Here is a 44,906-nt window from a genome sequence, read left to right on the forward strand (position 1 = left end):
GGCGCGAAGGTTTTCCGCAAGTGTTCGGCTTGCCACAAGCTGGAAGAAGGCGCCAATGGCACCGGTCCTTACCTGTATGGCGTCGTGGACCGCCCGGTCGCAGCGGCTGCGGGCTTCGGCTACTCGGCGGCGATGCAGTCGCATGGCGGCAACTGGACCCCGGAAGAGCTGGATGCGTTCATTGCAAACCCCAAAGGCTATATCCAAGGCACTTCGATGAGCTTTGCCGGTCTTAAAAAGGCTCAGGAACGCGCAGACCTGATCGCGTACCTGCAGACGATTGGCGGCTGATCTGCCCATCCAGACACCGAAATGCGAAAGCCGCTGCCTTGTGCAGCGGCTTTTTTTGTCTGAGCGAAACTTCACAAAGCGCTCACGCATTCTAAACTTGCAAGTGTCAGTGCTGGGCTTTTAGCTTGCGCACAAGGACATGGACAGAAGACAACATCGAAGGATGACCCGTATGATTTCCCATCTGCCTGGCGCGCGCGAACAAGGTTTTCGTCATTGGGTCGCGGCATTGGGCATTTCGGCGGCGTTGGTTCTGGGGCAGGCGGGGCCAGCCCGGGCCGACGAGGACCAGATCATTCGCAGCCATGGCTACTCGTACTTCGGCAATCTCGACTACCCCGCCGACTACACGCACCTGAACTATGCCAATCCGGATGCACCCAAGGGCGGCGAGCTGTCATTGGCCGCATCGGGCACGTTTGATTCCCTGAACCCATATTCGCGCAAAGGTCGCCCCGGAGCGTTGACGACACTGCAATACGATCGACTGATGGACAGCACCGATGACAGTGTCGGTCAGTACTACGGCGTTTTGGCCGAGAGCCTGGAGTATGACGCCGACCGCAACTGGGTCATTTTCCACCTGCGCCCAGAAGCGACGTTCTGGGATGGCACGCCTGTCACCGCCGAGGATGTGGTCTACAGCCACCGTCTGTTCATCGAACAGGGCCTGCCGTCGTACGCACAGGCCGTCGGGCGGATGGTGACCGGCGCCGAGGCACTGGATACGCATACAGTCAAGTTCACGTTCAATCCCGAATTGACGGCCCGCAGCCGGATCGAAACCGTCGGCGCGACGCCCGTATTCTCGAAAGCGTGGTTCGAGGCCGACCCGTCCCGCCGTCTTGATGAGCCGCGCCTGGAAGTGGCCGTTGGATCTGGGCCTTACAAATTGGACAGCTACGATATCAACCGGCGCATCGTCTACAAACGCCGGGACGACTACTGGGGCAAGGACTTGCCGTTCAACAAGGGCCGGCACAACTATGATACCATCCGAGTCGAGTATTTCGCGGACCAGACAGCCGCCTTTGAAGGCTTCAAGGCAGGCGAATACACGCTGCGGATCGAAAGCGATCCCAAACTGTGGGCGACCGGCTATGACTTCCCCAAGTTGAAAGAGGGCTACGTCGTCAAGGACGCGATTGCGAATGGCAGTCCGCCGACCCCGTCGGGATTTGTGTTCAACCTCGCGCGTCCGCAATTTGCGGACAAGAATGTTCGAAAGGCACTGGCGCTGGCATTCAACTTTGAATGGGCCAATGAGTCTCTGCTGTTCGGGCTGAACTCGCCCCGCGATTCGTTCATCGAAGGCACGCCGCTTGAAGCGATGGATACACCGCAGGGGGCAGAGCTGGCATTTCTGCAGGCTTTGGGCGACGTGGTTCCACCCGAGCTGTTGTCCGAACCGGTGACGACCGTTCACGAATCCAGCCCGGCGCGCCTGAACGATCGGCGCAACCTGCGCAAAGCCTCAAAATTGTTGGACGAAGCCGGATGGCCCGTAGGCGACGGCAACTTGCGCCGCAATGCTCAGGGTCAGACCCTGCGGGTGAACATCCCCTATCCGTCCAACCTGCCGACATCGACAGCCACGATGATCGAGACCTTTGTCCAAAACCTCCAGGCACTGGGCGTGGATGCGTCGGCCGAAAAGGTCGATCCGGCGCAGTACACCCTGCGCAGCCGCGAGCGTGACTATGACATGGTTTATTCAACACGCTATGGCGCGTTCCTGTCCACTGGCGGTGGCCTCAGTCAGATGTATGGCTCGAAAGAGGCCGAGTTCAGCCTGTTCAACCCGGCAGGCCTTGCCAGCCCGTTGGTGGACGCCATCATCGAGGCATCTTTCGCGACCAACAATCAAACTGATCAGGACGCAGCGCTTATGGCCTTGGATCGCGCCTTGCGCTATGAGTTCTTCATCATACCGGATGGGTATATCGCGGAATACTGGACAGCCTACTACAACATGTACGAATACCCCGATCAGTTGCCGCCCTATGCGCTGGGATACCTTGATCTGTGGTGGATCAATCCCGAAAAGGAAGCGGCCCTGAAAGCAGAAGGCGCGCTGCGTTAACATGGGCGCATATATTCTTCGACGCCTGTTGCTGGTCATTCCGACCCTTCTGGGCATCATGATCGTCAACTTCACGCTGGTGCAGTTCGTGCCCGGCGGTCCGGTCGAGCAGATCATCGCCCAGATCGAAGGGCAGGGAGATGTATTCGCGGGTTTTGCGGGGTCCGGTGACGCGGGTGCCGGGGCCGAACCCGCCGGTGGCGTTTTCGATGACAAATACGTGGGCGCCCGCGGCCTACCGCCGGAATTCATCGCCGAACTGGAGAAAGAGTTCGGCTTCGACAAGCCGCCGGTCGAGCGGTTCCTGAACATGATGGGCAACTATCTGACGCTGGATTTCGGCGAAAGCTACTTCCGCTCGGTCTCGGTGATCGACCTGGTGCTGGAAAAGATGCCGGTCTCGATCTCGCTGGGCCTGTGGTCGACGCTGATCGCCTATCTGGTCTCGATCCCGCTGGGCATCCGCAAGGCGGTCAAGGATGGTTCACGCTTTGACACATGGACCAGCGCGACCATCATCGTGGCCTATGCGATCCCCGGCTTCCTGTTTGCGATCCTGCTGCTGGTGCTGTTTGCGGGCGGCTCCTACTGGCAGATCTTCCCGCTGCGCGGGCTGACCTCGGACAATTGGGAAGACCTCAGCCTGCTGAGCAAAGTGGCCGACTACTTCTGGCACATCGCCCTGCCGACCATCGCACTTACGATTTCCGCGTTTGCCACGCTGACGCTACTGACCAAGAATTCGTTTCTGGACGAGATCAAAAAGCAATACGTCATGACCGCCCGCGCCAAGGGGCTGAGCGAGCAGCGCGTTTTGTACGGCCACGTATTCCGCAACGCGATGCTGATCGTGATCGCCGGTTTTCCGGCGGTGTTCATCGGCGTGTTCTTCGGCGGGTCGATCATCATCGAGACGATCTTCTCGCTTGATGGTCTGGGCCGTCTGGGCTTTGAGGCCGCAGTGGCGCGCGATTATCCGGTAATCTTCGGGACGCTGTTCATTTTCGGTCTGCTCGGTCTGGTCGTCGGCATCATCAGCGACCTGATGTATGTGCTGGTCGATCCGCGCATCGATTTCGAGAAACGCGAGGGGTAAATGGCACTTTCTCCTCTGAACCAACGTCGCTGGCGCAATTTCTGCCGCAACCGCCGGGCCTTCTGGTCGCTGATCATCTTTTCGGTGCTGTTCGGTCTGTCGCTGTTCGCGGAATTCATCGCCAATGACAAACCGATCCTTGTGAAGTATCGGGGCGAGTTCTTTACGCCCATCTTCAACTTCTACGCCGAGACCGAGTTCGGCGGCGACTTCCAGACCGAGGCGATCTACCGCGACCCCGAGGTCCGTTGCCTGATCGACAGCGGCGGGCTGGAAGACTGTTTCGATGACCCCGAAGGCATCATCGAGCAAATCAAGGCGGGAACGTTCCAAGCCGAGGGTTTCGAGCGTGGCTGGGCCATCTGGCCGCCGATCCCCTATTCCTACAACACCAGCGTCGACCGTCCCGGAGCCGCGCCCCTGCCGCCCAACGGGCAGAACCTGCTGGGCACCGATGACACCAAGCGCGACGTGCTGGCGCGTGTCATCTATGGCTTCCGCCTGTCGATCCTGTTCACCCTGATCGTCACCGGCGCGGCCAGCCTGATCGGCATATTCGCCGGCGCGTTGCAGGGCTTTTTTGGCGGCTGGCTGGATCTGATCTTCCAGCGCATCATCGAGATCTGGTCATCCACCCCGTCGCTTTATGTCATCATCATCATGTTCGCGGTGCTGGGGCGCAGCTTCTGGCTGCTGGTGATCCTGATGGTGCTGTTTTCCTGGACAGGCCTGGTGGGCGTAGTGCGGGCCGAGTTCCTGCGCGCCCGCAACCTGGAATATGTGCGCGCGGCCAAGGCGCTGGGCGTAGGCAACCTGACCATCATGTTCCGCCACATGCTGCCCAACGCGATGGTGGCCACGCTGACCTTCATGCCGTTCATCGTGACCGGCACGATCGGCGGGCTGGCCAGCCTCGATTTCCTGGGCTTTGGCCTGCCGTCCTCGGCGCCATCGCTGGGTGAACTGACCCTTCAGGCCAAGCAGAACCTGCAGGCGCCGTGGCTGGCCTTCACCGCCTTTTTCACCTTTGCCATCATGCTGTCGCTGCTGGTCTTCATCTTCGAAGGCGTGCGTGACGCGTTCGACCCGCGAAAGACCTTCTCATGAGCTTGCTGGATGTCAAAAACCTGAAGGTCTCGTTCCGTCAGGACGGGCAGGTGACCACGGCGGTTCGGGGCGTGTCCTTCCATGTCGATCGCGGGGAAACCGTGGCGCTGGTAGGCGAATCCGGGTCGGGCAAATCGGTCACTGCGCTGTCCACCGTGTCGCTGCTGGGCGACAGCGCGATCGTCGAAGGGTCGGTCACCTATGACGGTCAGGAGATGATCGGCGCATCCGAGCAGCGTCTGATGAAGGTGCGCGGCAACGACATCAGCTTCATCTTTCAGGAGCCGATGACCTCGCTGAACCCGCTGCACACGATCCAGAAGCAGATGGCGGAGTCGCTGGCCCTGCACCAGGGGCTGACGGGCGACGCGGCGCGGGCCCGGATCGTCGAATTGTTGAACAAGGTCGGCATCCGCGACCCCGAGGAACGGCTGGACGCCTATCCTCATCAGCTGTCCGGCGGACAGCGGCAGCGAGTGATGATCGCCATGGCGCTGGCCAATCAGCCCGACATCCTGATCGCGGACGAGCCGACCACCGCGCTGGACGTGACCATTCAGGCGCAGATCCTCGAACTGCTGGCCGAGCTGCAGAAATCGGAAAACATGGGGATGCTGTTCATCACCCATGATCTGGGCATCGTGCGACGCATCGCCGACCGGGTCTGCGTGATGAAGGATGGCGAGATCGTCGAGACCGGCCCTGTGGCCGAGATCTTCGACAACCCTCAGCATCCTTATACCCGCAAGCTGCTGGCGGCCGAACCCACGGGCATACCCGACCCGATCGACCCCGCGGCCGAAGAAGTGGCCCGGACCGAGCATCTGAAGGTCTGGTTCCCGATCCAGCGCGGATTCCTGAAACGCACGGTCGGCTATGTGAAGGCGGTTAACGACGCCACACTCAGCGTGCGGGCGGGCGAAACGGTGGGGATCGTAGGCGAAAGCGGCTCGGGCAAGACCACGCTGGCGCTGGCGATCATGCGGCTGATCGCTTCCGAGGGCGGGATCACCTTCCGCGGGCAGGATGTGCGCCGCTGGTCCACGCGTGAACTGCGCCGCCTGCGCAAGGACATGCAGATCGTGTTTCAGGACCCGTTCGGCAGCCTCAGCCCGCGTATGACCTGCCAGCAGATCATTGCCGAGGGTCTGGCGATCCACAAGGTTGATCCGCACCGCGCCCCGCGCGAGCTGGTGGCCGAGGTGATGACCGAGGTGGGCCTGGACCCGGCGGCCATGGACCGCTACCCGCACGAGTTTTCGGGCGGGCAGCGCCAGCGCATCGCGATTGCCCGCGCCATGGTGCTGCGGCCCAAGCTGTTGGTGCTGGACGAGCCCACCAGTGCGTTGGACATGACGGTACAGGTGCAGATCGTCGAACTGCTGCGCGACCTGCAGAAGAAATTCGGGCTGGCCTACCTGTTCATCAGTCACGACCTGAAGGTGGTGCGGGCGATGTCACACAAAGTGATCGTCATGCGCAACGGAGACGTGGTCGAGATGGGCGCTGCCGAAGACCTCTTCGTCAACGCCCAGGATGACTATACCCGCGAACTGATCGCAGCGGCGGGCTAGGCGTTGGCCGCTTCGCGCGCCGCCGATTTCGGCACCGGGCCGCGAAGCTCTTCATAGTGGTCGAACTGCAGCTTGACCCAGCCGGTCCCGCGCGTGGCGCTGGCCAGCGTGCGGTGCAGCTCGTCCTCGGCCACGGCGGGCAGTTTGGCGTTGAAGATTTCCCAGCCCGGCGCGTTCGGGTTGCCCTCGAACCCCAGGACCTGCCCCTGAAGCGAACTGATCGTGGGCACCAGATCGCCCACGAAGGCCGACGGAACATGGATCTCGGCATTCAGGATCGGCTGCAACACGACGGGTTTGGCCTGCGGCAAGGCCTCGCGCACGGCGTTTTTGCCGGCCGTCCGGAAGGCAAAATCGGAACTGTCCACGTTGTGATGCTTGCCGTCATGCAGCGTGACCTTCACATCCACCACGGGAAAACCCTCGGGGCCCTGCGCCAATGCATCGACCGCGCCTTGTTCGACTGAGGGGATATAGTTCTTGGGCACCGCCCCGCCCTTGACCACCTCGTCGAACTGAAAGCCAGATCCGCGCGGTAGCGGCGCGACCGAGATCACCACGTCTGCGAACTGCCCCGCGCCGCCGGATTGCTTGCGGTGGCGGTGCCGGTGTTCGACGGTGGCGCGGATGGTCTCGCGATAGGCAGTCTCGACCGGAGAGGTTTCGATCTCGATCCCGAAATCCTCGGCCAGCTTGGCGATCACCCGACGCATGTGCTGCGGCCCTTGCGAGCCGAGAACGGCATGGCCGCTCAGCTCGTCCTGTTCCAGCGTCAGGCCCGGGTCGATCTCGACCAGCCGGGACAGCGCGTTGGACAGGCGCACGTCGTCGCGTTCATGGGCCGGCGACACCACCTGCCGATGGGCGACCGGATGCGCCGTGGCCCAGTCCGGCAGCGGCGTGGAGTCACTGCTGTCATAGATATTGCCGGGGTTGAGGTGGTCGGATTTCACCGCCAGCCCGATCTCGCCGGCCTTCAGCCCGTCGATCTGGGTTTTGGCGTCCAGCGCGGTCAGGTTGCCAACGGTTTCGCCGCCCAGCGGGTCATGCGCCTTGATCCCGTCGCCCAGCCCCCGCAGGACGATGATCTTGCCGATGTGCTTCTTGACGTCGGCAAACCCGGCGATGGCGCGGGCGGCCTCGGGCGCCGCGTCCCGGTCGGCGGCGATGTCGAACTCGGGCGCCTCGTGCCGCAGGGCCTTCATCAGGCGGGTCAGCCCGTTGCCATGGCTGGCCGCGCCCAGGCAGGCCGGGATCAGCTGGTGGTTCTGCAACACCTGCGCTGCCAAGTCATAGATCTCGGCGCTAGGCGGCTGTTTGTCCTCGATCAGCTGCTCGAGCAGGTTGTCGTCGAAATCCGACAGGGTTTCGAGCAGCTCGGTGCGGGCTTCGGCCTCGCGATCGGCCACCGATTGCGGCAGCTCGATCAGCGCCGAGGGCTGACCTTCCTGATATTTCCACGCGCGCTCCGAAATCAGGTCGACGGCCCCGATGATGGTTTCGCCTTCACGGATCGGAACCTGCCGCAAGGTGATGTGATGGCTGCAATAGGTCTGCAGCGCGGCGATGATGTCGCGGATGCGGCCGTTGGGGTTGTCCATCCGGTTGATGAACAGAAAGCAGGGAATGCCCGCCTCCTCGACCAGCCGCAGATAGGGGGCGCATAAAACCGCCGCGTCCGGGTCCGGCGGGACAACCACCACCGCCGCGTCGGAAATGGCCATGGCGGGCCCGGCATAGGCCAGCGCATCGCCCCCGCCGTCGACATCTATCGCGCACCACGGTTCGTCCAGATATGAAAAACCGTGCAGATGCACGGTTCCGGACAGGTCGAATGTGGTGGGCCGGCCATCAAGGCGACTGATGGCCTCGAGCAGTGTTGTCTTGCCCGATTGGCTGGGGCCGAGGACGGTGAAAACGCGCATGGGTGCTGTCCCTTCGTCAAGTTGCAGAGTGGTTGCACGAAAGGCGCTGTCGGACGCGGATGCGCCGGCGAGTTTTGTCTGAATGATGGCCTGCCTCGGCGTCGGGCGGCCTGCCGCCCGTCTTCCGAGTGTGGGGAAAACCCACCGCGCGCGTCAACCCCCCGCTTTTTTGCATTGTGGCGACTGGCCGGCATGCGGCCTGCCGCCTGTCGTCAGATCGCCGAGCTGTGGCCCGCCTTGCTCAGGTCATAGGCGTCGAAGGTGCGGGCGATCATCCGGGTCAAGGCGCGCGCCTCGGGCGGGATGAACAGCCCGTCATCGGTGACTTGCAACAGCCCGTCGAAGGCGTCATTGGCGCGCTGGTACATCGCCGTCAGCTCGGCCGCTGAGATGTCGTGGTCGCGCAGGATTTCTGCCGTTTCGATGCGGAAGTCGCACATCAGGGCCTCGATCAAACGGGCGCGCAGAATGTCCTGATCCTTGAACAGATGCCCGCGCGAGGTCGAGAACCGGCCATCGCGCACCGCTTTGGTATGGGCCGACGTGGCTGGCGCGTTCTGCGCATAGCCCTGCGGGAAGCGCGAGATCGAGCTGGCGCCGACGCCGATCAGAACCTCGGCCTGGTCGTCGGTGTAGCCCTGGAAGTTCCGCTTGAGCCGCCCGGCTTTCAGTGCATGGGTCAGCCCGTCATCCCTGGTGGCGAAATGGTCGATGCCGATTTCTTCGTAATTGTCCCACAGGAACAGGCGGCGGGCGGTATCGAACAGATCAAGCCGCTGTTCCGGCGTCGGCAGGGCGTCGGACGGGATCAGCTGCTGGCGTTTCGCCATCCACGGCACATGCGCGTAGCCATACAGGGCCACCCGGTCGGGGTTGAGCGACAGCAGCTTTTGCACGCTTTCGGTCATCCGCGCCTTGGTCTGGTGTGGCAGTCCATACAGGATGTCAGCGTTCAGGCTGGGCACGCCGCGCTCACGGATCATGTCGATCGCTTCGCGGGTGGTGTCATAGCTCTGGATGCGCCCGATCGTCTTCTGGATCTCGTCGTCGAAATCCTGAACCCCGATCGAGGCGCGGTTCATCCCGGCCTCGGCCAGCGCATCCAACCGGGCGGCATCCACCTCGTTGGGGTCGATCTCGACCGAGAATTCCGCGTTGTGTCCCAGTGGGACAATTCCCAAAATATGCGCGGCCAGTTCGCGCATCAGGTCGGGGTTCAGCAGCGTGGGCGTGCCCCCGCCCCAATGCAGGCGCGACAGGGTCACTCCGCTGGGCAGGCGCGAGGCCAGCAGGTCCAACTCGGCCTTGAGGACATCGACATAGGCGATGACCGGGTTGTCGGTCTGGGTGCCCTGGGTGCGGCAGGCGCAGAACCAGCACAGCCGGCGGCAGAACGGCACATGGACATAGAGCGAGATCGAACTGCCCGGCCGGATGGCGGAAATCCAGTCGCCAAACATGTCGGGCCCCACGTCGTTGTTGAAGTGGGGGGCGGTCGGATAGCTGGTATAACGCGGTACCTTCGCGTCAAATAGTCCAAGCTTTGCCAATTGAGGTTTTACTATCATGACGACACCGGTATAGGCTCGACGACCAGAAAACCTTGACCGAGATCAAGTGGACGCGCGCATGACTCTGAATACCCTTGTTGACCACTCCAATTGCGAAGACTGCCCAATTCGGCATCGAGCCGTTTGCGCGCGCTGCGATGCGGACGAGTTGGTCGCTTTGGAAGAGATCAAGTATTACCGCAGCTTCGAGGCCGGTCAGACGATCATCTGGTCGGGCGATCAAATGAATTTCGTCGGCTCGGTCGTGTCCGGGATCGCGTCTCTGACCCAAACCATGGAGGACGGGCGCACCCAGATGGTGGGCCTGCTGCTGCCCAGCGACTTCGTAGGGCGGCCGGGGCGCGACTCGGCGCCTTATGACGTGCAAGCCACCACCGACGTGGTCATGTGCTGTTTCCGCAAGAAACCGTTCGAGGACCTCATGGGCCGCACGCCGCATATTGCCCACCGCTTGCTGCAGATGACGTTGGACGAGTTGGACGCGGCGCGTGAATGGATGCTGGTTCTTGGCCGCAAGACCGCGCGCGAGAAGATTGCCAGCCTGCTGTCGATCATCGCGCGTCGGGATGCGTCTGCAAGCCAGAAGGGTTCATCCGGCCCAATCGTCTTCGACCTGCCGCTGACCCGCGAGGCGATGGCCGACTACCTTGGTCTGACGCTGGAGACCGTCAGCCGTCAGATATCTGCGCTGAAAAAGGATGAAGTGATCCTGCTGCAGGGCAAGCGCCACGTGACCGTTCCAGATATCGGCCGCCTGATGGAAGAGGCCGGGGATGATTCGGACGGCGGGTTTCTGGTCTAAGCGGTTTTTCTGAGCCACTCGACAACGCGCCCAACCGGTGTCTGCGATCGGACCGCACGTGGCGACCACAGCTTGAGCCTGTCGGGAAGAGTGACCACCGTTTCGAACGGAGCCACCAGTCGGCCGCTGTCCAGATGCGGCTGGACCAGCGACCTGTGTCCCATCAACACTCCCGCACCGTTCAGCGCTTCTTCGACGGCCAGCGCGTACAAAGAGAAGACCGGCCCGCGGGGTGTGAACGCCCATCCGGGTCGCGCCGCGGCCACCCAGGTTTGCCAATCGTCGAACCAGGTAGAGTCGGACAGGCAGGTCACATTCGCCAGGTCCTCGGGCGTAGTCAGGCGATGCGCCAAGGCCGGCGCGCAAACCGGAAAGATGGCGTCTTCGGCGATGGGGTCCCCCAAGTCTCCGCCAAAAAACAGGTAGATGTCGAAGGGCGCGCGCTTGAGGTTGGGCGGGGTTTCCTCGGCAGTGAGCGAAACTTCGATCTCGGGCTCTGCGGCTCGAAGTTCGGGCAACCTTGGCGACAGCCACAGCTGTGCAATCGAGGGTAGCGTCACGATATGCACCACCTGCGGCTGTGCCTGGGCGCGCATGGACAATGTGGCTTGTCCCAAGGTGTCGAAGGCCTTGGTCAGGTCCGGCAACGCCTTGTGCCCCAGCGCGGTCAGGGCAACGCCTCTTGCGGTGCGCTCGAAAAGGGGCGCACCCAGTTCGTCTTCCAACGTTTTGACATGGGCTGATATCGCCCCTGCGCTGACGCCAAGTTCCGTAGCCGCCGCCGAGAACCCGCCCAGGCGGGCAGCGGCCTCAAACGCCCGCAGCGCGTTCAGAGGTATGGGTTTGGGGCGCGGTGGAGCAACGGGCATGGATTTAGGCTCAATTTTCCTGACCCTAATTTTTCGGAAAACTGATTTGCGCGCAAGTCAGGATCTTTGCATCGTTGGCCGCAAAGACGGAGGATCAGATGCAGCACCTTGCTCACCGTGCCTGGGTTCCGGGCCACTGCGAAAACCTTGTTCAGACCATCGCCCGGAAGGTTGCCGACAGCAGCTCGGAGGCGATTGAGGCCCGGATCGACGCGCTGATCGCGCGAAACTCGGATATTCATGATGCCGAGTGTTTCAATCTGAACCCGGCGACGAATGTCATGAATCCAAGGGCTGAAGCTGCACTCGCCGCGGGTCTGGGCAGTCGTCCATCTTTGGGCTATCCGGGCGACAAATACGAGATGGGGCTTGAGGCCATCGAGGAGATCGAGGTGATCGCGGCCGAGCTTGCGGCCCGCGTGTTCAACGCGCGATACGCCGAAATCCGGGTCGCATCCGGCGCCTTGGCCAATCTGTATGGCTTCATGGCTCTGACACGGCCCGGCGATACGATCATCGCGCCGCCGGCAGCGATCGGCGGGCACGTGACCCACCATGAGGGTGGCTGCGCAGGGCTTTATGGGCTGCAAACGATCAATGCACCAGTGGATGCGGACGGATACAGTCTGGATCTGGCCGCGCTGCGCGACATGGCCAGAACGCACCGACCCCGGCTGATCACTGTTGGTGGCTCGCTGAACCTGTTTCCGCATCCTGTGTCGGCCGTGCGCGAAATTGCCGACGAAATCGGGGCCAAGGTTCTGTTCGATGCGGCCCACCAATGCGGGATCATTGCCAGCGGGGCTTGGGCGAATCCGTTGGATGAAGGCGCGCATCTGATGACGATGAGCACCTACAAAAGCCTAGGCGGCCCTGCGGGTGGGCTGATCGTCACCAACGACGTCGAAATTGCCGAACGGCTGGACGCCATCGCATTTCCCGGAATGACGGCCAATTTCGATGCCGCGAAATCGGCGGCTCTGGCAATTTCGTTGCTGGACTGGGTCGACTGCGGGCCGGCCTATGGGCAAGCGATGATCGATCTTGCGCAGGCAATTGCCAGCGAGATGGAAGATCAGGGATTGCCAGTGTTCAAGGGGGCTGGTGGCGTCACCACCTCGCACCAATTCGCGCTGAAGGCCGCCGACTATGGGGGCGGGCAGGCGGTGTCAAAACACCTGCGGCGGGCTGGATTTTTGGCATGTGGTATCGGTTTGCCGATCGCCTCGGTTGCGGGTGACATGAACGGATTGCGGATCGGAACGCCCGAGTTGGTCCGGCGGGGCGTGACCCCCGAACATGCCGGAGAACTTGTGGCCCTGTTCACCGAGGCGCTGTCGGCGGATGATCCCGCATCGGTTGCGCCCAAGGTGAGGGATCTGCGATCCGGGTTCCAGGGGATGCACTACGTTCGTGCGTGACCCAACGGCCCGGCCGTGTTCTAATGCCTTTGCGTGAAACAATATTCAGGAGCAAGGCATGGAATTCAGTAGCCTATTGGCAATGCTGATCATCGGCGCGATCGCGGGCTGGTTGTCGGGCAGGATCATGAAGGGGCGCGGCTTTGGCGTGATCGGGAACATCATCGTCGGGATCGTTGGCGCTTTTCTCGCCGGAACGATTTTTCCCGCGCTCGGGTTTTCCGTCGGCGGCGGCATGGTGTCGTCGATCTTCTTTGCAACGATCGGAGCCGTCATCCTTCTGTTCCTGATCGGTTTGGTCAAAAAGGTCTGACGAAATAACCGCCCCGTCTGGGGCGGTTATTTCTTTTGCCGTGCCCGCAGTTCAGTGGGCCAGGAAAACCGGAACCGAGGACTGTTCCAACATGTTCCGTGTCGCGCCACCCAGAATGGCCTCGCGGAACCGCGAGTGACCATAGGCGCCCATCACGATCATGTCGGCTTCGACGTCTGCGGCGTGACGGTTCAGAATGTCGGACACACGCGTCATCGTCTTGCTCAGCACGTCGATTTCGCATTTCACGCCATGGCGGGACAGCATTTGCGACAGCATACCGCCCGGGTCCGAGCGATCAGGGCCGTGACGCGGCGGGTCGATCACGACGATCCGGGTCAGTTCGGCCGCCCGCAGGAACGGCAGCGCGCGCCGAATGGCATTCATCGCCTCGACACTCTCATTCCAGCCGATCAGCACCGTCCGAGGGCTGGCGAATGGTTTCGCCTCATCCGGTACCACCAGAACCGGGGCGTGACCCTCGAACATGGCGGCCTCGATGATCGGTTCGGCCTCGGCGCCGCGATCTTTGCCATAGGGCTGCGGCAAAACGACAAGGTCCGAGAAACGGGCCCGGTGCGCGACGTGCCGCCCCAAGTCGGCGATCTGCGCCACGCCGTTTTCAGCGGACCAGCGTACGCCCGACTTGCCCAGGAAATCCTCGGCAAAGGTAAGCACTTCATCGGCCTCGGCATTTGCGCGCTTCAAGGTCTCCTGAAGGATCAGGGCGTTTGCGCCCGCGTAGTAGTAGCCGGTCTGGCTACGGTCGACACCGAGGCACAGCGCTTCGGCATGGCCGTCCTGCGCTTCGGCCAAGGCGACCAACTGGGCCAGAGCCGGCTTGGCAAACTTGGTTTCCGTCATGACGGTGAGAAGAGATTTATAAGCCATTTCGACCTCGTGTTTCGGGTTCTGAAACCTGTGCGACCAGGTAACCCATTCATTTGCTTATGCCTGTCACAGTTTTCAGGCTATTGTCTTGATGCAGATCAAAGCAGCATTGGTTGTGCATGGATCATACAGCAACCAGTCAACGAAAGCTCCATGCGGCACAAGAATCGCCCGGAGCATGGCAAAGGGACGCAATATGTCGAATTACATCAAGCTGATCGCGCTTGGTCTGGTCGTGCTGTTCGCAGCGATCGGATCCAACTATGCGCGGGATTTGGCGTATCAGGTGCACGCGATACTGGTGATGCTCATCGCCGGTGGCCTGTTCATCTGGACGCTGCGAAACACGGATGAGCCGGATATTCTTGTCGATCGTTCGGGTGAGTACATGGATGGCGTGATCCGCTATGGCGTGATCGCAACCGCCTTTTGGGGTGTCGTAGGGTTCCTGGTGGGAACCTTCATCGCGTTCCAGCTGGCCTTTCCGGTGCTGAACTTCGAATGGGCGCAGGGGCTTCTGAACTTTGGCCGGTTGCGCCCGCTGCACACATCAGCGGTCATTTTCGCGTTCGGCGGCAACGCCCTGATCGCCACATCCTTCTACGTCGTGCAGCGCACAAGCGCCGCGCGTCTGTGGGGCGGAAACCTTGCCTGGTTCGTGTTCTGGGGCTATCAGCTGTTCATCGTTCTTGCCGCGACCGGCTATGTGTTGGGCGGGACCCAGTCCAAGGAATATGCCGAGCCTGAATGGTATGTGGACCTGTGGCTGACCATCGTCTGGGTGGCCTATCTGGCCGTGTTTCTTGGGACGATCGTCAAGCGGAAAGAGCCCCACATCTATGTGGCGAACTGGTTCTACCTTGCGTTCATCGTTACCGTCGCGATGTTGCACCTTGTCAACAACATGACCATTCCAGTCAGCATCTGGGGTTCGAAATCGGTCATCGTCTGGTCGGGCGTTCAGGATGCCATGATCCAGTGGTGGTATGGGCACAACGCCGTGGGCTTCTTCCTGACCGCGGGCTTCCTGGGCATGATGTATTACTTCATTCCCAAGCAGGCCGAACGTCCGGTCTTCAGCTACAAGCTGTCGATCATCCACTTCTGGGCACTGATCTTCCTGTATATCTGGGCCGGTCCACACCACCTGCACTATACCGCGCTACCTGACTGGGCCTCGACGCTGGGCATGGTGTTCTCGGTCGTGCTGTGGATGCCTTCGTGGGGTGGCATGATCAACGGTCTGATGACCCTGTCGGGCGCTTGGGACAAGCTGCGCACCGACCCGGTCATCCGGATGATGGTGATCTCGGTCGGTTTCTACGGCATGTCCACCTTCGAAGGCCCGATGATGTCGATCCGCGCGGTGAACTCGCTGTCGCACTACACCGACTGGACCATTGGCCACGTGCACTCGGGCGCGCTGGGTTGGAACGGCATGATCACCTTTGGTGCGCTGTACTTCCTGGTGCCGGTTCTTTGGAAACGTGAGCGTCTGTACTCGCTGCAGATGGTCAGCTGGCACTTCTGGCTCGCCACCATCGGCATCGTGCTCTACGCCGCGTCGATGTGGGTCACCGGTATCATGGAAGGCCTGATGTGGCGCGAAGTGGATGCCAACGGTTTCCTGGTGAACTCGTTCGCCGACACCGTGGCGGCCAAGTTCCCGATGTATGTGGTGCGTGCGCTGGGCGGTGTTCTGTTCGTCGCTGGTGCGCTGATCATGTGCTACAACCTGTGGATGACCGTCCGGCGGGCCCCGGCCAAAGAGGCCAGCCTGACCGTCGCGGTCCCGGCTGAGTAAGGAGGGCCGGAGCAATGGCAATTCTCGACAAACACAAGATCCTCGAGACCAACGCGACCCTCCTGCTGATCTTCAGCTTCCTGGTCGTGACCATCGGTGGCATCGTTCAGATCACCCCGCTGTTCTACCTTGAGAACACAATCGAGAAGGTGGAGGGCATGCGCCCTTACACCCCGCTCGAGATGGCGGGGCGTGAGATCTACATCCGCGAAGGCTGCTATGTTTGCCACAGTCAGATGATCCGCCCGATGCGGGACGAGGTCGAGCGCTATGGCCACTACTCGCTGGCGGCCGAGTCGATGTACGACCACCCGTTCCAGTGGGGGTCCAAACGCACCGGGCCTGATCTGGCTCGTGTGGGTGGCCGCTACTCGGATCAATGGCACGTGGACCATCTGCGTGATCCGCAATCGGTGGTGCCGGAATCCGTGATGCCGAAATACGGCTTCCTGGAAAACCGCAAGATCGACGGCCGGTATATCGGTGACATCATGGCCACCAATGCGGTTTTGGGCACGCCTTATACGGACGAGATGCTGGAAAACGCAGTTGCCGATTTCCGCGCGCAGGCCGATCCGGACAGCGACTATGACGGGCTGCTGGAGCGTTATGGCGAAAACGTCAACGTGCGCAACTTCGATGGTCAGCCGGAACTGACCGAAGCCGATGCGTTGGTTGCATATCTGCAGATGCTGGGAACGCTGGTCGACTTCTCGACCTTCACCCCGGATGCAAGCCGCTAAAGGAGGGTGTGATGGAAGAATACACGATCCTGAGGCAATTCGCGGATAGCTGGATGCTGCTTCTGTTGTTCGCCTTCTTTGTCGGCATCGTCATCTGGGTGTTCCGCCCCGGTGCCAGCAAGGAATACAAGGACACCGCAAACATCCCGTTCCGGCATCAAGACAAACCCGCCACATCCGAGGAGGCGCGGAAATGAGCAAGACACCTGAAAAACAGCCGGGTGATCCCAAGACGACCGGTCACAGCTGGGATGGCATCGAGGAATTCGACAACCCGATGCCGCGTTGGTGGTTGTGGACCTTCTACGCGACCATCTTCTGGGGTGTGATCTACACGATCATGTATCCGGCGTGGCCGCTGGTGCAATCTGCAACCGCCGGTGTGCTTGGCTGGTCCTCGCGCGAGCTGGTGCAGAAGGAGATGGTTTCGTTTGAAGAGGCCAACGCTCCGTGGAATGCCAAGCTGGTCGAGACACCGCTGGATGATATCGCCAAGGATGCCGAGCTGCAGCAATATGCGGTCAACGCCGGTGGCGCCGTGTTCCGTACCTGGTGCGCTCAGTGCCACGGTTCGGGCGCGCAGGGCGCAAAGGGTTTCCCGAACCTTCTGGACGACGCCTGGCTGTGGGGCGGCACCTTGGATGACATCGTCACCACGGTCAGCTACGGCATTCGCAACGAAGAAAGCGACGACGCGCGCTACTCCGAAATGCCGGCGTTCGGCGAGATCCTCGAGTCCGAGGAAATCACCCAGGTCGTGCAATATGTGATGTCGCTGACCAACGCCCAAACCGACGATGCTGCGGCGCAGGCGGGCAAGGTTGTCTACGAGGACAATTGCTCGGCGTGTCACGGCGAAGACGGCAAGGGCGATATCGCGCAGGGCGCACCGAACCTGACGGATGCGATCTGGCTGTATGGCGGCGATGAGAAAACGCTGACCGAAACGGTGACCTACAGCCGGTTTGGCGTCATGCCCCCCTGGGATACGCGTTTGACCGAGGCGCAGATCCGCGCCGTGTCGGCCTATGTCCACCAGTTGGGTGGCGGTCAATAAGATCCAGGAACACCTTCGGGCGGCGTGCCGCCCGAAGGCCTAGGTGCCGGCTGTTCCATCTGTTCGCGCGTTTCCTGAACAGCCGGCACCGCATTTTCCGAAAATAGTGCTGACAATGGCCCCGGTCCAGCGCGGGCACGCAAACTGATCCTAAAGGTTGCGCGGATCCAACTCGCGGCTCTTGCTGACCCACCAGTGTCCGGCGGGCAGCCATCTTTTCCTTTTTGGCGCATTCGGTTTGGGCGCGTCGCGCAGCTTGGGGGCGTTCAACCGCGTGGCGGTCATGAAGGAAGCAGCGTAGATGTTCAGCATGGTCTTTCTCCTGATGCGATGAACTCGGGTTCCAGCATCGGCTCTTGACCGGATATTTGCGACTCAATTACCGTGTTCAGATGTAAGCAGAGGTTACATATGGACTGGCTGAACCTTCCGCCACTATCGGCGCTACGGGCTTTCTCTGCTTTTGCCGAGCACAGAAATATCGTCAAGGCCGGCGATGCGTTGAATGTAAGTCATGCCGCCATAAGCCAGCAGTTGCGCGCGCTTGAGGCGCATCTGGGCGTGACCCTGTTGGACCGGTCGGGCAAGACTCTGGTCCTGACGTCGGATGGCGAACACCTGGCCCGCAGCGTTCAGCTGGGGTTTGGCGCCATCCATGCGGCGGTCTCGGACCTGGTGAACGCGGGCGAGGATCGGCCGGTACACGTTTCGCTGACCTCCTCATTTGCAGCTTCATGGCTGATGCCGCGGTTGCCGATTTTCCGGTCGGATCACCCCGGGATCGATCTGACCTTGGACCCGTCACCGGAACTGGTCGATCTGCGCCCCGGCGGGGTGGATGTCGCGATTCGATACGGGGCAGGCGGTTGGCCGGGCGTCCGGTCCGAGATGTTGTTGAAAACCCCGATGGTCATCGTTGCCGCGCCCAGTCTTCTGGGTTCCAGGTCCGAGTGGCCGGCGGCTGATCTGGCCCGTTTGCCTTGGCTGGAAGAGGTGGGCACGACCGAAGCCAGCACATGGCTGGCACAACATGGGGCGGCCATGGACCCCGGCGCTGGACGGACCAGTCTGCCGGGCAATCTGGTCCTTGAGGGCGTGCGCGCGGGGCAGGGGGTCACGGTGACGGTGCGACATTTCGTCGAACGTGATATCGTGGCCGGAAGACTAGTTGAACTTCATGTCGCACCGGACGCCCGAGGCTACCACATCGTGACGGCGCAAACGCCGCAGAGAAAGGCGGTTAAGACGTTCGTCGGGTGGCTGAAACGCCAAGCGAACCAGGTGTGACAAAAGGTGTCTGCGCGATGCGCTTTTGACCCATGTCAAAGTTGTCCGGTGTATGATCTGGAACAAGTCGCCCGACCAACAGCAAGATCCGGAGCCATGCCGTGAGCGATCACACCCCAGCCCCCAGCCTTTACGCCGCAAGGGAACCGATCTTTCCACGGCGCGTTTCCGGCAAGTTTCGGAACCTCAAATGGATCATAATGGCCGTCACGCTTGGCATCTATTATGTGACGCCGTGGATCCGGTGGGATCGGGGGCCTAGCCTTCCGGATCAGGCGGTGCTGCTGGATCTTGCGAACCGCCGCTTTTACTTCTTCTGGATCGAGATCTGGCCACACGAATTCTACTTTGTGGCCGGTCTGCTGATCATGGCCGGCTTGGGCCTGTTCCTGTTTACGTCGGCCTTGGGGCGGGTGTGGTGCGGCTATGCCTGCCCACAGACGGTTTGGACCGACCTTTTCATTCTGGTCGAGCGCTGGATCGAAGGCGATCGAAACGCCCGCCTGCGCCTGCATCGTCAGAAGAAGCTGGATTTCCGCAAGGCTCGCTTGCGATTGACCAAATGGGTGGTCTGGTTCCTGATCGGTCTGGCGACCGGCGGGGCCTGGGTGTTCTATTTCGCGGATGCGCCGACCCTTGCGCGGGACCTTGTGACCGGCAACGCTCATCCGATCGCCTATACCACCATGCTGGTTCTGACCGGCACGACCTTTTTCTTCGGCGGGTTCGCGCGAGAGCAGATCTGCATCTATGCCTGTCCGTGGCCGCGAATTCAGGCGGCGATGATGGACGAGGACACGCTGGTGGTTGGCTACCGAGAATGGCGGGGCGAGCCGCGCGGCAAGGGCAAACGGACGGCCGACTCTGAACTGGGCGACTGCATCGACTGCATGGCCTGCGTCAATGTCTGCCCGGTCGGGATCGACATCCGTGATGGCCAACAGCTGGAGTGCATAACCTGCGCGCTGTGCATCGATGCCTGCGACGACATGATGGCCAAGATCGGCAAGCCGCGCGGTCTGATCGACTATATGGCGCTCAGCGACGAAACGCGTGAACGCGCGGGCCACCCCCCCAAAAATGTGTGGAGGCACATCCTGCGGCCCCGGACGATCATGTATACCGCGCTTTGGTCTTTGGTGGGTTTTGGCCTTCTGTTTGCGTTGTTCATCCGATCGGATATCGATCTGACGGTGGCGCCGGTGCGCAATCCGACATTCGTGACCATGTCCGACGGTTCGATCCGCAACACCTACGACGTGCGGTTGCGGAACAAACATGGCGAAGACCGCCTGTTCAAACTGTCTCTGGTCGGTGACCCAAGCCTGCAGGTTCAGATTGAAGGAACGGAACTGGATACGGTAAATGTAACTGCGGACACGGCACAGTTGACCCGGGTCTACATCGTCGCCGCGAAAGATACAGCGCCCGCAATGGCTGAAACGACACCGGTCCGGATCTGGGTCGAAGACCTGCAAAGCGGCGAGCGCGCCTACAAAGACACCACGTTCAACGGGCGGGGGAACTGAATAATGGCCGAGCGCAAATTCACCGGAAAGCACGCTCTTGCGGTTTTTGTCGGGGCCTTCGGGGTCATCATCGCAGTCAATCTGGTGCTGGCCTACAAGGCAGTCGCGACATTCCCCGGGCTCGAGGTCAAGAACTCCTACGTTGCCAGTCAGGAGTTCAATGAAAAGCTGCAGGAGCAGCAGTCTCTGGGCTGGGGTGCAGAGGTGGAAACCAAGGGCGGCCTGCTGATCCTTCGCATCACGGATGCGCAAGGCGTGCCTGTGCGGGTGGCCGAACTGCAGGCCGTGGTCGGCCGCGCAACTCATATGCGCGAGGATTTTTCGCCGGACTTCACCTTTGACGGTGTGGCGTATTCCACCCCGGCGACGCTTGGAAAAGGCAACTGGAATGTCCGTATTGTCGCGCGCGATGCGGACGGCGCGGAATTCAGTCGGCGCATTCCGTTGTACATCAAGGGTTAGGCTAATGTCGTCGCAGGTGACATCCGGGACCGCAGCCTGTCCGGGCTGCATCGCGGCTCCGGCGGAACCGGCCAGGCCGGTACCGGTCGACGTTCAGATCGCGCTGTCACTGCCGGGCATTCATTGCTCGGCCTGTATTGCCAATGTCGAACGTGCGTTGAACGCGTACCCCGGCGTACAGGACGCGAGGGTCAACCTGACGCTCAAGCGCGCTCTGATCAAGGCGGGGCCCGAGGTTCGGGCAACGGATCTGATCCCGGTCCTCGATCGGGCCGGGTACGAGGCGCATGAGCTGGATCCGGGTGCTCTGTCAGCCACGCAATCGGACAAGGCCGGACGGGATCTGCTGATGCGCCTCGCGGTCGCCGGCTTTGCATCGATGAACGTGATGCTGCTGTCTGTGTCCGTCTGGTCCGGCGCCACCGACGCGACCCGCGACATGTTTCACTGGATTTCGGCGGCCATCGCCCTTCCGGCCATCGCGTTCTCGGCCCAACCGTTTTTTGCCAACGCGTGGAGCGCGCTGCGTGTTCGCCGCCTGAACATGGACGTGCCGATCGTTCTGGCGATCCTGCTGGCCTTAGTCACTTCGCTTTGGGAAACGGCGCTGAGCGGTGAGCACGCCTATTTCGATGCGGCTTTGACGCTGACCTTCTTTCTGCTGGCGGGGCGCTATCTGGATTACCGCACCCGTGCCGCGGCCCGCTCCGCCGCGGAAGAGCTGACAGCCCTCGAGGTGCCGCGCGCCATCCGTCTTGTTGAAGGGACCGAGCACGAGGTCGCTGTTGCCGAACTGGCCGTCGGTGACCTGATTCTGGTGCGACCCGGAGGGCGGATGCCGGTGGACGGCAAGATCGTGACCGGCGAATCCGAGTTGGACCGGTCGTTGCTGACCGGTGAAACCCTGCCGGTATTTGCCCAGCCGGGCACACAGGTCAGCGCGGGTGAGGTCAACCTGACCGGGCCGCTGACCATTCAGGCAACGGCGGTGGGCGAAGAGACTTCGCTGCACCGCATGGCCGATCTTGTGGCCATCGCGGAATCCGGGCGGTCGCGTTATACGTCCTTGGCGGACAAGGCGGCCAAGCTTTATGCCCCCGGGGTTCATATCCTGTCTGCACTCAGTTTCGTTGGCTGGTACATCTATTCTAGCGATCTGCGCACAGCGCTGAACATCGCCGCCGCCGTGCTGATCATCACCTGCCCCTGTGCTTTGGGGTTGGCCGTCCCCGCGGTCACGACCGCGGCCTCGGGGCGGCTGTTCCGCAAGGGGATGCTGATCAAGGACGCCACGGCGTTGGAGCGGTTGGCCGAGGTCGACACCGTGGTGTTCGACAAGACCGGAACGCTTACCTCGGGCGCGCCGGAACTGGTCAACGGTGGCGAACACACAGGCCGCGAGTTCGAGATCGCTCTGGCCTTGGCACAGGCTTCGGCGCATCCGCTGGCGGTTGCCCTGACCCGGGCCGCCCGGGCCGAGGGGTATACCCCGGCCGAGGTTGAAAACGTCACCGAGATTCCCGGTCACGGGACCGAGGGCCAGTTTCAGGGGCAACTCGTGCGGCTGGGCCGGGCCGAATGGGTGGGCGCGACGGAGGGTGATCACACCGCGGCCTGGTTGGCGATCGCGGGCGATCGACCGGTTGAGTTCCGCTTTGCCGACTCTTTGCGCCCCGGCGCCGCCGACGCGGTCGCGGCTTTGCGCGATGCGGGCAAGGACGTCATCCTCATGTCCGGGGACACGACCAACGCCGTGAAAGCTCTGGCCGAGAAGCTGGGGATCGAGACCTGGATCGCGCGGGCGCTGCCGCAGGACAAGGCGCGACACATTCAGAAGCTTGCAGACCAAGGCCGCCGGGTGTTGATGGTCGGTGACGGGTTGAACGATACAGCCGCGCTGGCGGCGGCCCATGCCTCGATCTCTCCGGCTTCGGCACTGGATGCGGCCCGCGTGGCTTCGGACATCGTTCTGCTGGGCAATGACCTGTCGCCGATCGCCGATGCCTGCCATACTGCTGTCCGGGCGACGAAGCGCATCCGCGAGAATTTTCAGATTGCGACGATCTACAATGTCATCGCGGTGCCTTTGGCCGTTGCCGGCCTTGCGACGCCCTTGATCGCGGCCTTGGCGATGTCCACATCGTCGATTACCGTATCCCTGAACGCTCTGCGCCTGAGGTGATCCGAATGGAAGTTCTGGCCTATCTGATACCGATTTCGCTGCTGTTGGGCGGTGTTGGGCTGGTGGCGTTCATCTATACGGTCCGCAGCAACCAATATGACGACCCCGAAGGCGATGCCCGACGGATTCTGAGCAACGAGTGGGATGATCGCCCCAAGTCCTGACCGGGTGCAATCGTGATGCCGACGGCCCTTGAAATTGCCGCAATGCCCGGCTATGTCCGGCCCATCCGCTAGCAGAGAGACCAAGCCTAATGGCCACCACAAACCCGATCCAGTTCATTCAGCAAGTCCGTGCCGAAGTTGCAAAGGTCGTCTGGCCGACGCGGCGCGAGGTCCTGCTGACCACGGTCATGGTGTTCATCATGGCGGCACTGACAGCCGTGTTCTTTGCTCTGGTGGATCTGGGCATTCGCGGCGGTCTGCAACTGATCCTGGGTATGTTCAGCTAAGGCCGACTGCCGGGTCCCGTCGGATCGCGCCGAGACGCGCCCGCTTCGGGTGCTGGACCGGCACTGCCCCCTTGCACAGCAGGCAATGTCAGAGTAGTTGACGCGGGACCTTTCGGGATGGGCGTGCGGCGATTCGGACTGCGCGCCGCTTTTTATTCCGGAACCCGCGGCCGGGCCGCGACAAAATTTCAATTCAGGTGTGTCCGCCCGACGCGGCGCGCCAAAGGCAAACAAGGACGACAGGTTCATGGCGAAACGGTGGTACTCGGTCAGCGTTCTTTCGAATTTCGAAAAGAAGATCGCAGAGCAGATCCGCACGTCGGTGGCCGAACACGGCCTTGAGGACGAGATCGACGAGGTTCTGGTTCCCACCGAAGAGGTGATCGAGGTGCGCCGGGGCAAAAAGGTCACGACTGAACGCCGTTTCATGCCCGGCTACGTACTGGTGCACATGGAAATGTCGGATCAGGGCTATCACCTGATCAACTCGATCAACCGCGTTACCGGCTTTCTGGGCCCTCAGGGTCGCCCGATGCCGATGCGCGATGCCGAGGTGAACCAGATCCTCAACCGCGTTCAGGAAGGCGAAGAAGCACCCAAGCTGATGATCAGCTTCGAGGTTGGCGAGAAGGTCAAAGTCAACGACGGCCCGTTCGAGGATTTCGACGGTATGGTCGAGGGCGTGGACGACGAGAACCAGAAGCTGAAGGTTACCGTCTCGATCTTCGGGCGCGAAACTCCGGTCGAGCTGGACTTTACGCAGGTCACCAAGCAGAGCTGATCATTCCTGCAGGAACTGATCGTGCAGGAATCGAACGCGCCGCCTTAACAGGCGGCGCAACTGTTTCTGGTGGTTGCCGGTAAGGTTTCGCCACAGCCTTGGCCGCTTGCCCTAACTCCTTGCCTGATGCACACTTATACTTGGTACAGGCATGACCGTTGCGCAGCCGGGCTCATGGGCCAGAGGATTTGCGCGCCGTGATGCTTTGGGAGGACTCTGTCATGACATCCAAGGCTGCAGGCCCCGCGCCACCCGACAGGCCGACCCCGCCTCAGCGGACGATGCCTGTGGTCAACACGGTCACCGCCGCCGACATCACCGACTCGCTGAAGGCCGGGTTTTCCGACTTCCTGGCGCGTCCCATAATGAGCGGATTTTTCGGACTGTTCTATGCCGTTTTCGGGTTTCTGCTGGTCTGGAGCCTGGTCTGGCTTGGCAAGATTTGGATGATCATTCCCGCCGTCGTGGGATTTCCGCTGGTCGCCCCCTTCGCTGCTGCAGGCCTCTATGAGATGTCGCGTCGACTTCAGGCCGGAGAGGATTTTGGCTGGTCGGAAATACTGACGGTCATGGCCAATCAGCGTAAGCGGGAAATGGGCTGGATGGCCTTCGTTACGCTGTTCGTTTTCTGGGTATGGATCTACCAGGTTCGGCTTTGGGTGGCGATCATCCTGCAGAATGCCTCGTTTTCGGATTTCGATGGGTTCCTGAACACCGTGTTCTTTACCCCCCAAGGCTGGGCTTTCCTGGCTGTTGGAACCTGCGTCGGTGCGTTTCTGTCCGCCGTACTGTTTTCGGTGACTGTTGTTGCCATGCCCTTGCTGCTGGATCGCGACACCGATTTCGTAACGGCCATGCTTACATCACTCCGTGTTGTCGCTGAAAGTCCTGTGGTCATGCTTGGCTGGGCGGCCATCATCTCGGTCACTATGCTGTTGTCGCTGGTGCCGGCGTTCCTTGGGCTTGTCTTTACGTTGCCGATCCTTGGGCATACCACTTGGCATCTCTACCAACGCGCCGTGCAGCCGGAGGCGACTGCTGACCCATAGCGAGGGCCCTTGAATGCCGACGAACGCCGTTGGGACCGCGGCTTCTGCAGCCATCCGGTTTTCAGTGGCATGCCCTTGCCAACCCATTCGTTCCCCTGTAAACGCCGCCCCTATCGTCTTCGGGCGAGATTCTCTCGTGGGAGATCGCAGGGATCGCGATTCCGGATCGGACCACGCAACATAAAACCGGATGGGACGCGTCCCATTCACGTTGAAAGGAAAACCAAATGGCCAAGAAGCTTGCTGGTACGATGAAGCTGCAGGTTCCTGCAGGTCAGGCGAACCCGTCGCCGCCAGTTGGTCCGGCGCTGGGTCAGCGCGGCATCAACATCATGGAATTCTGCAAGGCGTTCAACGCCAAGACCGCAGACATGGAGCCCGGCGCTCCGTGCCCGACCGTGATCACCTACTATCAGGACAAGTCCTTCACCATGGACATCAAGACGCCTCCCGCGTCTTACTACCTGAAGAAGGCGGCCGGTCTGAAGCCGGTCGGCAAGCGTAACCGCCCCCGTGGCGCGGAGAACCCCGGCCGTGAGACCGTGGCAACCGTGACCACCAAGCAGGTGCGCGAGATCGCCGAAGCCAAAATGAAGGATCTGAACGCCAACGACGTCGAAGGCGCAATGAAGATCATCCTGGGCTCGGCCCGTTCCATGGGCATCGAGGTGAAGTAAGATGGCAAAACTCGGTAAACGTACCCGCGCAGCGCGCGAAGCCGTCGCCGGCAAGGAAAACCTGTCGGTCGAAGAGGCAGTTGCACTGGTCAAGGCCAACGCAACGTCGAAGTTTGACGAAACCATCGAAATCGCCATGAATCTGGGCGTCGACACCCGTCACGCAGACCAGATGGTGCGCGGCGTCGTCGGTCTGCCGAACGGCACCGGCAAGGACATGCGCGTTGCTGTCTTCGCGCGCGGCCCCAAGGCTGACGAGGCGAAAGAAGCCGGTGCGGACATCGTCGGCGCCGAGGACCTGATGGAAAGCATTCAGGCCGGCAACATCGACTTTGACCGTTGCATCGCAACCCCGGACATGATGCCGATCGTCGGTCGTCTGGGTAAGGTTCTGGGCCCCCGCAACCTGATGCCGAACCCCAAGGTCGGCACCGTGACCATGGACGTGAAAGCGGCCGTGGAAGCAGCCAAGGGTGGTGAAGTTCAGTTCAAGGCGGAAAAAGGTGGTGTCGTGCACGCAGGCGTTGGCAAGGCGTCGTTCGACGAAGCCAAGCTGGCGGAAAACGTCCGTGCCTTCATCTCGGCCGTTGCCAAGGCGAAGCCGTCGGGCGCCAAGGGCACCTATATGAAGAAAATCGCGCTGAGCTCGACCATGGGCCCCGGCGTGACCGTGGACGTGGCGCAAGCTGCGGGCGAATAAGCCGACACGTTCTTTCGAAAAGTCGAACCCCGGGCGGTCATGCTGCCCGGGGTTTTCTTTTGCTCTCAGATAGCAGGTTCGACTGTAACCTGATTGGGTATTTCACGTACGCGTGCCTTGTCGGCCTCCAGCCTGAGGTCGCGCTCGGCAACGGTCAATGCCTGGTTCGCAGCCGCCCGGGCCGCGGTTTTCATTGCTCCGTCTTGAGTCTGCGTCAGTCGGGTCAGCGCGCTGAGAATGGCCTCGTGGACTTCGACTTTGTCACCGGCATCCCGGGAAATGGCCGCATAAGCGTCACGCAGGAACGTGTCGATCGCGATCTTGGGGGCATGGGTTCTCGGGAATTGCGGGTCGGCGGGCTGGGTGGGCCGCGAGCCAATTGGCAGGAGAACCCGCAGCAACCTCTCGACCATCTGAATTGCCGTCATCGGGTCGTTGATACCCGGCGAGAGCGCGCGCTGTGCGATTTCGGACAGGGTTTGAATGCCAAAGCGGGGGTCTTGATTGAAGCTGCGCTCGGTCCCGATCACGAAGGCTTCCCGGATGGTTTCACCATCCATTTTCCGGGTCGCTCTGGCCAGGGGTTGGCCTTCGGTCACGAATTGCCCCGGCAGCGCCATGATCCAGATCTCGCAGTCATTCTCTTCGGCGCAGGAATTCAGCAAGCCGACATCCACGTGGCGCACGTTCCCTGTCGAACTGGCCCGCACGTCGTGCCCGGTTCGCGGAACATCCGCGGCGGCTTGATACGGAACGGCGCCGAGGCAAGGCAGTTCCATGGCTCGGGTCATGGTGTCCCTGGCGTTCTTTTCTATCTTGCGTGCCGTTTCTGAGATGCTGCCATAGCTGGGCAATTGGTCGATCCAGAGCAAGAGCGCCAGTGTAACCAAAAAGATCACCACCAAGGTGAACGCAAGCGCAACGGCGATGGACTGCTGGGTGTAGACCCCGGTTTCGACAAGGATCAGGGATACGAGCGCGAAGATGAATGCGCCGAGAAACGTGGCCAGCACGTTTTGCGAGACACTGTCTTCTTCGATCACCTGCTGGGCGCGCGGGGAGGACTGGTTCGAGGCCCATCGCTGTGCTGCGACCATGATCGAAAGCGAAAAGGTCGTGACCGCCAGCATGGACGACGCCAGAATGCCGAGGATCTTTGCCACGGCCTCGGTGCTCAGCCGTTGTGTGAGAAAGTCGGGGACGAAGCCGCCGAGGTAGGTGCCAATCCCTGCGCTGACCACGGCGAGAGCGGCGATCAGGCTGGTGCGAACCCACAATTGGCGAGAAATCTGACGAAACAGGAATTGCGGCTTGGAAATGGATTTCAATTTGATCATCCGTTGATCCTGTTCGGGTTTGCGGTCATTGTCTACCGGCTTGGGGTGCGGGCCAATTTACCCCTTGGAAACCCCGGCCATCTGCCCTAAAGAGGGCTGCGGAGTAAAGCGTGCGATTCGTCGTGCGCTTTATTTCGTTTCGTCCAAGACGGTGGGTGGGTCCTTCCGGCCCCTTAATTCCCTGCCTGAGACGGGTAAGACCAAAGAATTTCGAGGGTCCAGACCCTCGGGCGCATTTTGGCCAATCCCGTAACAACGGACCTGAACGCCGGGGCGCAGCCCTCGGCAAATATGAGCCGGGGTGAAACATCGCCCCAAACTTGGAGAGAACTGTGGATAGAGCCCAGAAAGAGAAAGTGGTCGAGGAACTCGGCCAAATCTTCGAAAGCTCTGGCGTCGTAGTGGTTGCTCACTACGCCGGTCTGACAGTTGCCGAGATGCAGGACCTTCGCGCACGTGCTCGTGACGCGGGCGGCTCCGTGCGTGTTGCCAAGAACAGGCTCGCCAAAATCGCCCTCGACGGTAAGCCATGTGCGAGCATTGCTGACCTGCTGACGGGTATGACTGTTCTGACCTATTCCGAGGACCCCGTGGCAGCAGCCAAGGTGGCCGAGGACTTCGCCAAGGAGAACCAGAAGTTCGAGATCCTTGGCGGTGCAATGGGCGAGAACGCTCTGGACCGGGCTGGTGTCACAGCCGTGTCGAAAATGCCGTCGCGTGAAGAGCTTATTGCTTCGATCGTGGGCTGCATCGGCGCGCCTGCTTCGAACATCGCCGGTGCAATTGGCGCACCTGCAAGCAACATCGCAAGCATCCTTTCCACCATCGAAGAGAAGGCGGAAGCTGCGTAAGCGGTTGGCACTGAATGATCTGCGTGGGGCACATGCCCTGACGTTGGAACACACACTGTAAACGGAAAGAGCTGATACAATGGCTGATCTGAAGAAACTGGCAGAAGAGATCGTTGGTCTGACCCTGCTGGAAGCACAAGAACTGAAAACCATCCTCAAGGACGAGTACGGCATCGAGCCCGCAGCTGGCGGCGCCGTCATGGTCGCAGGCGCAGCTGGCGATGCCGGCGGTGCAGCTGAGGAAGAGAAAACCGAATTCGACGTCGTTCTGAAGAACGCCGGCGCTTCGAAAATCAACGTCATCAAAGAAGTTCGCGGCATCACTGGCCTGGGCCTGAAAGAAGCCAAGGAACTGGTCGAAGCCGGCGGCAAGATCAAAGAAGGCGTGGACAAGGCAGAAGCCGAAGAGATCAAGGGCAAGCTGGAAGCAGCTGGCGCCGAGGTCGAGCTGGCCTAAGCCTGTCTTTCGGTGCATCGCGGATGCGCCGTGGAATTTGGCTGGGCCCGGAGAAATCCGGGTCCAGCCGAACCTGTCTTAGAAAGGGCCTCATGTGCTGGGGCGTTTTCTAAGACGCGGTTCGCGGATCGGGAGGCTACCATTCGGGACGGTGGCCACGAATTGATCCGGACGTGTCGTCTCGTATGTGCAAGGCGCCGGGGCCCGACGGTGTTTTTGCCCGCTGAGAACATCGAAAGGTGACATCTGACATGGCTCAATCGTTCCTTGGCCAGAAACGTCTTCGGAAATACTACGGCAAAATCCGCGAAGTCCTGGAAATGCCGAACCTCATTGAGGTCCAGAAATCCTCCTATGATCTATTCCTGCGCTCTGGCGATGCCGACCAGCCGACCGACGGCGAAGGTATCAACGGCGTGTTCCAATCGGTCTTTCCGATCAAGGATTTCAACGAAACTTCCGTGCTGGAATTCGTGAAATACGAGCTGGAAAAGCCGAAATACGACGTTGAAGAGTGCATGCAGCGCGACATGACCTACAGCGCGCCGCTGAAGGTCACCCTGCGCCTGATCGTGTTCGATGTCGACGAAGACACCGGGGCCAAATCGGTCAAGGACATCAAGGAACAGGACGTGTTCATGGGCGACATGCCCCTGATGACGCCGAACGGTACCTTCATCGTGAACGGCACCGAGCGTGTGATCGTGTCCCAGATGCACCGGTCGCCCGGCGTGTTCTTCGACCACGACAAGGGCAAGACCCACTCCTCGGGCAAGCTGCTGTTTGCCTGCCGCATTATCCCGTACCGCGGCAGCTGGTTGGACTTCGAGTTCGACGCCAAGGACATCGTCTATGCCCGGATCGACCGTCGCCGCAAACTGCCGGTGACCACGCTGCTCTATGCCCTGGGCCTGGACCAAGAAGCGATCATGGACGCGTATTACGACACCGTGTCCTACAAGCTGAACAAGAAGAAGGGCTGGGTCACCCCGTTCTTCCCCGAACGTGTGCGCGGCACCCGTCCCACCTATGACCTGATCGACGCAAAAAGCGGTGAAGTGATTGCCGAAGCCGGCAAGAAAGTCACCCCGCGCGCGGTTAAGCAACTGATCGACGAGGGCAAGGTCACCGACCTTCTGGTGCCGTTCGACCACATCGTGGGCAAGTTCGTCGCCAAGGACATCATCAACGAAGAAACCGGTGCGATCTATGTCGAAGCCGGTGATGAGCTGACGCTGGAATATGACAAGGATGGCGAGCTGATCGGCGGCACCGTGAAGGAGCTGATCGATGCCGGCATCACCGATATTCCGGTTCTGGACATCGACAACATCAACGTCGGTCCGTACATCCGCAACACCATGGCGCAGGACAAGAACATGGGCCGCGAAAGCGCGCTGATGGACATCTACCGCGTCATGCGCCCGGGCGAGCCGCCCACCGTCGAGGCTGCGTCGGCCCTTTTTGACACACTGTTCTTCGACAGCGAACGCTATGACCTGTCTGCTGTTGGTCGTGTAAAGATGAACATGCGCCTGGCTCTGGATGCGCCGGACACGCTGCGCACCTTGCGACGCGAAGACATCGTGGCCTGCATCAAAGCGCTGGTCGAACTGCGTGATGGCAAAGGTGACATCGACGATATCGACCACCTGGGCAACCGTCGTGTGCGCTCGGTCGGCGAACTGATGGAAAACCAGTACCGCGTCGGCCTGCTGCGCATGGAACGCGCCATCAAAGAGCGCATGTCGTCGGTCGAGATCGACACCGTCATGCCGCAGGACCTGATCAACGCGAAACCGGCGGCGGCCGCGGTGCGTGAATTCTTCGGCAGCTCGCAGCTGTCGCAGTTCATGGACCAGACCAACCCGCTGTCGGAAGTCACCCACAAACGCCGCCTGTCGGCGCTTGGCCCGGGTGGTCTGACGCGCGAGCGTGCGGGCTTTGAGGTGCGCGACGTGCACCCGACCCACTATGGCCGGATGTGCCCGATTGAAACGCCGGAAGGTCCGAACATCGGTCTGATCAACTCGCTGGCCACCTTTGCCCGCGTGAACAAGTACGGTTTCATCGAAACCCCCTATCGCGTCGTGAAAGACGGGCAGGTGACCGACGAGGTCCACTACATGTCCGCGACCGAGGAAATGCGTCACACCGTGGCGCAGGCCAACGCGACGCTGGATACGGATGGCAAGTTCATCAACGATCTGGTCTCGACCCGTCAGGCCGGTGACTACACGCTTGCCCCGCGCGAGAATGTTGACTTGATCGACGTTTCGCCGAAGCAGCTGGTCTCGGTTGCGGCCTCGCTGATCCCGTTCCTTGAAAATGACGACGCCAACCGCGCTCTGATGGGCTCGAACATGCAACGTCAGGCGGTTCCGCTGCTGCGGGCCGAGGCACCGCTGGTCGGTACCGGGATCGAGGAAAAGGTTGCGATTGACTCTGGTGCTGCGATCCAGGCGAAACGTGCCGGTATCATCGACCAGGTCGATGCCCAGCGTATCGTTATCCGCGCCACCGAAGATCTGGAGCTGGGCGATGCCGGCGTTGACATCTATCGTCTGCGCAAGTTCCAGCGTTCGAACCAGAACACCTGCATCAACCAGCGTCCGCTGATCAAGGTGGGTGACACCGTCCAGAAGGGCGAGGTCATCGCTGATGGTCCGTCGACCGATATGGGTGAACTGGCTCTGGGCAAGAACGTGGTCGTCGCGTTCATGCCGTGGAACGGTTACAACTACGAAGACTCGATCCTGATTTCCGAGCGCATCGCGCGTGACGACGTCTTTACCTCGGTCCATATCGAGGAATTCGAAGTCGCCGCCCGTGATACAAAGCTGGGTCCGGAAGAGATCACCCGCGACATTCCGAACGTCGGTGAAGAAGCGCTGCGCAACCTCGACGAGGCGGGCATCGTTTACATCGGCGCGGATGTCGAGCCGGGCGATATTCTGGTCGGCAAGATCACTCCGAAGGGTGAAAGCCCGATGACCCCGGAAGAAAAACTGCTGCGCGCCATCTTTGGTGAAAAAGCATCTGACGTGCGCGATACCTCGCTGCGCGTGAAGCCGGGCGATTACGGTACGGTCGTCGAAGTCCGCGTCTTCAACCGTCACGGCGTCGAGAAAGACGAGCGTGCGCTGCAGATCGAGCGTGAGGAAGTCGAACGTCTGGCCCGTGACCGGGACGACGAGCTGGCAATTCTGGACCGCAACATCTATGCGCGTCTCAAGTCGATGATCCTGGGTAAAACCGCCGTCAAGGGACCGAAAGGCGTCAAGGCGGGCTCGGAGATCACCGAAGAGCTTCTCGAATCGCTGACCCGCGGTCAGTGGTGGCAGCTGGCGCTGGAAGACGAGAAGGACGCTCAGATCGTCGAGGCTCTGAACGAGCAGTACGAGGTGCAGAAGCGCGCCTTGGATGCCCGTTTCGAGGACAAGGTCGAGAAGGTCCGCCGTGGCGACGACCTGCCGCCGGGCGTGATGAAGATGGTCAAGGTCTTCATCGCCGTGAAGCGCAAGCTGCAGCCGGGCGACAAGATGGCCGGCCGTCACGGGAACAAGGGTGTGATCTCGAAGGTCGTGCCGATGGAGGACATGCCGTTCCTTGCGGATGGTACTCCGGTCGACTTCTGTCTGAACCCGCTGGGCGTGCCGTCGCGTATGAACGTCGGTCAAATCCTTGAAACCCACATGGGTTGGGCCGCGCGCGGTCTGGGTCTGAAGATCGACGAGGCGCTGCAGGAATACCGCCGCTCGGGCGACCTGACGCCGGTCCGTGACGCGATGAAACACGCCTATGGCGAGGATGTCTACGAAGAGGGCATCAGCGGCATGGACGAGGACCAGCTGATCGAAGCGGCCAGCAACGTGACCCGCGGTGTTCCGATCGCAACCCCGGTCTTTGACGGCGCCAAAGAGGCCGACGTCAACGATGCACTGATCCGCGCAGGTTTCTCGGAAAGCGGTCAGTCGATCCTGTTCGACGGTCGTACCGGCGAGCAGTTCGCGCGTCCGGTGACCGTGGGTATCAAGTACCTGCTGAAACTGCACCACCTGGTGGACGACAAGATCCACGCGCGTTCGACCGGGCCGTACAGCCTGGTGACCCAGCAGCCGCTGGGTGGTAAGGCGCAGTTCGGTGGTCAGCGCTTTGGTGAGATGGAGGTCTGGGCGCTGGAAGCTTACGGCGCCGCCTACACCCTGCAGGAGATGCTCACCGTGAAATCGGATGACGTCGCCGGCCGGACCAAGGTCTATGAGTCGATCGTCAAGGGCGAGGATAACTTCGAGGCGGGCGTACCGGAATCATTCAACGTTCTGGTTAAAGAAGTCCGTGGCCTCGGCCTGAATATGGAACTCCTGGATGCGGAGGTTGAGGAGTAAGGGCGCTGCCCTTTCTCCCGTCCCCCCTTCCGCAAGATTTGAGGTAACAAATGAACCAGGAAATCACCAACAACCCGTTCAACCCGCTGACGCCCCCGAAGGTTTTCGACGAGATCAAGGTCTCGCTGGCGTCGCCCGAGCGGATCCTGTCTTGGTCCTATGGCGAGATCAAGAAACCCGAAACCATCAACTACCGGACGTTCAAGCCCGAGCGTGACGGTCTGTTCTGCGCGCGTATCTTTGGCCCGATCAAAGATTACGAATGTCTGTGCGGCAAATATAAGCGGATGAAGTATCGCGGCGTTGTCTGCGAGAAATGCGGTGTGGAAGTCACTCTGCAGAAGGTTCGCCGCGAGCGTATGGGCCACATCGAACTGGCCGCGCCCGTCGCTCACATCTGGTTCCTGAAATCGCTGCCGTCCCGCATCGGTCTGATGCTGGACATGACGCTGCGCGATCTGGAACGCGTTCTGTACTTTGAAAACTATGTCGTCATCGAGCCCGGTCTGACAGACTTGACCTACGGCCAGATGCTGACCGAAGAAGAGTACATGGACGCGCAGGATGCCTATGGCATGGACGCGTTCACCGCGAATATCGGTGCCGAAGCCATCCGTGAGATGCTGGCCCAGATCGATCTGGAAGCCGAAGCCGAGCAGCTGCGCGCTGATCTGGCCGAAGCAACCGGCGAGCTGAAGCCCAAGAAGATCATCAAGCGTCTGAAGGTTGTTGAATCCTTCCTCGAGTCGGGCAACCGGCCCGAGTGGATGGTGATGACCGTGATCCCGGTCATTCCGCCGGAACTGCGCCCGCTGGTTCCGCTGGATGGTGGCCGTTTTGCAACGTCGGATCTGAACGATCTGTATCGCCGCGTCATCAACCGGAACAACCGTCTGAAGCGTCTGATCGAACTGCGCGCGCCTGACATCATCGTCCGCAACGAAAAGCGGATGCTGCAGGAATCCGTCGACGCTCTGTTCGACAACGGCCGTCGCGGCCGCGTGATCACCGGCGCCAACAAGCGTCCGCTGAAATCGCTGTCGGACATGCTGAAAGGCAAGCAGGGCCGCTTCCGTCAGAACCTTCTGGGTAAGCGCGTCGACTTCTCGGGCCGTTCGGTCATCGTGACCGGTCCGGAACTCAAGCTGCACCAGTGTGGTCTGCCCAAGAAAATGGCGCTGGAACTGTTCAAGCCGTTCATTTACTCGCGCCTTGAAGCCAAGGGTCTGTCTTCGACCGTGAAACAGGCGAAGAAGCTGGTCGAGAAAGAGCGTCCCGAAGTGTGGGATATCCTCGACGAGGTGATCCGCGAACACCCAGTCATGCTGAACCGTGCGCCGACGCTGCACCGTCTTGGCATTCAGGCGTTCGAGCCGGTTCTGATCGAAGGTAAAGCCATCCAGCTGCACCCGCTGGTCTGTTCGGCCTTCAACGCCGACTTCGACGGGGACCAGATGGCCGTGCACGTTCCGCTGAGCCTTGAGGCGCAGCTGGAAGCGCGTGTTCTGATGATGTCGACGAACAACGTTCTGTCGCCTGCAAACGGCGCGCCGATCATCGTTCCGTCGCAGGATATGATCCTGGGTCTCTACTACGTGACCCTGGAACGCGAAGGCATGCCGGGTGAAGGCAAGGTCTTTGGCTCCATCGACGAAGTCCAGCACGCGTTGGACGCGGGCGAGGTGCACCTGCACTCGAAAATCACCGCGCGGATCACCCAGATCGACGAAGAAGGCAACGAGGTTCAGAAGCGTTTTGAAACCACGCCGGGCCGTGTTCGCTTGGGGGCTCTGCTGCCCAAGAACAACAAGGCGCCGTTCGATCTGGTCAACCGCCTGCTGCGGAAGAAAGAAGTGCAGCAGGTGATCGACACCGTCTACCGCTACTGCGGTCAGAAAGAGTCGGTGATCTTCTGCGACCAGATCATGTCGATGGGCTTCAGGGAAGCGTTCAAGGCCGGTATCTCGTTCGGCAAGGACGACATGGTGATCCCCGAAGACAAGTGGGGCATCGTGGACGAAACCCGCGAACAGGTGAAAGACTTCGAACAGCAGTACATGGACGGCCTGATCACTCAGGGCGAAAAGTACAACAAGGTTGTCGATGCCTGGTCGAAGTGTAACGACCGCGTAACCGAAGCCATGATGCGCACCATCTCGGCAATCCAGAAGGACGAGAACGGCGCCGACAAAGAGCCGAACTCGGTCTACATGATGGCGCACTCCGGTGCGCGTGGCTCGGTAACCCAGATGAAGCAGCTGGGCGGTATGCGCGGCCTGATGGCCAAGCCGAACGGCGACATCATCGAGACGCCGATCATCTCGAACTTCAAGGAAGGTCTGACCGTTCTTGAATACTTCAACTCGACCCACGGTGCCCGTAAGGGTCTGTCGGATACCGCTCTGAAGACGGCGAACTCGGGCTACCTGACTCGTCGTCTTGTTGACGTGGCGCAGGATTGCATCGTGCGCGAGGTCGACTGTGGAACCGACCGTGCGATCACGGCTGAGGCTGCGGTCAATGACGGTGAAGTCGTCGCGTCGCTGGCAGAACGCGTTCTGGGCCGTGTGGCCGCAGATGACGTTCTGCGTCCGGGTACCGACGAGGTCATCGTCGCCGCCGGACAGCTGATCGACGAACGCATGGCCGATACGATCGACGAGGCCGGTGTTGCCTCGATGCGCATCCGCTCGCCTCTGACTTGTGAGTCCGAGGAAGGCGTCTGTGCAACCTGCTACGGTCGTGACCTTGCACGCGGGACCATGGTGAACACCGGTGAGGCTGTCGGCATCATCGCCGCGCAGTCGATCGGTGAACCGGGTACGCAGCTGACGATGCGGACCTTCCACATCGGTGGTGTTGCGCAAGGTGGTCAGCAGTCGTTCCAGGAAGCGAACCAGGACGGTGTCGTTGCCTTTGAGAACCCGCAGATCCTGGTCAATGCCGCCGGCGAAAGCCTGGTCATGGGCCGGAACATGAAGCTGGTGATCAACGACGAACACGGCGAAGAGCGCGCCAGCTTCAAGCTGGGCTACGGCTCGAAGCTGTTTGTCAAAGAAGGCACCAAGGTCAAGCGCGGCGACAAGCTGTTCGAGTGGGACCCCTACACCCTGCCGATCATCGCCGAGAAAGCCGGTACCGCAAAATACGTCGACCTGGTTTCGGGCATTGCTGTCCGCGACGAGACCGACGATGCAACCGGCATGACCCAGAAGATCGTGATCGACTGGCGCGCCGCCCCCAAAGGCAGCGATCTGAAGCCCGAGATCATTCTTGTGGATGACAATGGCGAGCCGGTCCGCAACGATGCGGGCAACCCGGTTCACTATCCGATGTCTGTGGACGCGATCCTGTCGGTCGAAGACGGTCAGAAGATCGAGGCCGGTGACGTTGTTGCGCGTATTCCGCGTGAAGGCGCCAAGACCAAGGACATCACCGGTGGTCTGCCGCGTGTGGCCGAACTGTTCGAAGCGCGTCGTCCGAAAGATCACGCAATCATCGCGGAAGCCGATGGTTACGTGCGCTTTGGCCGCGATTACAAGAACAAGCGCCGCATCAGCATCGAGCCGGTCGACGAGTCGCTGGAGACGATCGAGTACATGGTGCCCAAGGGCAAGCACATCCCGGTGCAGGAAGGCGACTTCGTGCAGAAGGGTGACTACATCATGGACGGTAACCCGGCTCCGCACGACATCCTGTCCATCATGGGTGTCGAAGCGCTGGCGGATTACATGATCGACGAGGTGCAGGACGTCTATCGTCTGCAGGGCGTGAAGATCAACGACAAGCACATCGAAGTCATCGTACGCCAGATGCTGCAGAAGTGGGAGATCCTGGACTCGGGCGACACCACCCTGCTGAAGGGCGAGCATGTCGACAAACAGGAGTTCGACGCGGCCAACGAGAAGACCATCGCCCGCGGTGGTCGTCCGGCCCAGGGCGAGCCGATCCTTCTGGGGATCACCAAGGCTTCGCTGCAAACGCGTTCGTTCATCTCGGCGGCATCGTTCCAGGAAACCACCCGCGTGCTGACCGAAGCTTCGGTTCAGGGCAAGAAGGACAAGCTGGTTGGCCTGAAAGAGAACGTCATCGTCGGCCGTCTGATCCCGGCCGGTACCGGTGGTGCGACACAGCGTGTCCGCCAGATCGCGCAGCAGCGTGACAATGTCGTCATCGAGGCACGTCGCGAAGAGGCCGAGGCCGCAGCCGCGCTGGCCGCTCCGATGATGGATGATGACATGGTCGGCGACGAGCTGGACTCGCTGGTGGAAACTCCGGAAAGCCGCGAATAATATCGGCGACGAGAAACTCAGAAAGGCCCTGCGGTTCCGCGGGGCCTTTTTTTGTTTTGGCCGGTACCGGAAGCGGTCAGGGTTCCATCCAAACACTGTGATTTCAAACGGAACTGCTGCATACTCAAAAATCGGAATGTGATAATGCAGTTGCTCCCGTAACCGCTGTTTGAAACTCAACACAGGTCTTGCACGGATGCTCATAGTCCTCGGATTGTATTTTGGCGTGATTTGGCTGGTCTTTTCCAAGTTCAGCCTGCTGCCTTGGAATGGCTTCTGGAAGACCGTGTCATACGGTGGGGCCGCCGTCGTCGCGTTGGTTGTCATCGGCGCTCTGAACCACACGGCGCCTACGGGGCCTGTGTCGGTTCTGGGCGTTCAGACAAGCATTGTGCCCAATGTCTCCGGAACGGTCGTCGAAGTTGCCGTTGAGCCGAACCAGAAGGTCAACGAAGGCGATCTTTTGTTCAGAATCGATCCCGAATTCTACGTGCTCGAGGTAGCGCGGCTGGAGGCATCTCTGGAAGCCGCCCGGTCTGCAGCGGACCAATTGACCACGGATCTGGCGGCTGCCGAAGCCGATATCGCTTCATTGACCGCGCAACTCGTTTTTGGGCAGCAGCGGCGGGATGACATCGTTCAACTGGAAGAGCGTGGCGCATCCACCACCTTCAAACTGCAGGAAGCGGTTGCGACGATCGAACAGCTCACCGCAAGCATTCGTGCAGCAGAAGCCCGAAAAGCGGGGCTGGAGCGCCGGATCGCAGCTCAGATCGACGGTGAGGACGTGGCGGTCGTGGAGGCCGAACAGGCGCTTGCGCAGGCCGAATGGAACCTCAAGCAGACGGAAGTCTTCGCGCCGGGCGACGGGATCGTCAGTGCGGTCACGCTGCGCCCGGGCAATCGCGCGACAACCTTCCAGGGCGCATTGACCTTCATAGATCCGACGAACCACGCGTTGGTGGCCTCGCTGCCCCAATCCAGCCGATCCAATGTCGGCCTTGGCGATGAAATCCGTTTGGCGCTGCGAACCCAACCGGGATCCGAGATCACGGGAAATATTTCGGGGTTTCCGCCGGCCCTGTCTGAGGGCGCATTGGATCTCCGCTCCGGTTTACCTTCGATGCGCGAACTTGTCGGGATCACCAGCTTTCCGGTCCTCATCGAACTTCCTGGCGATGTACCTCTGGAAACACTTCAATTCGGCGCGTCGGGCACCGCGCTTGTGATGACTGACAAGGCCGGACCGATTTCGCCACTTGCAGAGATACTGTTCTGGGTCACCCAGAAGCTGAACTACCTGTAGGCGGAAACACAGGGACCCGCCCCATAAAAGTGAACAGGTACAGCTACGATCCGTTGAACCTCGGGTCTGCGATCTGACCAAACAATATCGAATTGGCCGGATCACAAGTTGACAATCTGCTCAGGTGAGATGCCAATGCCGGGACCAGATTGAAACCGGGCCATGGCAATGACACCGAACGTCAAAGGCGCCCTGCTGATGATGGGCAGCATGGCCGCATTCACTGTGAACGATACACTGGTCAAGGCGGCCGGTCAGGAGGTGCCACTGTTCCAGCTGGTGGCTCTGCGCGGGTTGTTGGCGACGATCCTGGTTTTTGCGTTGGCGCGGCATCTGGGGGCATTGCATCTGCGGTTTGGGCGGCACGATCGCTGGTTGGTGGCTTTTCGCTGCGTGGCGGAATTGTCGGCGACGTTCTTCTTCCTCACGGCGTTGATGCACATGCCACTGGCCAATGTGACCGCGGTTCTGCAGGCCCTGCCGCTGACCGTAACCCTGGGTGCGGCGCTGTTCTTTTCGGAACAGATCGGGTGGCGGCGGATCATGGCCATTGCATTGGGGTTTGCGGGCATGCTGCTGATCGTGCGACCGGGTCCGGACGGATTCAGCATCTATGCCATGTATGCCCTGATTGCCGTCATCTGCGTGACGGCTCGGGATTTGATCACCCGCCGAATGTCGCCCGAGGTACCGTCGATGGTCGTTACTTTGGCAACCTCATTGACGATTACCACCGGTGCGGCAATTGCCTCGGTTTTTCAGGGTTGGGTGCCGATGACGGCCGGGTCGGGGATGTTGATTGCCTCGGCAGCGGTTTTCGTCCTGCTCGGGTATCTCTTCAGCGTAATGGTGATGCGCGTTGGCGAGGTTAGCTTTGTCGCACCGTTCCGATACTCGAGCCTGATCTGGGCCTTGGGTCTGGGCTGGGCGGTTTTCGGGGATTGGCCCGACCGGATCACCATGCTGGGCGCTGCACTGGTGGTCAGCGCGGGGCTGTTCACCCTCTTTCGTGAGCGGGCGCTTCAGGCGTCCGAATAGACGCGTCGGACCACCGTCTGATCAATTGCAAACCGGGTTTCGAACTGCTTTGCCAGAGCGGGGGTCAACGGTTCCAGCTTGGCCTTGCTTGCGCGGGTGTTGGGTGAATCGTTGAACCCGTTGAGAGTGCGCACCCACATCGGCGGTTCGTTCTGGCTGATGACTGGCATGAAGTTGCCGATCTTGTGGTGGGCAAAGTTCATGATCGTCAGCTCACACCCGCCGCGCACATACATCCCAAAACCAACACCCAGCAGCGACCGGTGAACCGGCGTGGCCTGGATTCCGCTGGCGTCGAACCGGGCAAGGAAGCCGTGATTGAAATCGATGGCAACCATCTTGTTGCGCCGTACCAGCCCTTCGGCGTCCTGAACCGCGCGGCGGAGCAATTCGACGAAATCCACCGCAACCGCATCGTCGTCATCATGACGGAATTGCAGGCATGGCAGGTCAGGGTTCAAGCGTGCCCGGTTCAGGACGTCTTTCATGACAGAGCGGTGCCGGCCGGGTTCCCGCGAGACGATTTGCACTTGTTTCATGCCCGAAGTCAGGTCGTTCAGACGATCACGGGCGACCCGAGGCAGGCAGGTCCCGGTCACGATCACAAACTGAAACCGCGGATCGGTTTGGGCGCGCAGGGCGGGCAGGGCGCAGGTCTCGAACAGGCGGAACCGCTCGTCCAGACGTCGGGGATCGTACAAGTGGCGCCGGCGCGCTTCGATCGTCTCGTGCATGGTCTGGAACCCGCCGATGGCCGGGTAGGAGAAACGGCACAGACCAATGACTTGCATCTTCACTTCCGGTAGGAATACACCAGTGCGGACTATGCCCCGAGGGATGTGACACCGCAACCGATGTCGCTTCCGCCGCGACGCAAGGCTGCAAGGCGGGCGGCCATCTGCCGGGGCTGTTGACAGTCGGGCCGACTCCCCCTATACGCCCGTCATCTCGGTACCGGGGGCCGCCCCAAAACCGATTTCAGTATTGAACTGGTCAAGGCCCGGACAATTTTGCAGTTCGCGCCCTCTGATAACCAACCGCGACGTTCACCTCGGAATGGGAACGCTCGCGGGTTTTGCGCTTGTGGACGCATTGGCGCAGCGAAGTTAGCCGCACGCAACGCGCGTGCATGTCATGTGTGTTGCAAAACGGGGAAGAAACCGGAATGCCAACTATTCAACAGCTGATCCGCAAACCGCGGCAGCCCAAAGTAAAACGCTCGAAGTCCATGCACCTGGAGCAGTGCCCGCAGAAGCGCGGCGTCTGCACACGCGTGTACACCACCACGCCGAAGAAGCCGAACTCAGCTATGCGTAAGGTTGCCAAGGTGCGCCTGACCAACGGTTACGAAGTCATTTCGTACATCCCGGGTGAAAGCCACAACCTGCAAGAACACTCGGTTGTTCTGATCCGTGGCGGCCGTGTGAAAGACCTTCCGGGTGTCCGCTACCACATCCTGCGTGGTGTTCTGGATACCCAGGGCGTCAAAGACCGTAAGCAACGTCGTTCGAAGTACGGCGCGAAGCGTCCCAAGTAAGAAGGAGAGGCTGATATGTCACGTCGTCACGCCGCCGAAAAACGCGAAGTCCTGCCTGACGCCAAATTTGGCGACAAGGTCCTGACCAAATTCATGAACAACCTGATGATCGACGGCAAGAAGTCGGTCGCAGAGCGTATCGTCTACAACGCCTTTGATCGCGTTGAGAGCAAGATCAAGCGCGCTCCTGTCGAGGTGTTCCACGAAGCACTCGACAACATCAAGCCGTCGGTCGAGGTTCGCTCGCGCCGGGTTGGTGGTGCAACCTACCAGGTTCCGGTCGAAGTGCGCCCCGAGCGCCGCGAAGCTCTGGCCATCCGCTGGCTGATCACCGCCGCGCGCGGCCGCAACGAAAACACCATGGAAGAACGCCTCGCCGGCGAACTGCTGGACGCCGTACAGTCCCGCGGTACTGCCGTTAAGAAGCGCGAAGACACCCACAAGATGGCCGAGGCGAACAAAGCCTTCAGCCACTATCGTTGGTAATCCCAGAGGCTTATCCAAATGGCACGCGAATATCCGCTCGAACTATACCGTAACTTCGGTATCATGGCGCACATCGATGCAGGCAAGACCACCTGCTCGGAGCGTATCCTGTATTACACCGGCAAATCCCACAACATCGGTGAGGTGCACGATGGTGCAGCCACCATGGACTGGATGGAGCAGGAGCAGGAACGCGGCATCACCATCACTTCGGCTGCGACCACCACCTTCTGGGAGCGCACCGAGGACGGTCAGACCGCCGATACCCCCAAGCACCGCCTGAACATCATCGACACCCCCGGCCACGTTGACTTCACCATCGAAGTCGAGCGTTCGCTGGCGGTTCTCGACGGTGCCGTTTGCGTTCTGGACGCAAACGCAGGTGTTGAGCCCCAGACCGAAACCGTGTGGCGTCAGGCTGACCGCTACAAGGTTCCGCGCATGGTCTTCGTCAACAAGATGGACAAGATCGGCGCCGACTTCTTCAACTGCGTTCGCATGATCGAAGACCGCACCGGCGCGCGCGCCGTTCCCGTCGGTATCCCGATCGGTGCAGAGAACGAACTTGAAGGCCTGATCGACCTGGTCACCATGGAAGAATGGCTGTGGCAGGGCGAAGACCTTGGCGCAAGCTGGGTCAAGGCTCCGATCCGCGACAGCCTGAAGGACATGGCTGAAGAATGGCGCGGCAAGATGATCGAAGCGGCCGTCGAAGAAGACGACGACGCGATGATGGAATACCTGGAAGGCAACGAGCCCGACATTCCGACCCTGCGCAAACTGCTGCGCAAGGGTACCCTGGCGCTGCACTTCGTGCCGGTTCTGGGTGGTTCGGCGTTCAAGAACAAAGGTGTTCAGCCGCTGCTCAACGCCGTGATCGACTATCTGCCCAGCCCGCTGGACGTTGTCGACTACATGGGCTTCAAACCCGGTGACGAGGAAGAAGTCCGTAACATCGCGCGTCGCGCTGACGATGACATGGCCTTCTCGGGCCTGGCGTTCAAAATCATGAATGACCCCTTCGTTGGCTCGCTGACCTTCACCCGGATCTACTCGGGCGTTCTGAACAAGGGCGACTCGATCCTGAACTCGACCAAAGGCAAGAAAGAGCGCATCGGTCGTATGATGATGATGCACTCGAACAACCGGGAAGAGATCGAAGAAGCGTTCGCAGGCGACATCATCGCTCTGGCGGGTCTGAAAGACACCACCACCGGTGACACCCTGTGCGATCCGAAGGATCCCGTGGTTCTGGAAACCATGACCTTCCCCGATCCGGTGATCGAGATCGCGGTCGAGCCCAAAACCAAGGGCGACCAGGAAAAGATGTCTCAGGGTCTGGCCCGTCTGGCCGCCGAAGACCCGTCCTTCCGCGTGGAAACCGACCTGGAATCGGGTCAGACCATCATGAAGGGCATGGGCGAACTTCACCTGGACATCCTGGTTGACCGTCTGAAGCGCGAGTTCAAGGTCGAAGCCAACATCGGTGCGCCGCAGGTGGCCTATCGTGAGACCATCTCGATGCCGATCGAACACACCTACACCCACAAGAAACAGTCGGGTGGTTCGGGTCAGTTCGCTGAGGTCAAGCTCGAGATCACTCCGACCGAACCGGGCGAAGGTTATTCGTTCGAAAGCCGCATCGTTGGTGGTGCCGTTCCGAAGGAATACATCCCCGGTGTCGAAAAAGGCATCCAGTCCGTCATGGACAGCGGCCCGCTGGCCGGCTTCCCCGTGATCGACTTCAAGGTTGCCCTGCTGGACGGTAAATTCCACGACGTCGACTCGAGCGTTCTGGCGTTCGAAATCGCGTCGCGGATGTGCATGCGCGAAGGTCTGAAAAAGGCCGGCGCGAAACTGCTGGAGCCGATCATGAAGGTCGAAGTGATCACCCCGGAAGAGTACACCGGCGGTATCATCGGCGACCTGACTTCGCGTCGGGGCCAGGTGTCTGGACAAGAGCCGCGCGGCAACGCGATTGCGATCGACGCATTCGTGCCGCTGGCCAACATGTTCGGCTACATCAACACTCTGCGTTCGATGTCGTCGGGCCGCGCCCAGTTCACCATGCAGTTCGACCACTATGATCCGGTTCCGCAGAACATCGCGGAAGAGATCCAGGCAAAATACGCATAACCGAAAAATAGAGGGAGCCTGCTGCCCGGGCTCCCTTCATTTCCGAAAAAGGAGGCCATCATGGCAAAGGAAAAGTTTGAGCGTACAAAACCGCACGTCAACATTGGCACGATTGGCCACGTTGACCACGGCAAGACGACGCTGACCGCAGCAATCACCAAGTATTTCGGCGACTTCAAGGCGTATGACCAGATTGACGGTGCGCCGGAAGAGAAAGCGCGCGGCATCACCATCTCGACCGCCCACGTGGAATACGAGACCGACAACCGCCACTATGCGCATGTCGACTGCCCCGGCCACGCCGACTATGTGAAGAACATGATCACCGGTGCCGCTCAGATGGACGGCGCGATCCTGGTTGTGAACGCAGCTGACGGCCCGATGCCGCAGACCCGCGAGCACATCCTGCTGGG

The 44,906-nt window shown here is 60.8% G+C and carries 39 protein-coding genes (1 of these 39 only partly in view); 32 read left to right on the forward strand and 7 right to left on the reverse strand.

All coding sequences use genetic code 11. The features are described 5' to 3' along the window. The 5 genes from AC2FNZ_RS17650 to AC2FNZ_RS17670 all read left to right on the forward strand — a co-directional run. Nucleotides 1-291, forward strand: partial view of a c-type cytochrome gene (locus tag AC2FNZ_RS17650; protein WP_170341467.1) — the 3' portion only. 213 nt of this gene lie to the left of the window's left edge; only the last 291 of its 504 coding nucleotides appear in the window; the start codon falls outside the window, past its left edge; it ends in the stop codon at nt 289-291. A 172-nt stretch (nt 292-463) separates the two neighbouring features. Then, nucleotides 464-2,374, forward strand: a complete 1,911-nt coding sequence (locus tag AC2FNZ_RS17655) for an extracellular solute-binding protein (protein WP_496841423.1) — start codon at nt 464-466, stop codon at nt 2,372-2,374. A 1-nt stretch (nt 2,375) separates the two neighbouring features. Continuing rightward, the gene (locus AC2FNZ_RS17660; RefSeq protein WP_496841424.1) at nt 2,376-3,470 is read left to right on the forward strand and encodes a microcin C ABC transporter permease YejB; all 1,095 of its coding nucleotides are present in this window, start codon (nt 2,376-2,378) and stop codon (nt 3,468-3,470) included. Continuing rightward, on the forward strand, nt 3,471-4,577 hold the full coding sequence (locus AC2FNZ_RS17665) for an ABC transporter permease (protein WP_496841425.1): 1,107 nt from the start codon (nt 3,471-3,473) through the stop codon (nt 4,575-4,577). Then, nucleotides 4,574-6,151 (forward strand): ABC transporter ATP-binding protein, encoded by a 1,578-nt coding sequence (locus AC2FNZ_RS17670; RefSeq protein WP_496841426.1) that lies wholly within the window; start codon nt 4,574-4,576, stop codon nt 6,149-6,151. Before AC2FNZ_RS17665 ends, AC2FNZ_RS17670 begins: the two co-directional genes overlap by 4 nt. On the opposite strand, the gene AC2FNZ_RS17675 is transcribed toward AC2FNZ_RS17670, so the two are convergent. Further along, complete coding sequence (locus tag AC2FNZ_RS17675; RefSeq protein ID WP_496841427.1) at nt 6,148-8,076, reverse strand: elongation factor G; 1,929 nt, start codon at nt 8,074-8,076, stop codon at nt 6,148-6,150. The genes AC2FNZ_RS17670 and AC2FNZ_RS17675 overlap by 4 nt on opposite strands. Nucleotides 8,077-8,288: 212 nt before the next feature. Next, nucleotides 8,289-9,644 (reverse strand): oxygen-independent coproporphyrinogen III oxidase, encoded by a 1,356-nt coding sequence (gene hemN / locus AC2FNZ_RS17680; RefSeq protein WP_496834333.1) that lies wholly within the window; start codon nt 9,642-9,644, stop codon nt 8,289-8,291. 61 nt (nt 9,645-9,705) lie between these two features. Between hemN and fnrL the strand changes: the two genes are divergently transcribed. Then, nucleotides 9,706-10,449 carry a transcriptional regulator FnrL gene (gene fnrL / locus AC2FNZ_RS17685; RefSeq protein ID WP_170341416.1) on the forward strand — a complete coding sequence of 248 codons (744 nt, stop codon included), beginning with the start codon at nt 9,706-9,708 and terminating at the stop codon, nt 10,447-10,449. On the opposite strand, the gene AC2FNZ_RS17690 is transcribed toward fnrL, so the two are convergent. After that, entirely contained in the window at nt 10,446-11,318 is an 873-nt protein-coding gene (locus AC2FNZ_RS17690) for a LysR family transcriptional regulator (RefSeq protein ID WP_496841428.1), read from the reverse strand. The genes fnrL and AC2FNZ_RS17690 overlap by 4 nt on opposite strands. Nucleotides 11,319-11,416: 98 nt before the next feature. Here AC2FNZ_RS17690 and glyA point away from each other — a divergent pair, with 98 nt between their 5' ends. Next, nucleotides 11,417-12,739, forward strand: a complete 1,323-nt coding sequence (gene glyA, locus AC2FNZ_RS17695; RefSeq protein WP_496841429.1) for a serine hydroxymethyltransferase — start codon at nt 11,417-11,419, stop codon at nt 12,737-12,739. Nucleotides 12,740-12,797: 58 nt separating this feature from the next. After that, on the forward strand, nt 12,798-13,052 hold the full coding sequence (locus tag AC2FNZ_RS17700; RefSeq protein ID WP_093964328.1) for a GlsB/YeaQ/YmgE family stress response membrane protein: 255 nt from the start codon (nt 12,798-12,800) through the stop codon (nt 13,050-13,052). 51 nt (nt 13,053-13,103) lie between these two features. On the opposite strand, the gene AC2FNZ_RS17705 is transcribed toward AC2FNZ_RS17700, so the two are convergent. Further along, on the reverse strand, nt 13,104-13,943 hold the full coding sequence (locus AC2FNZ_RS17705; RefSeq protein WP_093964329.1) for a universal stress protein: 840 nt from the start codon (nt 13,941-13,943) through the stop codon (nt 13,104-13,106). A 196-nt stretch (nt 13,944-14,139) separates the two neighbouring features. Between AC2FNZ_RS17705 and ccoN the strand changes: the two genes are divergently transcribed. Genes ccoN through ccoP form a run of 4 tightly spaced genes read left to right on the forward strand, consistent with a single transcriptional unit; the run spans nt 14,140 to nt 17,547 of the window. Beyond that, complete coding sequence (ccoN, locus tag AC2FNZ_RS17710) at nt 14,140-15,747, forward strand: cytochrome-c oxidase, cbb3-type subunit I (protein WP_093964421.1); 1,608 nt, start codon at nt 14,140-14,142, stop codon at nt 15,745-15,747. A gap of 14 nt (nt 15,748-15,761) precedes the next feature. Beyond that, the gene (gene ccoO / locus AC2FNZ_RS17715; protein ID WP_093964330.1) at nt 15,762-16,490 is read left to right on the forward strand and encodes a cytochrome-c oxidase, cbb3-type subunit II; all 729 of its coding nucleotides are present in this window, start codon (nt 15,762-15,764) and stop codon (nt 16,488-16,490) included. 11 nt (nt 16,491-16,501) lie between these two features. After that, entirely contained in the window at nt 16,502-16,687 is a 186-nt protein-coding gene (locus AC2FNZ_RS17720; protein ID WP_093964331.1) for a cbb3-type cytochrome c oxidase subunit 3, read from the forward strand. Continuing rightward, nucleotides 16,684-17,547, forward strand: a complete 864-nt coding sequence (gene ccoP / locus AC2FNZ_RS17725; RefSeq protein ID WP_170439677.1) for a cytochrome-c oxidase, cbb3-type subunit III — start codon at nt 16,684-16,686, stop codon at nt 17,545-17,547. The genes AC2FNZ_RS17720 and ccoP overlap by 4 nt, the downstream gene beginning before the upstream one ends. A gap of 150 nt (nt 17,548-17,697) precedes the next feature. On the opposite strand, the gene AC2FNZ_RS17730 is transcribed toward ccoP, so the two are convergent. Next, on the reverse strand, nt 17,698-17,859 hold the full coding sequence (locus tag AC2FNZ_RS17730) for a hypothetical protein (RefSeq protein ID WP_170364352.1): 162 nt from the start codon (nt 17,857-17,859) through the stop codon (nt 17,698-17,700). A gap of 99 nt (nt 17,860-17,958) precedes the next feature. Here AC2FNZ_RS17730 and AC2FNZ_RS17735 point away from each other — a divergent pair, with 99 nt between their 5' ends. The 10 genes from AC2FNZ_RS17735 (at nt 17,959) to rplA (ending at nt 26,665) form a co-directional block, all read left to right on the forward strand. Then, nucleotides 17,959-18,834: a LysR family transcriptional regulator gene (locus AC2FNZ_RS17735; RefSeq protein WP_496841430.1), complete on the forward strand. Its 876-nt coding sequence runs from the start codon at nt 17,959-17,961 to the stop codon at nt 18,832-18,834. A gap of 101 nt (nt 18,835-18,935) precedes the next feature. Then, entirely contained in the window at nt 18,936-20,363 is a 1,428-nt protein-coding gene (gene ccoG, locus AC2FNZ_RS17740) for a cytochrome c oxidase accessory protein CcoG (protein WP_496841431.1), read from the forward strand. Between the two features lie 3 nt (nt 20,364-20,366). After that, entirely contained in the window at nt 20,367-20,825 is a 459-nt protein-coding gene (locus AC2FNZ_RS17745) for a FixH family protein (RefSeq protein WP_496834324.1), read from the forward strand. Between the two features lie 4 nt (nt 20,826-20,829). Continuing rightward, nucleotides 20,830-23,007: a heavy metal translocating P-type ATPase gene (locus tag AC2FNZ_RS17750; protein WP_496841432.1), complete on the forward strand. Its 2,178-nt coding sequence runs from the start codon at nt 20,830-20,832 to the stop codon at nt 23,005-23,007. Between the two features lie 5 nt (nt 23,008-23,012). Beyond that, a complete protein-coding gene (gene ccoS / locus AC2FNZ_RS17755; RefSeq protein ID WP_093964337.1) occupies nt 23,013-23,171 on the forward strand; it encodes a cbb3-type cytochrome oxidase assembly protein CcoS in 159 nt (52 codons plus the stop codon). Nucleotides 23,172-23,260: 89 nt separating this feature from the next. Next, the gene (secE, locus tag AC2FNZ_RS17760; protein ID WP_093964338.1) at nt 23,261-23,458 is read left to right on the forward strand and encodes a preprotein translocase subunit SecE; all 198 of its coding nucleotides are present in this window, start codon (nt 23,261-23,263) and stop codon (nt 23,456-23,458) included. 247 nt (nt 23,459-23,705) lie between these two features. Continuing rightward, on the forward strand, nt 23,706-24,239 hold the full coding sequence (gene nusG, locus AC2FNZ_RS17765; protein WP_093964422.1) for a transcription termination/antitermination protein NusG: 534 nt from the start codon (nt 23,706-23,708) through the stop codon (nt 24,237-24,239). Nucleotides 24,240-24,460: 221 nt separating this feature from the next. After that, entirely contained in the window at nt 24,461-25,288 is an 828-nt protein-coding gene (locus tag AC2FNZ_RS17770; RefSeq protein ID WP_093964339.1) for a DUF2189 domain-containing protein, read from the forward strand. Nucleotides 25,289-25,515: 227 nt separating this feature from the next. Beyond that, complete coding sequence (gene rplK, locus AC2FNZ_RS17775; protein WP_093964340.1) at nt 25,516-25,965, forward strand: 50S ribosomal protein L11; 450 nt, start codon at nt 25,516-25,518, stop codon at nt 25,963-25,965. 1 nt (nt 25,966) lies between these two features. After that, nucleotides 25,967-26,665 carry a 50S ribosomal protein L1 gene (gene rplA / locus AC2FNZ_RS17780; protein WP_170369229.1) on the forward strand — a complete coding sequence of 233 codons (699 nt, stop codon included), beginning with the start codon at nt 25,967-25,969 and terminating at the stop codon, nt 26,663-26,665. 65 nt (nt 26,666-26,730) lie between these two features. On the opposite strand, the gene AC2FNZ_RS17785 is transcribed toward rplA, so the two are convergent. Beyond that, entirely contained in the window at nt 26,731-28,002 is a 1,272-nt protein-coding gene (locus AC2FNZ_RS17785; RefSeq protein WP_496841433.1) for a DUF2254 domain-containing protein, read from the reverse strand. Between the two features lie 332 nt (nt 28,003-28,334). On the opposite strand from AC2FNZ_RS17785, the gene rplJ reads away from it, so the two are divergent. The 6 genes from rplJ (at nt 28,335) to AC2FNZ_RS17815 (ending at nt 40,334) form a co-directional block, all read left to right on the forward strand. Then, nucleotides 28,335-28,853 carry a 50S ribosomal protein L10 gene (gene rplJ / locus AC2FNZ_RS17790; RefSeq protein ID WP_093964423.1) on the forward strand — a complete coding sequence of 173 codons (519 nt, stop codon included), beginning with the start codon at nt 28,335-28,337 and terminating at the stop codon, nt 28,851-28,853. A gap of 79 nt (nt 28,854-28,932) precedes the next feature. Continuing rightward, nucleotides 28,933-29,310 carry a 50S ribosomal protein L7/L12 gene (gene rplL / locus AC2FNZ_RS17795; RefSeq protein WP_093964343.1) on the forward strand — a complete coding sequence of 126 codons (378 nt, stop codon included), beginning with the start codon at nt 28,933-28,935 and terminating at the stop codon, nt 29,308-29,310. Between the two features lie 251 nt (nt 29,311-29,561). Next, a complete protein-coding gene (rpoB, locus tag AC2FNZ_RS17800; protein ID WP_093964344.1) occupies nt 29,562-33,698 on the forward strand; it encodes a DNA-directed RNA polymerase subunit beta in 4,137 nt (1,378 codons plus the stop codon). A gap of 50 nt (nt 33,699-33,748) precedes the next feature. Continuing rightward, a complete protein-coding gene (gene rpoC, locus AC2FNZ_RS17805) occupies nt 33,749-37,990 on the forward strand; it encodes a DNA-directed RNA polymerase subunit beta' (protein WP_093964345.1) in 4,242 nt (1,413 codons plus the stop codon). A 196-nt stretch (nt 37,991-38,186) separates the two neighbouring features. Beyond that, entirely contained in the window at nt 38,187-39,296 is a 1,110-nt protein-coding gene (locus AC2FNZ_RS17810) for an HlyD family secretion protein (RefSeq protein ID WP_496841435.1), read from the forward strand. Between the two features lie 168 nt (nt 39,297-39,464). Then, a complete protein-coding gene (locus AC2FNZ_RS17815; protein ID WP_093964424.1) occupies nt 39,465-40,334 on the forward strand; it encodes a DMT family transporter in 870 nt (289 codons plus the stop codon). Here the strand turns inward: AC2FNZ_RS17815 and AC2FNZ_RS17820 are convergent. Then, nucleotides 40,319-41,125 (reverse strand): putative rhamnosyl transferase, encoded by an 807-nt coding sequence (locus AC2FNZ_RS17820; RefSeq protein ID WP_496841437.1) that lies wholly within the window; start codon nt 41,123-41,125, stop codon nt 40,319-40,321. The genes AC2FNZ_RS17815 and AC2FNZ_RS17820 overlap by 16 nt on opposite strands. Nucleotides 41,126-41,499: 374 nt before the next feature. On the opposite strand from AC2FNZ_RS17820, the gene rpsL reads away from it, so the two are divergent. From rpsL to AC2FNZ_RS17840, 4 genes are all read left to right on the forward strand, one after another. Continuing rightward, entirely contained in the window at nt 41,500-41,871 is a 372-nt protein-coding gene (gene rpsL, locus AC2FNZ_RS17825; protein WP_005980675.1) for a 30S ribosomal protein S12, read from the forward strand. A gap of 15 nt (nt 41,872-41,886) precedes the next feature. After that, entirely contained in the window at nt 41,887-42,357 is a 471-nt protein-coding gene (gene rpsG, locus AC2FNZ_RS17830) for a 30S ribosomal protein S7 (protein ID WP_093964348.1), read from the forward strand. 18 nt (nt 42,358-42,375) lie between these two features. Beyond that, the gene (gene fusA / locus AC2FNZ_RS17835; RefSeq protein ID WP_093964349.1) at nt 42,376-44,493 is read left to right on the forward strand and encodes an elongation factor G; all 2,118 of its coding nucleotides are present in this window, start codon (nt 42,376-42,378) and stop codon (nt 44,491-44,493) included. Nucleotides 44,494-44,553: 60 nt separating this feature from the next. Then, nucleotides 44,554-44,906 (forward strand): GTP-binding protein (locus AC2FNZ_RS17840; protein WP_496841439.1); only part of this gene is annotated, 353 nt, incomplete at its 3' end.

This window comes from Ruegeria sp. SAZA006, assembly GCF_059613465.1.

Excerpts from the sequence above, each read along its gene's own strand:
- AC2FNZ_RS17750 (WP_496841432.1), top strand. The coding sequence starts at position 20,830 with ATGTCGTCGCAGGTGACATCCGGGACCGCAGCCTGTCCGGGCTGCATC.
- AC2FNZ_RS17690 (WP_496841428.1), bottom strand. The coding sequence starts at position 11,318 with ATGCCCGTTGCTCCACCGCGCCCCAAACCCATACCTCTGAACGCGCTG.
- rplA (WP_170369229.1), top strand. The coding sequence starts at position 25,967 with ATGGCAAAACTCGGTAAACGTACCCGCGCAGCGCGCGAAGCCGTCGCC.
- secE (WP_093964338.1), top strand. The coding sequence starts at position 23,261 with ATGGCCACCACAAACCCGATCCAGTTCATTCAGCAAGTCCGTGCCGAA.
- rpoC (WP_093964345.1), top strand. The coding sequence starts at position 33,749 with ATGAACCAGGAAATCACCAACAACCCGTTCAACCCGCTGACGCCCCCG.
- AC2FNZ_RS17820 (WP_496841437.1), bottom strand. The coding sequence starts at position 41,125 with ATGCAAGTCATTGGTCTGTGCCGTTTCTCCTACCCGGCCATCGGCGGG.
- AC2FNZ_RS17705 (WP_093964329.1), bottom strand. The coding sequence starts at position 13,943 with ATGGCTTATAAATCTCTTCTCACCGTCATGACGGAAACCAAGTTTGCC.
- rpsG (WP_093964348.1), top strand. The coding sequence starts at position 41,887 with ATGTCACGTCGTCACGCCGCCGAAAAACGCGAAGTCCTGCCTGACGCC.
- AC2FNZ_RS17675 (WP_496841427.1), bottom strand. The coding sequence starts at position 8,076 with ATGCGCGTTTTCACCGTCCTCGGCCCCAGCCAATCGGGCAAGACAACA.
- ccoS (WP_093964337.1), top strand. The coding sequence starts at position 23,013 with ATGGAAGTTCTGGCCTATCTGATACCGATTTCGCTGCTGTTGGGCGGT.
- ccoN (WP_093964421.1), top strand. The coding sequence starts at position 14,140 with ATGTCGAATTACATCAAGCTGATCGCGCTTGGTCTGGTCGTGCTGTTC.
- rpsL (WP_005980675.1), top strand. The coding sequence starts at position 41,500 with ATGCCAACTATTCAACAGCTGATCCGCAAACCGCGGCAGCCCAAAGTA.
- nusG (WP_093964422.1), top strand. The coding sequence starts at position 23,706 with ATGGCGAAACGGTGGTACTCGGTCAGCGTTCTTTCGAATTTCGAAAAG.
- fnrL (WP_170341416.1), top strand. The coding sequence starts at position 9,706 with ATGACTCTGAATACCCTTGTTGACCACTCCAATTGCGAAGACTGCCCA.
- rpoB (WP_093964344.1), top strand. The coding sequence starts at position 29,562 with ATGGCTCAATCGTTCCTTGGCCAGAAACGTCTTCGGAAATACTACGGC.
- AC2FNZ_RS17810 (WP_496841435.1), top strand. The coding sequence starts at position 38,187 with ATGCTCATAGTCCTCGGATTGTATTTTGGCGTGATTTGGCTGGTCTTT.
- glyA (WP_496841429.1), top strand. The coding sequence starts at position 11,417 with ATGCAGCACCTTGCTCACCGTGCCTGGGTTCCGGGCCACTGCGAAAAC.
- hemN (WP_496834333.1), bottom strand. The coding sequence starts at position 9,644 with ATGATAGTAAAACCTCAATTGGCAAAGCTTGGACTATTTGACGCGAAG.
- AC2FNZ_RS17785 (WP_496841433.1), bottom strand. The coding sequence starts at position 28,002 with ATGATCAAATTGAAATCCATTTCCAAGCCGCAATTCCTGTTTCGTCAG.
- ccoO (WP_093964330.1), top strand. The coding sequence starts at position 15,762 with ATGGCAATTCTCGACAAACACAAGATCCTCGAGACCAACGCGACCCTC.
- AC2FNZ_RS17720 (WP_093964331.1), top strand. The coding sequence starts at position 16,502 with ATGGAAGAATACACGATCCTGAGGCAATTCGCGGATAGCTGGATGCTG.
- rplL (WP_093964343.1), top strand. The coding sequence starts at position 28,933 with ATGGCTGATCTGAAGAAACTGGCAGAAGAGATCGTTGGTCTGACCCTG.
- rplK (WP_093964340.1), top strand. The coding sequence starts at position 25,516 with ATGGCCAAGAAGCTTGCTGGTACGATGAAGCTGCAGGTTCCTGCAGGT.
- AC2FNZ_RS17660 (WP_496841424.1), top strand. The coding sequence starts at position 2,376 with ATGGGCGCATATATTCTTCGACGCCTGTTGCTGGTCATTCCGACCCTT.
- AC2FNZ_RS17700 (WP_093964328.1), top strand. The coding sequence starts at position 12,798 with ATGGAATTCAGTAGCCTATTGGCAATGCTGATCATCGGCGCGATCGCG.
- AC2FNZ_RS17670 (WP_496841426.1), top strand. The coding sequence starts at position 4,574 with ATGAGCTTGCTGGATGTCAAAAACCTGAAGGTCTCGTTCCGTCAGGAC.
- AC2FNZ_RS17770 (WP_093964339.1), top strand. The coding sequence starts at position 24,461 with ATGACATCCAAGGCTGCAGGCCCCGCGCCACCCGACAGGCCGACCCCG.
- AC2FNZ_RS17735 (WP_496841430.1), top strand. The coding sequence starts at position 17,959 with ATGGACTGGCTGAACCTTCCGCCACTATCGGCGCTACGGGCTTTCTCT.
- AC2FNZ_RS17730 (WP_170364352.1), bottom strand. The coding sequence starts at position 17,859 with ATGCTGAACATCTACGCTGCTTCCTTCATGACCGCCACGCGGTTGAAC.
- ccoP (WP_170439677.1), top strand. The coding sequence starts at position 16,684 with ATGAGCAAGACACCTGAAAAACAGCCGGGTGATCCCAAGACGACCGGT.
- AC2FNZ_RS17815 (WP_093964424.1), top strand. The coding sequence starts at position 39,465 with ATGACACCGAACGTCAAAGGCGCCCTGCTGATGATGGGCAGCATGGCC.
- AC2FNZ_RS17665 (WP_496841425.1), top strand. The coding sequence starts at position 3,471 with ATGGCACTTTCTCCTCTGAACCAACGTCGCTGGCGCAATTTCTGCCGC.
- AC2FNZ_RS17745 (WP_496834324.1), top strand. The coding sequence starts at position 20,367 with ATGGCCGAGCGCAAATTCACCGGAAAGCACGCTCTTGCGGTTTTTGTC.
- AC2FNZ_RS17655 (WP_496841423.1), top strand. The coding sequence starts at position 464 with ATGATTTCCCATCTGCCTGGCGCGCGCGAACAAGGTTTTCGTCATTGG.
- fusA (WP_093964349.1), top strand. The coding sequence starts at position 42,376 with ATGGCACGCGAATATCCGCTCGAACTATACCGTAACTTCGGTATCATG.